The sequence below is a fragment of the Pseudoalteromonas sp. SR45-6 genome (assembly GCF_014163545.1).
Classification (GTDB): Bacteria; Pseudomonadota; Gammaproteobacteria; order Enterobacterales; family Alteromonadaceae; genus Pseudoalteromonas; species Pseudoalteromonas rhizosphaerae.
The window spans coordinates 57672-115342 of record NZ_JACJDM010000005.1 but is presented as its reverse complement, the minus strand read 5'-3'; the positions used below and the strand labels follow the sequence as shown (position 1 = coordinate 115342).

Here is a 57671-nt window from a genome sequence, read left to right as displayed (position 1 = left end):
ATACTAATAATGCAGAAATAATTGCTGAGTACCTAGCCAGTTCACCAGAACAATGGGTAACAGAGTCACACAATTTAGCTGACAAACTATACAAGCTAAATAATGACGAGATTGGCTTTAGCTACATTTACGAAAACACACCGATTATTAAAACTCGCTTACAACAAGCCGGTATTCGATTAGCAGGATTATTAAATACGTTATTTGATAGTTCAGCAAAACCGTTAGCAAAGGCACTTAAGATGTCAGCTAACACAAACAAGTAATAAACCTTAACTTTCCACGGGAATCAACAAAATGAATAAGCTTCGCCTTTCGAAATTAACTGGGGCTGTGATCCTAGCCTTAGGTGTTTCTACAAGCGTAATGGCAGCAGATACCTCATCCGCTATGCGTGGTAAAATTACTACACCTTCTGGCACTGCAGCTGCAAATGTGAAAATTAAAGTTATTCACCAACCAACTGGCACTGTAAGCGAATTAACAACCAATGAAAGCGGTACCTTTATTGCCAATGGTTTACGTGTTGGCGGCCCTTACACTGTGTTTATTGATTCAGACCAATTTACCGATACCATGCTTGAAAATATATATTTAGAACTGGGCGATACATATCGTCTTAATTCTCAGCTTCAAGCAGCTAACATCGAAAAAATTGAAGTATCAGGCTATAAAATTATTCAGCAATCTGGTGGTTCAAGCAGTACCTTTGGCGAAGATACAATCAATAACATGCCAAGCTTTAACCGTGACATTAAAGATATTGCCCGTCTAAATCCTTTAGCAAGTATCAATGGTAATGGCGAGTTAACTTTTGCGGGGAGCAACCCTCGTACTAACGGTCTAACTGTTGATGGTATTGGTCAAAACGATGACTTTGGTTTAAATTTTGGTGGCTACCCGACGTCTCAACCTCCCGTTTCACTTGACGCAATAGAGCAAGTTTCAGTTGACGTATCGCCTTTTTCAGCTTCTAAAGGTAACTTTGGCGGCGGTACAATAAACGCCGTAACGAAGTCTGGTACTAATGAATTCAAATTTTCAGGTTTCTATGAAACATCTACACCGGATATGGCCGGCGATGTTCAAACAATTAAAGAAGAAGATACTGATAAAGCCGGTTATAAAACTTATTCAACGAATAAAGTAAAACCGATTCAAACTGAACAACGTTTTGGTTTTAATGTCGGTGGCGCAGTTATTAAAGATGAACTATTTTACTTTGTAAACTACGCACAGTGGTCAAGTGAGCAGGATTTAGATTATGGCTTTAAGGATTCTGGTGCTGCAAATGAATTTAAAATAACAGAAGACAGCTACAATCGTTTTATTGCTATTTTAAATGACGAATATGGTTTAACCGATTCATTAGCAGGCGCGCCTGAAGACACCAACAAAAATTTATTAGTTAAACTTAGCTGGAATGCCAGTGATGAGCATCGCCTAGATTTCACATATCAATGGCAAGACGATCAAGCTGAGAAAAATGAGAGTAAAGGTGGAAATAGAGTAGTCTTAAAATCAAATACATATGCATATGTTACTAAGTTTAATAATTTTGCCACTAAACTTTATTCTGATTGGACTGAAGACTTTTCAACAGAGATTGGTATTGCCTATAAAGATGTGACCTCTGACAGTATTACTCGCTCAAACTTAGGTAGCATTACCGTAGAAGAAAATGGCAGAAAGGGCCCTAACTTTAATTTTGGTACTGATAGATATCGCCATGCGAACAAATCTGAAACTGAAAACTTAACACTGACACTTGATGCAACTTATCTAATGGACGAGCACGAGATAAACTTTGGTGCTCAATATGAATCACTTCGTTTATATAACTTGTTTGCTGAAAACTCATTAGGTACATGGAAATTTACTAGTCTAGAAAATTTTGCAAACCGCGAAGTAGGTGCTTATGATTTCTCTTATCAAAATGCGTACACTAATAATTCAGCAGATACCGCCTATGATGTAACTCGTAGTCAATTAGCTTTATATATTGAAGATACCTTTTACTTAAATGATGACTTAGAAGTGACAGCTGGCCTTCGCTATGAGCGCTTATCATCTGATGATAAACCGACTCTTAATGAAAGCTTTCTAAGCACCTATGGTTTTAGTAATCAAGAGAACCTTGATGGTTTAGATATTATTCTACCTCGCGTTGGCTTTAAATATTATGCAACTGAAGCATTAACTATTAACGGTGGAATTGGTCGTTTCCAAGGCGGTATTCCAAATGTCTGGTATAACAACTCATTTCAAAAAGATGGTATTACCCTCGTTTCTGCACCAAATAGTGTAATAAACGACTACTACCAAAATAACCCAGCAGATATCACTCAGGTCCCTGATGTTATTAAAAATTCGTTAGAGCAAGGCGCAGGAAGTACTGCTTACATTGATCCTGATTTCAAGTTACCTTCAAGTATTCGCGCTCAAGTTGGCTTTGAATATGAATTTGATTCTGAACTATTAGGTAATGGCTTTAAATGGCAGGCCGAAATTGCTTACCACAAAAAAGAAAATGAAGCTGTATGGCATAATACCTCTATCCGTCCTATCGGTTTAGCGGCTGACGGCGAGCGTGTAATTAATGAAACCATCTACAGTGGTGCATTGAAAGATAATGTTGATATTGCAATGACTAATTCAACCGACGATGGTCGCTCTATCATTATCTCTACTGGTATTGCTAAAGAATGGGATAACGGTTTATTTGTTTCTGCAAGTTATGCTCATCAAGATGTTACTGAGTCTTCTGTTGGATCAGCGTCGCAAGCCGAAGGTAACTATAAGCACAATATTACTGCTAATCGTAATCAAGATGTGGCAGCACGTGGCTTTTATGAAGTTGAGCATAGTTTCAAAATTAACTTAGGCTACAATGCTGAATTTATTGCCGGTTATGCGACTAAATTTAATATGTATTTTGAACGCCATTCTGGTCGTCCATTTAGTTATACAATGAATATGCATAAAGATGCTCACTTAGGTGACACAAGTTCTTTATTTAGTAGCAGTGCTTATTTGGCCTATATTCCAACGGGTGCTGATGATGCGAATGTCAATTGGGCTGATTCTGAAATGAATTGGGCACAATTAGCAGAGCGTTTAGATCGCGCAGGTATCTCTCAACGTGGCGGCATTATCGGTAAAAATACTGGAACGCAGCCTTGGGTTACCACCATGGACATCAGCATTAAACAAGAAATCCCTGGCTTTGCTAACGGCCATAGTGGCGAGCTATACCTTATGATTGATAATTTCGCTAACCTACTTAATAGCGATTGGGGTATAGAAAAAAGCTTGGGCTATTCAGACCAATCTATTTATGATTTTGGTGGTCTTGATGACCAAGGACGCTATATTATTGATAATAGCTTTGGTGGAGCTGATGTAAGAAACTATAGCCAAATAACGAGCTCATCAACATGGCAAGCTAAGATTGGTATCAGCTACAAGTTCTAATTTTTAACTCTATGTAAAACCCGCTTTTAGCGGGTTTTTTTATGCATAAAGCACTGGGTTTCATACTTTTGTCATATTTAATGAGTAAATTGACCCATGGGTACTAAATTGCTCGAAAAACCGCAATTTTGTTCTAAACTACTTTTATTACAAATTTATGTGCAATGTAACTTATTTGTAATGAAATAATAGGGTACAATTTAGCTGCTTGGAAAATCCGAGCAAATTAATACCAAAACTAAAAAATATTACACCTTACACGGGAAATAAATAATGAAAATTCAACTCCGCAAAACAGCACTTTCACTTGCTATCGCAGCTTGTGTTGGCGTAAGTGGCGCAGCGTTTGCAAATGAAACTGCATCATCTGTAAAAGGCCAAATCACAGGTCCAAATGGCAACCCAGCCACTGGTACTCAAATTACTATTATCCACTTACCTTCTGGTTCAACAAAAACAACAACAGTAAATGAACAAGGTAACTTTTCTACAAAAGGTTTACGCGTAGGCGGCCCATATAAAATCATTGTTGATTCTGATAAATATGAAGATACTCAACTTGATGATGTTTATTTAACTCTTGGTCAAACTTACCCAGTAACTGTTGCACTTCGCTCGCAACAAATGGAACAAATCGTTGTTAGTGGCGCACCAATTAGCGCTCAATCAGGCAGCACAGGTCCAGCTGCTTATTTCACTTTAGATGATTTAGAAAACAAACCAGCTATTAACCGTGACTTAAAAGATATTATTCGCGCTGATCCACGTATCTATATCGATGAAACAAACGCTGGTGCTATCAATTGTGGCGGTGGTAACCCACGTTTTAACAGCTTAACTGTTGACGGCGTTCGTATGAACGATAACTTTGGCTTAAACTCAAGTGGTTACCCTACTGAAAGAATGCCTTTCTCGTTTGATTCAATTGCACAAGTTGCAGTAGAACTTGCACCATTTGATGTTCAATACGGTGGTTTTACTTCATGTAACATTAACGCCGTAACAAAGTCAGGTACCAACGAAATCACTGGTGGTTTCTTCTATGATTATACCAATGACTCAATGTCAGGTGACTCAATTGAAAGCGAGAAACAAGAGCTTGGTGATTACTCAGAAAAACGTTACGGCTTTAACGTAGGCCTTCCTCTTATTGAAGATAAGCTATTCTTATTCACTTCTTATGAGAAGCTTGAAGGCGCTGAGATTTTCGAATATACGCCATTTGTAAACAAAAGAATTGACCAAGCAACTATAGATCATATTACCCAAATCGCTAAAGACACGTATAACTATGATCCAGGTACTATGATACCTAGCATGCCCGTTGAAGATGAAAAAATCTTAGTTAAACTAGATTGGAACATAAACGACGAACATCGTGCAAGCTTTGTATATAACTACAATGATGGCTTCTCAATCGCTCAATCGGATGGTGGTTCAAGCAGATTATCTCTGTCTAATCATTTTTATGAACGTGGCGCAAAACTTGAGTCATATGTAACGTCATTATACTCAGATTGGACTAATGATTTCTCAACTGAAGTACGTGTAGGCTATTCAAAACTTGATAACCGTCAAAATTCACTTGATGCAGCATCTGGTTTTGGTGAATTTAATGTGTTTACTGGAAGTGTTAATGTTTACTTAGGTCCAGATGATTCTCGCCAATCAAACGTATTAAGTTATGATAATTTATCACTCAAATTAGGTGGTACATATTACCTTGAAGACCATGAGCTATCATTTGGCTATGAGCGTGAAGAACTCGATGTATATAATTTATTTGTAGCGCATTCGGAAGGAGAATATCAATTCTTTTCAATTAAGGATTTTGAAGAAGGTCTAGCTCGCGTTTATTACGGCAATGCCGAAAGTCAAAACCCTGACGATGCAGCAGGTGAATTTAAGTACGCATTAAATACGTTATACTTCCAAGACAAATTTGATCTAATTGATTATGATGTAACATTTACTGCAGGCCTTCGTTATGATTGGTATACAAGTAACGATAAACCTACCCATAATCAAAACTTTGAAGACCGTTATGGCTATTCGAATAGCCAAAACCTTGATGGGGTTGACTTACTTCAACCACGCTTAGGTGTTAACTGGATATATAATGATCAGTTAGAATTGCGCGGCGGTATTGGCTTATATTCAGGTGGTAACCCTAACGTATGGATTTCTAACAGCTATTCAAACGATGGTGTTCGTAATGTCCAAGTTAATCAAAAAAATATGCAAATCCTTGGTCCGGATGCTGTCGCATTCAATGGCACAGGTCAACCTGGTTACGATATTCCACAAGGCTTATATGATAAAGTAGGTCAAGGTGGCGCAGATGCTCCAGTAAATGTGACAGATCCTAACTTTGAGATTCCATCAGAATGGAAATTCTCACTAGGTGGTACTTATATCACTGAAAGCGATTATGTGTTTAATGTTGATTATCTTTATACCGATAAGCAAGACTCAGCCATTGTTAAAAACATATCGTATAACAAAACTGGCACAGCACCAGATGGTCGCCCTATTTATAATGGTGGTTCTGACTTCTTGCTAACCAATGTTAAAGGTGATGATGCTTACTCGCATATTCTGTCTCTTGCAATGAATAAGTCATTTGATAATGGCATTGACTTTGCTCTTTCTTATGCATATACAGTGTCTAAAGATGTTAACCCGATGACTAGCTCTGTAGCATTTTCTAACTATCATTACGTTGCGGTGTCTGATTCTGAAAACCCAGGTGTGGCAACATCTAACTATGAAATTCCGCACCGCTTTACAATGAGTTTAGCGTATAGCCATGAGTTATTTGATGGTTACGAGACTAAGTTCAACTTATTTGGTCAAGCTCAACAAACCACGCCGTATTCTTATGGTTTTGATGACAACAATAACTATGCTCTTGGATATAATGGTGCTGCGCGGCAATTATTATATGTACCAACACTTGACGACAGCCAAGTTGTGTATGGTGCTGACTTTGATCAAGCAGCCTTTAATGAGTGGGTTGAAAGCGAAGGCCTAACTCGCGGTAAAATCAATAACCGTAATAGTATTGATGGTGATTGGTGGGTTACGTTCGATTTCAAAGTTGAGCAAGAATTTATGGGCTTTACTGATGATCAAAAAGGCTCAGCATACTTTGTTATCAAAAACATCGGTAACATGCTAAATGACGATTGGGGCGTGCTGAAAAGCGGCAGTGCATTACAAAGTGCTGTAACGACTGAAATTGTTAATGGTCAATACGTTTACACCAGCTTTAATGATCCAGCAGGTGCAAGTGTGGAAACTAAGCCGTCACTTTGGGAAATGCGTGTAGGTGTTAAATACACATTCTAATTTGCTAAGGTAACTTACAAATTAAATTAATTTTAAAGCCCATCTTTTGATGGGCTTTTTGTTTTATTCATCTAATTTACTAGTTAACTTATCTAAACAACTAAGCAAGGTTTGATACTCGGCTTGAGTTAAAACATCCAACAGATTCTTCTCCCACGCTATAGCAGCTGAGGCTAATTGCTGATACAAGCCCAACCCTTGCTCACTCAACGCTAACAAGCTGGCGCGTTTATCTGCTGGATCGATTAAGCTCACTACATAGTGTTTATCTATCAATCCCTTAATAGCCCGCGATACCGTGGATTTATCCATTGCTGCTTGCTCGCACAATGCTTTTGCGTTGCTTTGTCCAAACTGGGCTAAATTAAACAAAATACGCCACTGAGGAATGCTTAAATCACTTTGTTGTTGATACACGGGTGCAAACTGTTCACTCATTTTACTGGCTAAGTTAGCCAGACGATAAGGTAAAAATGTCTCTAAATCGAGAGCCATAACGGCTATGTCCTGTTAATTTACAATCATGTTTAAGTGTCCATAAATATGTACAGTGGCAAAAAGCATGATGTTTGAATTTAGTCTCACTTGAGAGTATCTTACAGTAAAACATAAAGGAGTCGAGTGATGACCAGCGAATTAAAATATATGACAGGATTTGGCAATGAGTTTGAAACCGAAGCTCTGCCTGGCGCATTGCCTATTGGGCAGTTTAGCCCGCAAAAAGTAAAATACGATTTATACGCTGAACAATTTAGTACCACCGCATTTACCGCGCCGCGTGCTGATAACCGCCGCACTTGGATGTACCGTATTCGCCCATCGGTTGTCCAAAGTGATTACAGCGCAATTGATAACGGTTTAATTCGCACCGCTCCAATTACCGAAGTCCCAACTCCACCTACTATGCTTCGTTGGGATCCAATTGATATTCCAACCACGCCAACCGATTTCATTGATGGTTTGATCACTATGGCTGCAAACGGCAGCGCCAATGGCCAAACAGGAATTGGCATCCATGTTTATGTAGCGAATAAATCAATGACTGATCGTTATTTTTATAATGCCGACGGCGAAATGTTATTTGTGCCGCAGCAAGGTCAGTTACTGCTGAAAACAGAATGTGGTAATTTAACGGTTAAAGCGGGTGAAATCGCAGTGATCCCGCGTGGCATTAAATTCCAAGTCGTTTTGCTCTGTGATACTGCTCGTGGTTATATCTGTGAAAATTATGGTCATGCTTATGTGTTAGCTGAGCGCGGCCCAGTGGGAGCCAACGGCTACGCTAACGACCGTGATTTTCAATACCCTGTTGCTGCCTTTGAAGATAAAGAAGGTGAGTTTGAGTTGGTTGCTAAGTTCAACGGTAATATGTTCCGCTGTGATATAGGCCACTCCCCTTTAGATGTTGTAGCCTGGACGGGCAACAGTGCACCCTATAAATATGATTTAGCACGTTTTAATGTAATGAATACAGTGAGCTTTGATCATCCGGATCCGTCTATTTTCACAGTACTGACATCACCATCAGGCACAGAAGGCGTTGCTAATATTGATTTTGCAATTTTTCCTCCACGCTGGATGGTGGCAGAAAACACTTTTCGCCCACCCTATTATCACCGCAATATTATGAGTGAATTTATGGGCTTAATTGAAGGCGTGTACGACGCCAAAGAGCACGGCTTTGTACCAGGAGGCATGAGTTTACATAATTGTATGTCACCGCATGGCCCAGAAGCTGATGTATTTGAAAAGGCCTCTAACGCAGAGCTTGAACCGCAACGCTACGAAAATACCCTCGCGTTTATGTTTGAATCACGTTACGTTATTTCACCAACAAAATACGCATTAGAAGGCAAAGAGCGCCAACCTAACTACACTGATTGCTGGCGAACTATTAAAAAACACTACAGTGGCCCACAAGGATAATTGAACCATGAAACTTTATACATATTTTCGTTCATCTGCCGCATATCGCGTTCGTATTGCGCTTAATTTAAAAAATATTAAGCATGAGTTAGTAACTGTTAACTTACTAAAATCTGAGCAACAAGCACCTGAATACCTAGATAAAAACCCGCAAGGGTTATTACCTGCGCTGGAAACCAATGACGGTGTACTCGCACAATCGATGGCAATTTTAGAATACCTTGAAGAAACACACCCCGACACACCACTATTATTTGGTGATGCCTGGCAAAAAGCCCAGATCCGTAATTTATGTTATGCCATTGCCTGCGATATTCATCCTATTGATAACCTACGGGTACTGAAATATTTAAGTGGTGAACTTGGTGCTGACGATGCAATCAAAAATACCTGGTATCGTCATTGGGTAGAGGTTGGTTTTGAAAAAATTGAACAGCTACTTGATCATACAAATGAATATTGTGTGGGTGATAAACCTAGCCTTGCTGATGTGTGTTTAGTGCCGCAAGTATTTAATGCTTATCGTTTTAACGTCGATATGACTGCGTATCCGAAAATAGCAGCCATTTATGAACGTTGTAACAAGCTTGATGCATTTATTGATGCTGCACCACAAAACCAACCGGATGCAGCCTGATATTTTTTAATTACCCAACGCACTGTGTAGCACGGTTACGTGCTCTATCAGATCTAAGCCCAGATCGGTTAAGTAACCGCCATCTGGGCTATCTATAATACCTTTATCAAACAATCGTTGTGCCGCGCTTAATAAGCTTTCATCAGCATCACTATGTAACTTAATACCTTGCATTTTACTGGTTAATGGAAATTTTGCTAACAGTGTAAATTCGTCAATCATCGTTTGTTTAAATTGCATGTGTTCACCTTGTCTTTAGAAAATTATTTTTGTGGATTTTACCCTAACACATTTTATGGCCAAGTCACCCTAAAACCCTAAGTGGGCTGGTTTAAACGCATTTAATTGCAACTGAAACTAGTATTTTGGGGTAACTTAGGTATAAGCTTAGTGTAGTTATTTTTTAATGCAAAGGCTAAATATGCGAATTATAACGATTATAGGCATCTGTTTTATCAGTGTAATTTACTCGGCTAATAGTTTCAGTAATAATCAAAAACCAGCCTTGTTTCTTGACGCAAAAAATAAAGTTAGCGAGCAGCAACTATGTTGGTTTGAAGATCAACGCTACAGTGAAGGTGCGATTATTTTAATGGCTAATGTGCGGGTGATCTGTGCAGCAAAAAACCCTCATCACAATAATAGCGCGTTAAATTGGTTAATGCTCAACGAGCAAAATGAAATTATTTACCCAACCGCCCCTAAAACAATTCGCGTTAATTAATAGAATTGGTATCAACGCACAGTTACGTTACAATAGCAGCGACTTTTATCAAGCAATAGTGACTTATGAATCAGCAAGCAAACAACCCGTTACATGGCATTACACTCGAACAAATAGTAGTAAAACTCGAGCAAACACTTGGCTGGAAAGCAATGGGTGAGCATGTTGATATTCGCTGTTTTAAATCTGACCCAAGTGTAAAATCGAGCCTTAAATTTTTACGTAAAACACCTTGGGCGCGTACCAAGGTCGAGCAGTTATACCTCGATAACTGTGTCGATGCACAACCGCAAAACAGCGGTTTTGTGTGGCCTAGTATTAAAAAGAAGTAACAGCCATTGCGCGTTATAGCTTATAACGCGCAACAAGTTCAGTTACTCGACCTGCTCTGCACAGATCACCGCCAGTGATTGCGGAGTAATTTCAATGATCAATTTATCAGCACTTTTAACTTCACCATCAAGTACATATTTTATTTCCTGAGTCGCCGATATTGCAACGCGGCGCGCATTGGTATGATGTGAATTAATCGCAAAATGTGCTTGGGTAATACTGCTAAATACCAGCTCAGCAATACTTAATACATTGGCTGATGCGTCTTGGTTTGGAGTGAGCCAATTAACATCGAGCAAGCCATCGTAATGATCTGGCTGTCCCCCACCTTGCGCTAGTAAAGTAGTAAAAGGTGCAGCATTAGCGACAATTAAACTATTGGTATGTATTTGCTGCGGCTCGTTATCATCTAGCTGTACGGTGAAATCTTGGGCTTTTTGTTCGCCTAAAGCTTGCCAGAAGCCCTGTAAATATGCGAACTGACCAAGCTCATTTTTAGTATCCCGATCGGCTTTTTCAATCATGTGTTGTTCAAAGCCAATCCCTGCTAACAGCAGCATTAACTCACCATTGCAATATGCTGTATCCATTTGCTTGGTTTGCCCTTCAATAATCAAATCACATGCTACTTCCACAGGGATCAACTTTGACTTAATTCCCATTAACACATGTGCTAGAGCATTGGCCGTGCCAAATGGGATAATACCTAATTTACAGTCTGTGTTTACCAAAACACTTGCCACTTCTGCCACGGTGCCATCGCCGCCGCAGGCGATGATCATATCTGGCTTATCAGCTATCGCTTGTTTGGCCAACACAATCCCATTTTTCTCGACTGATGTGATCATCACTTTTAAGTTATAATAAGCAGATAAACGCGCAACAATTAAATGCTCTTTTTGCTGCCATAACTTAGTGCCGGAAACTGGATTGGCAATTAATACCGCTTTATTTTTGATTAATAACTCACCCTTTCTATGGCGTTTAACTAGTTGACGTAGTTGGTGTTTATTTAAATTAGCGGTTTCGCGTGTTTCTTTTATTTGCGCAAGCACTTGATGTACATCAGCCTCCTTATTTTGACTGAGTAAATAAGCCGCCATCACAAACACTGAACGACCACGACCCAACGCACAATGCACCACCACACGACGATTATCTTTAATATGATGGGCAATCCAGTTAATCGCTTGATTAAGCTGCGAACGTGTTGGGACTCGATGATCAAGCACTGGGATATTTAAATAGTTTATGTTTTCTTGTGTTGATGACCATTCAAGTCCATCAAATTCACAGGTTACATCTAAAATCGCGGTAATACCGTTATCTTTTAAAGTATCTATATCTGAAGGGAATAAGCGACAGGCTAAAAATAAGTGTTCGTTAATTTGTTGTAATGGCGGTACTTTATCGTGCTTTCGGCTCCACGCGTTATAAACTTGTGCCCCCAATAAAAAAGGTATGAAAGCCCAACGAATGTAAAACGGGATAACACCGTTTTCTCGTTTACGAAAAATTTTTGCAATATTAAAAAAATAGGCACCGCTTACCAGTAATAAAGATAAAGCCGTCCAATAGAATAGCAGCGAAAAATAGCTAGGACTAACCTGCCACCCCATAATGATAAATACAATTGCCAATAATAAGTAACTTATTGCGGCCCACATAAACGCTCCTTTTGTCGTTAGTTATACCCAAATAGAAATGCAATCTATGCGCCACTAAAAAAATCAAATGGAAATAAATATTCATATATATTTCATAGCATTAAGATATCAGCTGATTAGTTTCGTGATACTTGCTGTGTATACATACGTTATTTTTACACACCTGTGCAGCTAACTTACACAGTTGAAAGTATAGATTATTAAATAACTTAGACCATAAAAAAGCCTAGGTTATAAATAACCTAGGCTTTTTTGTAAAAACATATCGTTTAACTTTACACGTCGATTTTGGTTAACCAGCCATGGGTGTCTGGTGCTTTACCCCATTGAATATCGTTCAAGGCTTGGCGCAAACGCATTGTCGTTGGCCCTGCTTCACCACTGCCCACTTTGTATTCTTTATCATTATGAATAAAAGTACCCACTGGGGTTAATACCGCAGCAGTGCCAGATAAAGCAGCTTCAGTACCCGGTTTTGCAGCACGCTCAAGTAATTCAGTGACTGTAAAATTGCGCTCGGATACTGTCATACCTAAATCTTTAGCGATGGTTAAAATACTGCTGCGCGTCACGCCATGTAAAAAGGTGCTGTCTAGCGCTTTAGTAATAATTTCATTACCATCAATTAAAATAAAGTTTGCGGCACCAGTTTCTTGTACATCACCGCCTGGGCAGAATAGAATTTGGTCGGCTTGATGTTGCAAGCGTGCTGCCGTAATGGGTGCTAATGCACTAGCGTAGTTACCACCACTTTTGATCATACCCATGTGCGGGGCACAGCGCATACCATCTTCTTCTAGTAATACTCGCAACGCAGTCGCGCCACCAGCAAAGTAATCACCCACAGGTGATAATAGCACATACAATAATGAACTTAATGACGGCACAGCCGCTTTACCAATGGCAGCTTCAGTACCGATATGAGTTGGACGAATATACATAGAGCCCGGTGGTAACGGCGTTTCATCAGCATACTGGCGGACAATATCAATGATCATTTTTTCAAGCTTGGCTCCATCAACTTCAGGTAAGCTTAATAAATGCGAGCTTTGTTTCATGCGGGCAATGTTAGCGTCCATGCGGAAAATATAGACTGAGCCGTCTTCATGGCGAAATGCTTTTAACCCCTCAAAACATGTACTTGAATAGTGAAGAACATGTGCACCAGCATGAAGTTCAATTTTATCTGACGGAACAACAGAGCTTTCGCTCCAAGCGTTATCAGTAAAACGTGCTTGAATCATCTGCGGCATAAATACGGTACCGAATGCGGCCATTTTAATCTCTCTTATGTGGTCTACTTTTACCCCATTGTATGACATTCATGCACTGTTTAACCATAACTAAAACAAGGCATTTATTGGAAGTAACAGGATTTTTTGCAATTTCGTCAGTATTTAACTTTGGTAGGTCCTATTATTCTGCTTTGCGGCGTCATTTCCAGCTCTCTAAACGATGAATGTAGGACTGCAGTCTCAGATATAAAACTGATCGCCGCAACTTGATAAGCCGTATTTTACTGCTAGGCTAACTGGTGGAAAAGCATGAAAATAATGATAAGCACCCATCATTTAGTTGGTTTTTTGCATCCATTTTACATCATCATACGTTTACTAACTGACAATAATAATAGGAACTCTATGGAAACCGACGAATTATTACCTCTACTAAGTGCAACCGCGCAGGGCAATAAACAGGCATTTGCTAAATTGTATAATGCCACAAGCGCAAAGCTGTTTGCGATCAGCTTAAAAATGTTAGGCAATCGTGCTCATGCCGAGGAAGCGCTGCAAGATGCATTTGTGAAAATTTGGCACAATGCATCTGATTATCAAGTAACCAAAGGCACAGTGATCAGCTGGATGATCAGCATTGTTCGTTATCGTAGCTTAGACTCTTTGCGCTATCACAAAGTGCGTAAAGAGCAATCCTTAGATGACGACTCTGCAATCTCAGATGATTTAACTGACTCACCTTTAGCTATTGATTACGAAGATAAAAGTAAACTCGTTGATTGTATAGAGCAACTAGATGAACAGCAAAAACAAGCGATCCACTTAGCCTACTACAAAGGCTTGACTCACAGTGAGTTAGTTGATCATATTGATACTCCGCTTGGCACAGTAAAAAGCTGGATCAGACGCGGCCTGCAACAGTTGCAAAGGTGCTTAACGTTATGAATTATGACAATCAAAAACTTATCGATATGTTGGCGGCTGAATACGTGTTAGGGACCTTAAAAGGCTCTGCTCGTAAACGCTTTCAACGTTTAATGCTCTCATCAAATCGTGTTCGAGAAGCAACCTGGATGTGGGAGCAACATTTAAATAATTTAGCCAGCTCAATCAAATCTGTGCCGCCAGATAGCCACGTTTGGGAAGCAATTTCACAGCGTATTGACCCACAGCAAGCAGTGGTACCAAACAATGTTATTCAACCTAAAACAAGTATTTGGCAAGCGTGGTCGTTAATTGCTACCGCAGCAAGTATCGTATTAGCTTTGATTATTTGGCAGCCACAAACGCCTGTCGGGCAAAACACTCAGCAAATTGCGCTGTTTAAAGATGCCAGCGAAAAACCATTATGGTTTATCGATATCAACGAACAAGGTTTATCAATAAAAGCCAGCGACAAATTGACCGCCAGAACTGATAAGGATTATGAACTGTGGATGATATTAAAAGGTCAAGATGCTCCTATTTCGTTGGGTCTTTTACCAAAAGATGGCGTTAAATCGCTATTAAAAGACTCACGTTTCAACGCGCAAGATATCGCATTACTTGCCATAAGTTTAGAACCTATTGGAGGCTCACCAACAGGCTCCCCCACCGAAGTACTGTACACAACAGAGTTAATTTTACTGTAAGTAAACCAACAACACGCAATAAAAAGCCAGCAAAAGCTGGTTTTTTATTCCATTAAATTCAACGAGGTAATTTTAAATATACATTCCATTAATATTTTTTACTTTTTATTGCATCCAATGGTAATTGCTTTGCGTATTAGTAGTGACCACTATCTAAAACTAAAGGACAAAGTCATGAAAGCTTTAACTCCCTCAATATTAGCAGTTGTAGTATGTAGTACCTTAGTAAGCGTCCCATCAGAGGCGTCAAGTCACCGTGAAGCTCCAAATATCAGTCGCTTCCCGACTTTAGATTCAACAGATTTTTATGCATTTAACAGTTATGAACAAGGCCGTGGTGATTATGTCACCCTGATTGCAAACTATATTCCATTGCAAGATGGCTATGGCGGACCTAACTATTTTGCCATGGATCCTGATGCAACCTACAGCATCCATATTGATAACGATGGCGATGCGATTGAAGATATTAGCTTCGCCTTTAACTTCAAAAGTATGCTGCCTAATGACAATCAAGGTGTTGCATTAACCGTTGGCCCTGAAGGCAACCAACGTACTGTTGCTGTACCACTCAAAAATGTTGGTGGTGTTGCAGCTGGCAATAATGCCGCAGTTAACTTTAGCGAATCATACACTATGACGATGATCGCTGGTGATCAGCGTACAGGTAGCAAAACCATGCTAACTAATACCATGACCAGCAGTAATGAATTCCACAAGCCACTTGATTATATTGGCGATAAAACGTTTTCATCAATGGATGGTTATAAAAGCTACGCAGCGCAATTTGTATATCAAGTAGCGATCCCAGGCTGTGACGGTATGGCAAAAGTATTTGTTGGCCAACGTAAAGACCCATTCGTAGTGAACCTAGGCAAAACCTTTGACTTAGTGAACTATGTGCCGGTAGAAGGCGACAGTGCGCCGGGCGCAGGTGATGGCGCGGGCTTCCCTGGAGGCATTACACAATCGGCAGATAATGATGACTTAGCAGATAAAAATGTGACCGCAATTGCTATCGAAGTACCTAAAAGCTGTGTAGTTGGTAATGGCAACGGCACTATTGGTACATGGACTACAGCAAGCTTACCGCAGGCGCGTATTCTAAACCCGAATGCTAAATTTGCTAACAATGCAGTAAACGGTGGTGCGCTTACTCAAGTATCTCGTTTAGGTAATCCACTTGTTAATGAGTTGGTAATTGGTTTAAAAGACAAAGATACCTTCTCAAGTTCACAGCCTAAAGACGATGCTCAATTTATTGATTATGTTACCCACCCTTCTTTACCAGAGCTTTTAAATATTCTGTTTAAAGATGCGGTTAATACCACCTTAGGGGCAAATCTAGCGACCCTTGCACCAACGAATTTTCCACGTAATGACTTAGTAACTGCATTTCTAACTGGTTTCCCGGGCGTTAATCAATTAGCCACTGTTACAGGTGCTGAAATGTTACGTTTAAACACAGCAATTGCAGCTAAAGCACAGGCAGATCAATCAGCATTTGGTGTTGCTGGTGATGATTTAGCCGGTTTCCCAAATGGCCGTCGTCCTGGTGATGATGTAGTTGATATTGCGCTACGTGTGGTAATGGGTCGCTTATGCTACCCAATTCCAGTAAATGGCACAAATACTGATTTAGGCCTGTGTACATCTGATGATGCCAGTGTAGGTAACGTACCATTTACCGATGGTGCACCAGTGAACGCTACGATGATGGATGCAAGCTTTCCATATCTAGCAACTCCACTTGCAGGGTCTAAATAAGGAGAACACTCATGCAACATTTTAAATTATCACATCTTGGGTTATTGCTTGCTGCGCTTACACTCAGCGGCTGTAGCAATGATGACGACCATAACACCGTCGAGATACCACCGATGGTAAATAAAGCACCTACAGCAACAGCTGATATGGTAACCACACAAACCGAAGTTGTAATTGAAGACATGCTACAAGGTTCTGATCCTGAAGGAGATACTCTTACCTTCAGTCTGGTTACTGAGCCAATGCTAGGCATGGTAGTGGTTAATAGTGATGGTAGTTACACCTATACGCCGAACCTTGAAACTACTGGCTCTGATAGCTTTACCTTTGCAGTCAGTGATGGGGTAAACAGCCAAGTTACTGCGATGGTTGATATCACTATTGAAGCACTTGAAGTCGATTTTGCACTACTAGGCCGTGCAGCATTTAACCAAGCGGCTACCGATAAGCCACTGAGTGTGAACGGCCGTACATTCACAAATGCGGATGAAAATGCCACATTTGACGATTTGTTAGGTAACAACTAAATCACACAATAATACTTGCAGGCCATGGATGGCCTTTTTAAGGAGAATGCTATGATCACCCGTGCTTTTACTTACCTTTGTTTATTGATCTCAGTTAATGCAGGGGCTGAACCTTATACGCCAGCAGATGACGAGATCATCGCAAAAGCCCGCGCAATAAATACCGCACACCTTAATCAAGACGAATTAATGACGTTACTGATAAATAGCCAACAAGTAGGTCAAACTGAGCTTCGCCAAGGCTTATTAAAAAACCAGTTACAGCAGCGCTATGCGCAATCTCCCACACCACAAATTGGCTACATGTATGCACGCGTTTTACAACGTGAACATCAATTTTCAGCAGCCTTAGCAATCACCGATGCAGTACTAAAACGCGATCCTAACCATGTTAACACCCATCTATTACGCGCCAATATGCTAATGGTTCAAGGTGACTTTAAAGCCGCTAAACAACAATGCTTAAAACTCTTGGGTCTAACAGCAATGGATGTAATTAATACCTGTACATTTGATGTACTAAGCCAAGACGGTCAATTAGCACAAAGTTATCAAAGTTTAGCGAACAGTATTACAAGTAATAAACAAAGCGATGATACCCGCCATGTATTGGCTGAAATGGCACTGAGACTCAATAAACCCGATGAAGCGCTCGCTCATATCCAGTCATTGCCATTAAAAACAGCCCCCGTCAGCCTTGTAGTGTTATGGGCAGATATTTATTTAGCGCAAGGGAATTATCAAAAAGTCCTAAACACTTTGCCTGCACTGGTAAATGATCAACAAAATTTAGAAGATGCCTTGTTGCTGCGCTTGGCAATTGCAGAGCAACACTACAACGATACCTCGCTGAAACAATGGCAAAATTTAATGGCGCAAAGAGTGGCGCTGCGTGAATTACGTCAAGACCGTTTTCATGCCAGTGATTTAGCTCACTATTATTTAGACATCAATAAACAGCCAGAAAAAGCCCTATACTGGGCAAAAATAAATTGGCAACAAGCTAAGCTTGATGCCGATCAGCAATTACTTACACGTGCGCAAGGAGCCTCTTTATGAACGCATTTGTAACTGCGTTTTTTTGTAACCTGTGTTTATTTTTCATGTTACAAGGAACAGCTCAAGCACACCAATTAAGTACCAGCTATATTAATTTAAACGCAACCGATGACAGCCATTTTACGGGTAGTTGGCAAATCAACGTTGCCGATTTAGAGCAACAGGTGGCGTTTGATTTAAATCAAGATGGGGCTATCGCATGGCATGAGATCAATGCAAAACATAGCGCCATAAGTGATTTTGTCCTGACCTCACTGACAGTAACATCAGCGGACAAGCAAGCATGTACGCTTACCAGCGACGCTCCGTTGCAGCTTGATACTCATTTTAATCAACCCTATGTAGTTGTTCAATTGCAATTATCCTGCCCAGCTCTGGACACCAACCACAGCGCCATAGCATTTCATTATCAGGCATTTTTCGATACTGATGCCAATCATAAAGCAATTGTCACTATCAATGATCAAACTCGTGTGATGAGTAAAAATAATACCCTTCAAACTTTTGATTTTACTAAAAGCAGTTACCTCACCACTTTTAATCAATATGTTTACCAAGGAGTGCTGCATATTTGGCTCGGACTTGACCATATCTTATTTTTAATTGCATTGTTGCTTACCTGTGTATTAGTAAAAAAATCAGCAAAATGGCAAGGTGTAGAATCAAAAGTCACGATCTTCAAACACACCGCATGGATAGTTACCGCATTTACTTTGGCGCATTCAATCACTCTGACCGCCACTGCAATACAATTAGTTACACCTAACAGTCGCTGGGTAGAACTGGGGATCGCTATATCTGTGTTGTTTGCAGCTCTTAACAATATTTGGCCATTAGTTGTGCGTTTAGGCTGGGTCACATTCGCCTTTGGTTTATTACATGGCATGGGCTTTGCGAGTGTATTAGGTGAATTAGGGCTATCCAGTGACTATCAATTACTCAGCGTGCTAGCATTTAATTTAGGTGTAGAGATAGGCCAACTGGCTATATTAGCAGTTACATTACCAGTCCTTATTTGGGCAAGAAACTATCACTGGTATCAAAAATGGGTGATGCCTGCAGGCTCACTCGCCATCGCGATCATCGCGGTGCAGTGGTCAATAGAACGGATTTGAGGGTATTGATTTATAGCTGAAATCAACAAATTAATTGTAAAATTCACTGTGTAAGTTGCTATCATTGAATCCTTAAAGGATCATCTCTATGTACAAAACGTTGAGATATTAAACAATGGTTTTAGGAGTAAGGGAAATATATGCAGTGGTTAAAACCAATGCCATTGGTTGGGCACTTTATAACGCTTGAGGTGTTAAGCTTACATCATATAGATGAATTAAAACATGCGGTGCTTGATGGAGAGTCTTGGAAATTATGGTATGCCAATGTTCCTTCGCCAGAACAAATGCACAGTTATGTTGAGCGGGCAATTATTGAAGCCAAAAACGGCAATAGCGCCTTCGCCGTAAGGTGTAATAGTAGCCATAAAATAGTTGGCACAACTCGATTCTATAACGTAGACGCACAGCATCAGCGCGCATTACTAGGCTACACATGGTATGCCAAGGCTGTACGAAGAAGTCCTGTAAATACTGAATGTAAACTTTTGATGTTGCAGTATTTATTTGATACTCACAATGCCATTGCAGTTGAGTTTAGAACACACTTTTTTAATCAAAAGTCGCGAAAGGCAATTGCAAGGCTAGGCGCTAAACAAGATGGTATTTTACGCAGCCATCAAATAACAAGTGATGGATCGATTCGCGATACTGTTGTTTATTCAATTATTGCATCAGAGTGGCCAGCCGTGAAGAATCATTTACTGAACAAACTAAAATATACTTAACTTATAATTTAAGGTATTACGCTTTAAGCCAAAAATTAACTCAGCAAAGAAGATTAAACGACACCTCTTTGCGGTTAAGGGCTCGGCTCTAATTAGAACGGTACAAGCAACACCCGCATTGCCGGGCGAAGCGCTAATAATAGCGTGGCTTTATCAACATGTGGATTAAGCGTTTTACGTATGGTGATCCCATTTATCATTGCAAACATCACTTCGATACGGCTTTCAAGTTCAGTTGCACTAAGGTCTTTTATCAAACTGCGTTCACTCAATAAAAGATTTCGCATTTTCTCTCTGGCGTAACAATCAGACTTTCGCAACTGCTCTGCCACTTTATCGTTGCGCGCAGCTTCAGCGAACATCTCTAAATCGAGTGCTCCTTGGTTTACATCAGTATGATGATCCACTGCGTGGTCTAAACCATCGAGTAGAATCGTTACTAAGTCACCAGGTTGATCTTCATACTCCTGAAAAATAGAGAACAGTTTTTCCATATCCTGTTCTATAATCGATTCAATGATCGCTTCTTTACTGGCAAAGTAATTGTAAATATGTCCTGCGCTCATCCCTGCGGTCTTTGAGATCTCGGCCATTCCTGCGCCATGATAGCCTTTTCGTCTAAAACAATCGGCCGCAGCACTAAGCACTTGCTCACGGCGTGCTTGCACAAGTGCAGGGTCGGTTTGTCTTTTAGATTTTTCTTTCATAGTAACTCCGAAAAGCGCTGCTTTTCTTTAACCTAATAATTATCACTAGCTTATATGCCCTTTTACATCAACTTTGTCAGTTGCCACAAAGAACTTAATAAACTAGTGATAAACTATATAGTGGTGCAGCCTAGCGGCTATTCACTCTGTTGAGCCGATCGTTGCCAACCGCCTCCAACCGCTTTATACAAACTAATTTGGCTCGTAATATAGGCTTTTTTACCGCTAATGAGTTGTTGCCCTGCACTGTACCAATTACGTTGTGCATCCAGCACTTGTAAATAGCTATCGGCGCCTTTTTCAAAGCGAGCTTCAGAGAGTGTAAACGACACTTGATTACTGTTATACAGATCTTCAAGCGCACTTAGCTGCTGCATATAGCCTTCCCTATCGGCAAGCGCATCAGAGACTTCTTTAAATGCCTGTTGAATCGTTTGTTCATAGGTAGTTAGCGCAATCTGTTGTTGAGTTTGCGCAACATCTAAGTTTGCTTGATTACGACCCATATTAAATATCGGTATCGTGATCGATGGCATAAAGCTCCAAGTGCCAGTGCCACTTGAAAACAAATTATCTAGATCACTCGACGCACTCCCTGCATTAGCCGTTAAGCTAATGCTCGGAAAAAATGCCGCCTTCGCAACACCGATATTAGCGTTAGCAGCTAATAACTGAAACTCTGCTGCTTTAATATCAGGACGTTGCTCAAGTAACTCGGATGGTAAGCCTACAGGCACGGTCGGGAAATTTAGTACTTCATCTAAACTCTCAACAGGTAACAACTGCGCTGAAACCGGCTGACCGACTAATAAATCAAGGGCATTTTTATCACGCTTTAACAAGCGCTGATAGTTAGCAATATCAACTTTTGCGGTGGCTACAGTGCTCTCAATTTGTGCCAACGTTAACTTTGATGCCGCGCCAAGTGCATAGGTTTTTTCGGTTAACGCCAGTGATGCCTGCTGACTTTTTAGGGTTTGCGTAGCAAGCGCTAACTGCTCTTTATCAGCAGCGTAATTTAGCCACGCACTTACCAACTCAGAAATTAAGCTAATTTTTACACTCGTTTGAGTTTGCTCTGACGCGTACAAAGTTTGCAGTGCTTGATCAGATTGATTACGAATTTTGCCCCATATATCGAGCTCATACGCGGTCATCCCCACGGTAGCTTGATAGCTATCGCTAATTTGTGCATTACCGGTTGACGTTAAGTCTCCCGGTAAGCGCTGACGCGTGCCCGACGCAGCAAAATCGATTGACGGATATAAGGCAGAGTCTTCGATTTGATAAAGCGCACGAACTTGCTGCACATTAAGTGCGGCAAGTTTAAGGTCTTTATTATGAGCTAATGTTTGTTCAATCAAGTGTTGCAACTTTTCATTCGCAAAAAACTGCTGCCATCTTAAATCAGCCGTATTACCTTGTTCGCTCTGTATTGCGTAGCTATCAGGCACCGGCAACACGATATCCTCAAGCGGTGGAGCCATTTGACAAGCACTGAGCACGAATACGCTTAGACTCGCTAGGCTTAACGTTTTGAATGTCATTATGGTTGCTCCTGTGTCACAGCTTTGTGTTTACCTGGAAAAACTCTGCGCACTAATACAAAGAATAACGGTACAAATATCACAGCCAATATTGACGATGCGAGCGTGCCACCTATGACTGAGATACCTAGAGCATTTTGTGCACCAGAACCAGCACTTGATGCTATAGCTAAAGGTAGAACGCCACAAATAAATGCCATAGAAGTCATTAAAATTGGTCGTAGTCGTAGCTTAACAGAGTTAATTGCAGCATCCACGAGTCCCATGCCCTCATCCATTTTATGGATCGCGAATTCAACAATCAAAATAGCATTTTTAGATGCCAGCCCTATGGTAGTCAACAAGCCTACTTGTAAGTAAATATCATTCGATAAATTACCTATAAAGGCAGCCATTGCAGCGCCAAATACGCCTAAAGGGACAATCATCATTACCGCTGCCGGCACAGACCAACTTTCATATAATGCAGCTAGACATAAAAACACCACCAATAACGACAACGCATATAATAATGGCGCTTGTCCGCCACTTAAACGCTCTTCATACGAAATACCAGTCCATTCAAAGGCAAACCCAGTTGGTAGCTGGCTAACCAACTTCTCCATTTCATCCATAGCTTGACCAGTACTGTAACCTGGCGCTGCTGCACCTTGAATTTCCATCGCTGAAAAACCGTTATAGCGTTCAAGACGCGGCGAACCATACGCCCAGTAAGACTGAGCAAACGCGCTAAATGGCACCATATCGCCATTGCTATTACGTACATACCATTTATCTAAATCTTCCGGCACCATACGAGACTCTGGCGTACCTTGTAAAAACACTTTTTTTACTCGACCACGGTCGATAAAGTCATTCACATAGCTACTACCCCACGCGGTAGACAAAGTACTATTGATATCTGCTTGGGTCAGCCCAAGTGCTTGCGCTTTTGCTAAATCAATATCCAGTTCAAGCTCTGGTTTATCTTCTTGACCATTAGGACGAACGCCCGCTAATACAGGACTTTGTGAAGCCATGCCTAGTAGCATATTTCGCGCTTCGAGTAATTTGTCGTGACCAAGCCCAACCCTATCTTGTAAAAACAAGGTAAAGCCATTGGCAGTACCAAGCTCAACAACCGCAGGTGGTGGGAAAGCAAAAACAAAGGCTTCTTTTATCGTAGAAAAATAACCCATAGCTTTACCTGCAACTGCACCAACCGATAAATCATCGCGTTGACGCTCATCCCAGTGTTTTAAACCAACAAAGCCAAGCGCTGCATTTTGCCCAGAGCCTGCGAAGCTAAAGCCAGTTACACTAAACACAGAACGAACAGCTTCAGACTGATCTTCTAGGAAATGTTTTTCCATTTTCTCAACGACTTTTAATGTCTGCTCAGTGGTTGCTCCTGCTGGTAAACTTACTTGATTGAACAAAATACCTTGGTCTTCATCAGGTAAAAATGCTGAAGGAAGTTGTGAGAAAATATAGATCATACCGCCAACAATTAAGCCGTAACACAATAAATAGCGCTTACTTTGCTTGATCATACGGCTTACAAAGTTTTGTGCGCCGGTATTGGTCTTTTCAAAGCCACGGTTAAAGCCCATAAAAAAGCGACCAATAAATGATGAGTTATTATGTACGTGGCTCGGTTTTAACATGGTTGCACACAGTGCTGGTGTTAAAATAAGTGCCACTAAAACAGATAAACTCATAGCAGTTACTAAGGTTACGGAGAACTGACGATAAATAACCCCTGTAGAGCCTGCAAAGAACGCCATTGGGATAAATACGGCCGATAACACCATTGCAATACCAACCAGTGCACCTTTGATTTCATCCATTGATTTTCGCGTAGCTTCAAGCGGTGAAAGTTTTTCTTCGGTCATCACCCGCTCAACGTTTTCAACCACCACGATGGCATCATCAACTAACAAGCCAATGGCCAGTACCATAGCAAACATGGTCAAGGTATTAATTGAATAACCGAGTACTTGCAGCACAGCAAATGTACCCAATAAAACCACAGGCACTGCAATGGTAGGAATTAGAGTTGCTCTAAAGTTTTGTAAAAACAAGTACATAACTAAAAACACTAACACCACGGCTTCGATTAATGTACTCACTACTTTTTCAATTGATAATGATACAAACGGAGTGGTGTCATAAGGAATAACAGAGGCTAACCCTTCAGGGAAAAAAGGCTCTAGTTCAGCCAATGCAGTTTTAACACCCGCAGCAGTATCAAGAGCGTTTGCACCACTGGCAAGTTTAATACCTAAACCTGACGCTGGTTTACCATTAAAGCGCGCCACAACACCGTAGCTTTCACCGCCAAGTTCGACTTTTGCGACATCGCCTAAGCGAACTACAGAACCATCCTCATTGTTTTTGACAAAAATATTGCGAAATTGTTCTGGTGTTTGTAAGCGACTTTGCGCAGTCACAGTGGCATTAAGCTGCTGCCCTGAAATCGCAGGTAAAGCACCAAGTTGACCTGCCGATACTTGCGCATTTTGAGCACTAATAGACGCACTAATATCTGCAGGAGTCAGTTTATATTTTTGCAGCATACTAGGGTCTAACCAGATACGCATCGCATACTGTGAGCCAAATAACTGCACTTCACCTACGCCATCAACGCGCGACACGATATCTTGCACATTGGATGCAACATAATCACCAATGTCGATATTATTCATGCTGCCATCTTCAGAAACAAAACCAACAACCATTAAAAAGTTACGTGCAGATTTAGCTACTGATACACCTTGGCGTTGCACTTCTTGTGGCAATAACGGGGTTGCCAAGGCAAGTTTATTTTGCACTTGAACTTGTGCAATATCTGGGTCGGTATCAGCATCAAACGTTAGTGTTAAAGTTGCCGAGCCATTTGATTCCGAGGTTGATGACATATACAACAAGCCATCTAATCCTTTCATCTTTTGTTCAATAACCTGCGTAACAGTATCTTCTAACGTACGTGCAGAAGCACCTGGATAATTAGCTTGAACACTAATTGCCGGAGGCGCAATAGACGGATACTGAGCAATAGGTAGCGCTTTAATTGCAAGTATACCCGCCAACATAACAATAATGGCCAGTACCCATGCAAAGATAGGCCGGTCGATAAAAAATCGTGACATTAAAATGCTCCGTTATTGAGTTTTAGCAGCTGAGTCGGCAGGCACTGCATTAACAGGTGCGCCCGGTGCTATTTTTTGTAAACCTTCAACAATCAGTTGATCGCCGTCGTTCAAGCCACTTGTCACTAACCAGTTAGCACCTACTGTGCGGTCAGTTTTTAATACTCGCGCTTCAACAGTATTGTCTTTACTCACCACCATCGCTGTAGGCTCACCTTTGCTATTACGACTCACACCACGTTGTGGTACTAAAATAGCATCAGACTTAACACCTTCAACAACCACAGCTCTGACGTACATACCTGGTAATAATAGCTTTTCTGGATTTGGAAATTCTGCTCGTAAAGTCACTGAGCCAGTGCTTGGATCAACAGCCACTTCAGAAAACTGCAAAGTGCCAGTGTGCGGATACACTGAGCCATCTTCCATAGTGAGTTCAACCTTTGATTGCGCAGTAAGATCTTTGTCAAGCTCACCATTGGCAATCGCTTTTTTCAAGCGAGTCAACTCACTACTTGACTGTGTAAGGTCAATATAAATTGGGTCAAGCTGAGTGACGGTTGCTAACACGGTTGCTTGATTAGCACTTACCAAAGCACCTACGGTCACGTTCGATTTGCCAATTTGACCACTAATAGGTGATGAAACCTTACTATAGTTAAAATTGATCTGTGCGGTTTTAAGCTGCGCTTGAGCCGTTAATAAATCAGCCTGGGCGCCTTTATAGCTTGCGTCGGCTTCATCAAAATCTTGTTGGCTGACCGCTTTTATTGCTAGTAACTCAGAATAACGATCTGATTTAGCCTTTGCATTAGCAATGCTTGCTTGTGCCTTACTAATAGCGGCTTTACTGGTTGCCACTTGCGCTTCAAATGTAGCTGGGTCGATTTGATATAAAGCCTGACCTTTTTTAACTTCAGCACCTTGAGTGAATAAACGTGATTGAATAATACCGCTTACCTGAGGACGAATCTCCGCCACTTGAGACGCAGTTACTCGTCCAGGAAGCTCCTTAGTAAGTGTTAATGGTTGGCTTTTTAATGTAATTACGCCAACAGGAGCTGGCTGCGAAGCAGGCGCATTCGCCTGCTGAGTTTGATCGCAACCGGATAAAGCAACTGCACTTGCCAAAGCGGTGACAGTAAAAAGAACGACGCGAGAACGCTGCATGTTAACTACCCTTAATTTAGAATGAACGATCATTCTAAATTAAATTATTACATTTTCCAATGTTAATTGAGAATTATTTTTAAAAGATCTAAGAGCATGTAAAGTGATGTAAAAAGACTTGACGGTGAGCTAAAAAACAGAACAACTCGATTGCTAATTGCAGGTACAAAAAGAGTTAATTTTATCTTTAATGAGCATAACAATGCAGATGCAGTAAACATTAAAAGTAGTCATTTTGAACGTCTGGAACTAAAAGCGACACAGCAAGCAGATGTTCAATCATCGGTTGTAAGATTTGAGGGTAAATGGGTAGCAATATATCCAAATTGGTGTTGTTGACAATTTAACACATTACTTAGTCATTTAAAGAAAAGCTACTGTGAGTAACAGTAGCTCTTCATCAAAGCATCATTGAATCGTCGTAATATTAACGCTAAGTCGTTCAATTGCACAGCCATAACTGCTTGGACTTATTCTCTGATACTGGGTATTTTTGCTGGCATTTAAAGTCACTATAAACTCATCTTGCTGACCTACCGCTGACTGCTCATTAGCTAAACACATTGCTTGAGTAAGCGAGCGCAATTTAGCATCAGTGAGTATGTTATTAAAACGCTGCATTGGCAAAGGCGGTATTTTAATTGCAGGCAAAGCACTGTCTATAGTACGTTGGTTTAATTGGTAGCCTTGAGGTGTTACATCAATAATCGCACCAGCTGGCCAAAATGAATAATCAAAACTGTATTTATCTTTGCCCTTATTTAAATGCACAACCCCATGCTTACCTAGCACTGTCACAATCGTACTCTGTTGTGATTTTATGAACACTAAAGCTGTCGTTTCATCAACACCAAAGCCATACTGTTGCCCTGTTTTTGCAAGCAATGTCGCTAAACGCACAGTGCGATTTCGCTCACTAAAATGGGTGTCAACTATACCTGCACTAAAGCTGCCCAGCCCACCATTAGTTTGATAGGTTAATGTATCTGCGCTTAGCCCTTGATTACAATCATCTTCACAACGTTCACTCGGTGCAGAAACTGCGTGCGCACCATCACGTAATGCAGCTAAACTAGTGCCATTAGTGATCATAGCAACACTACCAAACTGGTTACTGCCGCCACTTTGAATGGCTGTGCCTGCACTTGTACCTACCAATAGCGGACGTGAACGTATAGCATCGGTCCATGGATACGGCTTGCCCGTATCATCAAATAACACTTTTCGAGTTAAACTTTGATCGCCACCATTGAGCATAATACCTGTTGCTGATTCGATTTTTGCAACTAAATTATCAACACCCGCGTCGCATAGTTGTTGCTCAGCTTGAATACGGTCAGGATAGATTTTGTGGCGATTAAACACCTGCATGTTTTGCTGGCGAAATTGCGCTAGCTTTTCACATTGCCCAGTTGTGATTGCTTGCGCTAATGCCGGAGTTAATGCCAGCCATGAACTTTTAATACGATCAAAATCCAGTAAGCCTTCGTAAAAGTCAGCCGATTCATAAGGGTCGCGACTCGATGCTGTGATAGCTAATAAGCTCGGCTGTTTACTATTTACTTTAGCTGTTGCAGAAATAAAATTAACTATATCATTAGCAGCCGGCTCATTATTTTGTTTACTTTGCACCGTTTCTTTTATGCGCTGGCCTTTAGCATCAACAACCGCCACTTCCAGCATATCAGTGACAAAGTTATATTCTCGATCAGTTAAATTATTGAGCGAGCGGCTATCTAAATCCCGCCAAGCCCATAGCAACGACCCTTTATCGATAAGATTAGGCTGTTGCTTGGCAATTTTTGATAAAACCCGCAAGGTTTCATTGCGATTATTAGTACTATCATCAGGCCATTGGCTTTTTATTTCTTGTAGTGCTTTGCCCGTCAATTGAAATTGATTCGCTTTTTTTCCTATTAATGATGTTTTTTCAATGCAATTTTTAGGACTAAAACTTGAACAAGTCGTTAATGCACCACCAATTAACAGCAAGGTTTGCTCAGTTTGACTTGCAGATATATTCGCCGAAAAAGCGGCCATTACCAGTGTAAAAGCAGCAAAAAAACCACATTTAGAGCTCTTTGTAAGATGTTCCCGAAAGTTTTCCATAATGTTATACTCATGTAAAAAATGATAAAAAATAGCTTGCAGTAAAACTTTATGCTTGCTATAAAAATAAGGAACTTTTAAATCGCGAGTAAGCTAGCACCCAAATACTAGCTTTGTCAAAAACCTTTTGGATTGGAATTATGTTTAAAAACGCAACATCGCTGTGTACATATTTCTACTCTCCTCACTACCTTTCGGAGTGGTTTGACGAGTAGCCACTGCCTCACATTCTCTGTGAGGGGCTAACTGTGTCTATCGATCACGGCCCTGTCTAAATAATCAAAAAATAAGCACTGTACAGTACGCCTGTGCTTAAAATAAAGACAAAGGTAAACCAATATGTTTCGTCAATTAACAATTGCAACGGCAATAAGCGCAGTGCTTTGCCCAACTTTTTTGTATGCGCAAGAAAACACTAAAGCTGAAAACATTGAGCGAGTAGAAGTCACCGGATCACGTTTAAAAGGCGTCGATCTTGAAGGAACGATTCCACTAACGGTATTAGACCAAGATGCCATCAAACGCTCTGGCGCCAACACGATTCACGAATTACTAAAGGATTTATCCGTGTTCAAAGGTGGTAGCGGCACTTTTTCCACTTCAGAAAGCGGTGGCACGTCCACCTCAACACCTGCGGGACAATCTGCGGCAAGCCTACGAGGCATGGGCCCATCAGCCACATTAACACTGATTAATGGTCGCCGTGTTGCGCCCAGTTCATTTGCCGCTGGCACGGAAAACTTTGTCGATGTGAACTCAATTCCACTTGCAGCTATCGAGCGTATTGATATTCTTGCAACCGGTGCATCAGCGGTTTACGGTGCAGATGCCGTAGCAGGTGTAATTAACTATATTTTAAAAGATGACTTTGAAGGCGCTGAAGTAAACGCATCCTACGCAAATAGCTTTAACAGCCATGACGAAGGTAAAAAACAGCTTAACCTAGTATACGGTACAAAAATTGGTGAGAGTAACTTAACGGTTTTTGCCGATATTTTTGACCGTAACGCATTTAAAGCAACCGATCGAGATTTCACTGCATCATCACCACTGGTGAATAGTTATTCGTACTTACCAAAACTTGAAAACGCGCCAAATATTTATTATTACAGCTCGCGTGATGGGAATGAATTGCCAGCGCCAAATTGCCAGACTGAATTAGTTACAACTGAACTTGGTGAAGATATTTGTGCCTATTACCCAAATCAAGACGATTATCTGGATACGCCATTCGAAAGTCTATCGACTGGCTTTATGTTCAATAGCAGCTTAGGCGGTCTTGATTGGCATACTGACTTTTTCTATAGCCAAACAAAGGCAAAAGCGTACTCGTCACCCTCACCGATTAATCAAATAAATGATGAAGATGGCCCTTTCATTTTAGAAGATGCGCTGTTCATTTATGATAATGCAGATGGCAGTAATGATTTGATGGATCAGTTGTATATTGACCCATTTGATACGCAAGCTGGCCGCGAAGTTTATGGCTTTGGCTTTGATGCGCGTTTTAATGCCCCACGTACTGTCGAAGTAGAAACTAAAAACTTCCGCTTAGTGAGTAGCCTTGCAGGTGATGTTGGTGACTGGAGCTGGGAGTCAGGCGTAACCTTTTCTCGCTCAAGCTCTGAGCAAGAAGCCATTGATGGTATTTACAATCGCTATCAATTTCATGCCGGCATTACTGGTGAACTATGCTCAGACGGTACATTAGCAAACTACGACGGCGCGAACCTTAACTGTGTATCAGGCGATTTACTGCCATTTTATAATCCATTTGTGCAAGGCGATGCCGCCAACGATGCGGTTTTAGCAACGGCACAGGCACGTCCAACACGCAGTGGCGAAAGCACCGTATACGGCTGGGATGCAAACTTTAACGGTGAACTATTCACCTTTAATGATTTACCCGCTTATGCATCATTTGGAGTTGAAGCTCGCCGTGAAGAATTAACTGACATTCCATCACTTGACTCGCAAGCACGCCCTGAAAACCGCTACTTAGTGGATGTATTTGGTTTTGGCTCGAGCTTATCAGAGGCTGATCGCACTCAATACGCGGCGTTCGCAGAAATAAGTGTATCATTGACCGATCAAGTTGAGCTACAGGCGGCAGGACGTTACGATCATTATGACGATTTTGGCGGCACCTTTAATCCAAAAATAGGCTTAAGCTATCGTCCTAACGACTCGTTAGTGTTACGTGGCTCATGGTCTACGTCATTCCGTGCCCCTTCTCTTACGCAAGCTGGTGTTAAATTAAGAACCACTCAATCAACCTTCGATTGCGGTGCTAACCAAGCAGTATCTGATCTTTATTGTATGGGCCAAGGAACAGAGGTAAGTGTTAACTCACTCGAGCTTGGAAATAAAAATCTTAAAGCAGAAGAATCAGAAGCTATTAGTGTTGGTTTTGCTTGGAGCCCAAGCGCTGATACTAACCTAACCGTTGATTACTGGCAGTTTGATCACGAAGAAGTGATTGATACTAATATGACTGCGGTGCTAGATCGTGCCATTACTGATGCATCACTGCGCCATTGCGGTATTGTCCCAGAAGGCGAGCAAGGTATTTCTTACGAAAATGAGCTATGTGGTGTCTTTGACAATAGCGGTTTAAATATCGAGCAAGATGGCGCTAATCTTACTGAGATTTTAGCTAACTATGTTGATGAAGATAACAAAGCTGGCGATAAAAACCCAGATAACTTTAATCCCCGTCCTGGTGAAGACTACTTACCCTTATTCCGCGACCATGTCATTCCGCTTGAAAATACCGGCACACAAACGTTAGCGGGTATTGATATTAAATTTGACCATCGCTTTGCGTTATCTGGCGGCGACTTAACCTTCGCTTTTGACGGTACTCACTACCTTGAATTTGAACGCAACAAACCGGGCTCAGACTCAATTGAAAAGCTAGTGGGTACATATCGCTACCCTGAAAACATCGGTCGTATGTCAATCGATTGGGAAGCTCAAAGCTACTACCTAAACCTTGGCGCAAATTACACCAGCAGCTATGATGATGACATTGAAGGACTTCGAGGCCGTGAAATTGATGAACTGGAAAGTTTAGGTAAACTTGACTCACAAGGTAATCATCAAGTTGACGATTGGCTCGTATGGGATTTATCTGCAGGTTACTACGTAAATAAAGCCCTTACCTTAAGAGCGCGCATTGATAATATTTTTGACAAAGAGCCGCCACAGCTATACGGCTCAAGTCGTGGTTTTGATTCTATAAACCATAATGCTTATGGCGCGCGTTATACATTTAGTGTCAGCTATCGTTTCTAAAAATTATACGCGCAGCACTAGTCGCTGTGCGTAACACCATCCAAATTGTACTAAGTGGCTTTGCTTTGTAGAGTAAGGTCACTTATTCAAATAAACTTCGTGTTAAAATAAGCAGGTGTGCGGCTTAGTCTAAGCAACCTATTTCTTTGCGAAAAGTGAAATTATGAAAAACAAACAATTTACTATGCCTGATGCAAGTATCATCTTGTTATCAGTTGCATTAATTGCCTACTTGGCAACCTTGTTTATTACTCCTGGGATGTTTAACGCCCAAAAAGATAGCCACAGTGTTGAACTTTCTCAATACCAAACAGTGGCTGTAAGCGAGCAAACGCCGCTGTTTGCTGAAGGCGGTGAAATTGGCCTGGCAAATGTGTTGTTTGAAGGTTTAGTATCGGGTGACAAGTACGGCGCAACCATCGGTGTCATGGCATTTATATTAATTACCGGCGGCGCGTTCGGTATCATTATGAAAACAGGCGCAATTAATAACGGTATTATGGCGCTTATCAATAAAACTCAGCGAGTTGAATGGCTGTTTCTACCATTATTATTTGTGTTATTTTCGTTAGGTGGCGCAGTATTTGGTATGGGCGAAGAAGCCATTGCTTTTTGTATTGTCTTACTACCGATCATGAAACAGCTCGGCTATGATGCCAAAGTAACGGTTTTAACTACGTATGTTGCCACACAAATTGGCTTTGCAACGTCTTGGATGAATCCTTTTAGTATTGCAATTGCACAATCTATTGCTGAAATACCAGTTTTTTCTGGTGCTGGCTTTAGAATGATCGCATGGGTTGTGTTTACACTATTTGGTTTATTTTTTACTATACGTTATGCCAACTCGATCAGAACCATTAACACCGCGCAAAGCGACTCCCATACTGATATAAAATTAGATACCGCCGATAAACTTATCTTGATTACTTTTATAACGGGTATTACTTGGGTTGTGTGGGGTGTGATGGCGCGCCAATACTATATTCCAGAGCTCGCAGCACAGTTTTTTTGTATTGGTGTGCTCAGTGCTTTTATCGCCAGTATTTTTAATAAACAAACAGCTAACCAAAGTGCTGATGCATTTAAACATGGCGCACAAGAATTGTTGCCCGCAGCCATGTTAGTCGCTCTTGCCAAAGGGGTGGTATTATTACTTGGCGGCAGTGATTTAAATGCACCGTCAACCTTAAATACATTACTTTATCATAGTGCTAGTAGTATCGCTGCGGTACCAGACTTTGTTGCGGCATGGGGAATGTTATTATTTCAAAGTGTGTTTAACTTTTTTGTTTCTTCAGGGTCAGGTCAAGCCGCTATCACTATGCCACTGATGTCTCCATTAGGCGATTTACTCAATGTCTCACGACAAATTGTGGTATTAGCTTTTCAGTTTGGCGATGGCTTAACTAATATATTCATTCCAACCTCAGCCAGCTTGATCGGTTGCTTAGGTATTGTAAAGCTTGATTGGAGCGAATGGGCAGCCTTTATTTGGCGTTTCACTTTAGCATTATTTACTTTAGCAAGCGGCTTCATATTTCTTGCTTATTTTATCAATTATCAATAAAAAGACTTCACTATGTTGACATTAATTCGAGGTGCAAACCTTTATACTCCAAGCCCTCAAGGGCAGATGGATGTACTCATCGCTGGTTCTAAAGTGATTGATTTTCGAACCGAGATCAAACTAGAAAGTAATACCGAAGTAAAGATTATCGATGGCCGAGGAAACATTCTAGTACCAGGCTTTGTTGACTCTTTGGTCCATATTACAGGCGGTGGCGGCGAAGCAGGTTTTACTAGTCGAACGCCAGAAATGAACTTAACTGATGCCACCTTAGCAGGTATTACAACCGTTATTGCAGCGCTGGGCACTGATTCAAGCAGTCGCACACTAACCAACTTAGTTGCTAAAGCGAAAGGCTTAAAAGAGCTTGGTCTTAATGTATTTTGCCATACTGGCTCTTATCACTTACCCGCTAAAACACTGACGGGTAGTATTACAAATGACCTAATGTATATTGACGAGTTTATTGGCGTAGGCGAAGTGGCAATTTCAGATCACCGTAGCAGCCAACCCACCGTTCAACAACTCGCAGAGTTGGCAGCAGAAGCAAAAGTCGCCGGCATGCTAAGCGCAAAAAAAGGCACCGTGAGCATTCATGTCGGCCCCGTTAATAGTCACTTAGCGATTCTGCATGAGGTTGATAAAAATACTGATATTTCATTGAGTCAGTTTTATCCAACACACATGAATAGAAATAAAGCGCTGCTTGACGCTGGGATTTTATTTTGTGAAGCCGGCGGTACAATTGATTTTACCACCAGCACAACTGAGTATGATCTTGCTCATGGCGAATATGCTGCCGCGCAAGCGTTAGCTTACTGTTTAACACACAATGTTAAGCCAACACAATTGACTATGAGTTCAGATGGCCATGCCAGCCTGCCAATATTTGACGAGCAATTTAATTTGCTCGGGCTTGAAATTGGTAAAGAAGCCTCTCTGTTAGGTGCTTTTCAACAAGCTGTACATCAATATGAGGTGAGTATAGAGCACGCATTAATGGCCATAACCACTAATCCCGCTAATGTACTGGGGATTAAAAAAGGCACTATTAGCAAAGGCTCAGACGCCGACTTAGTTTTACTTGATAGCAACACTTTAGCGCCACAACATGTATGGAGTAATGGCATTCATATGGTTGAGCACGGCTTTGCAATAATAAAAGGCGCTTTTGAATAAATAATGAGGCGCATAGCGCCTCACGTTTATTGTAAGGCTGGTTCTACCGGTAGTATTTTAGACACCAATAACTGTTCAACTCGGATCCCTTCAACATCCACAACTTCAAATTTAAAACCTGCGTATTGAATATATTCTGCTCGTTTAGGAATTCGCTTCATGGTATAAATTAAAAATCCGGCAACAGTTTCATAATGCATTTGATCTGGAAATTCATCCACACCGAGCACTTTTGCCAGCTCAACGGCTGGGGTTAAACCATCAACTAACCATGAATTTGCATCACGTGCGATAATTAATTCATCACCATTATGGGTGATCAAATCTCCCATAAAGCCTTTCATAAGATCTTTAACTGTCACAATTCCCACGACAAGTGCGTATTCATTTACCACCACTGCGAAGGGTTTTGCTGCGCCTTTAAAGGCATTTAATGCCTCTGACAAACTCAGTGTTTCTGGTAGATAAAAAATCTCTTTTTCGAGCATTTCGTCGTTAATATTCGCTGCATCGCCTTTGAGCACTTGGCGAAGAATATCTTTTGATTCAACTGAGCCAATTAATTTATCTAAATTGCCATTGCATACCAAAAAATGATTATGTGGATGATCAATGATTTTGCCCGAAATACTATCGCTGGCTTCGTTAATATCAAAGTAGACTATTTGATCTCTAGGTGACATTACACTCGATAAAAAGCGCGCTTCTAAATCAAATACATTACCAATTAAATCATATTCTTGTTGTTGTAAGCTGCCATATTCTGCGCCTGCATCCATCATTGCGACTATGTCTTCGGTGGTTACAATGTCTTCACGCTCTGCCGGCACATTGAATAAGCGTAAAACAATGTTAGTTACACCATTAAAAAACAATACTAACGGTGTTAATGCATACGTTACCCAACGCATAATCGTGACTACGCGAACCGCAACAGCCTCTGGTAGGATCATAGCTAAGCGTTTTGGTAATAAATCAGCAAATAAAATAAACAATGAAGTAATTGTCAAAAACGACAGTAAAAAGCTAATTTGCGCCAGTAACGGTCCTTGATAAAATAACACAAGCACACTTTCAACATAAGGTGAAAGCGCTTGTTCGCCCACTATACCGCCTAAAATAGCAATTGCATTAAGGGCAATTTGGATCATGGCAAAAAAAGCACCGGGTTGCTCTTGCAGCTTTAACACTGCAGCCGCTTTAGCATTGCCTTCGTCAGCCATGACTCTTAATTTAATTTTACGTGATGCTGCGATGGCGATTTCCGACATAGCAAATAACGCACTGATCAAGATTAATAAACCAATCCCGATTAAGTCACCCATTTATAACTCCAAAAATAAGCGCTTTTATAAGCAAAAGCAGCTGGATTATAACCCCTTTTAAAGGTTGGGCAATTTAAATTTAATTAATATTAAAAGTAATTAAATATCAGTGCATTACCAACAATAAAAGCTTACTGATACGCGTTGAATGCGTTGCTGAGTTTGGTTTGAGTTGGCTTATCTAGCGCTTTGTTACAAGCAAAATACAGTGCTGGTTGCGTGATCTTGAGTCTTAAAATTGGTGTTAACTTGTCAGTAACCTGCCTTTTAGACTGTTCAAATTTAACGCGTTGTTCAGGTAATACGACGATATCGATAGTGCTTTGACGGCTTTGAACTATTTTAAAAATATTATCAAAACTATTCATCAGCATTAGATTTACACCTTCTTCAAAGCCCTGTGATAATAAAAAGTGATGGCTGTAATTATCTTTTAATACCGCAATTCGGTATTGCTTTGCTTGCTCTAGGGAATCGATAACGATGCTTTTCGAATTCAAAGCATAAAGATAAGTGTTCAACTGTGCTAATTCTGCAATCCAAATAAATTGCTTTTCACGAGAAGTTGAGCGCGCCATAGAAAAAATGCACGTTTGCGGATCGCGCAGTACCATATTAAATGCGGTACTCCAACTATACACTGAGATTGTATAATCGAGTGTTGAAGAAGCTAACACCATTTGAACTTTATCAGCGATATAGCCAACAAGTTGTTCGTTTTCATCAAGATATTGAGCAGGCGGAAAATATTCCGTCACCACATTTAATTTAGCGAGACTTTGATTACTTAAGATTATAAATAAAAAATAACACCACTTAGCCACTCTTGCCCCACCGATTATTACTTTAAGCATCTGTTGATGTAAATTAAATATAACGGCAAATAGCTGATTTGTGAATTTAAAAAGCAGCATGCCGTAGCAGGCTGCTTAAATGAACTGTTATTGACTATGCGCGGTTCATGGCATTAATTAAAAATGCTGAAATTTTTGCACCTTCTCTAAGCGTTGTATCTGAACTCGATTGACCAATCAGTGAACTGTCAGTAAATGGGGCAATTTCCATCATATCAGCGCCAGTGATCGGAAATTCATCAGCCAAAGCAACCAAGATATCCAAAGCATGCTGCGGCGTTAAACCGTTCCCTTCGGGTGTGCCTGTTGCTGATGCAAACTCTTCATCGAGGGCGTCAATATCAAAGCTGACGTAGAGTTCATCAACATTGTCAGCTTTAAGCTGAGCAATGACTTCTGCGGCAATTGCCGGTGCGCCTCGTTCGATGATCTCATGGGCCCAATGTTGTTTAACGCCAAAGGTAGATTCCCAGTGCTCTTTTGGCTTACCGCTTGAACGAATACCAAATTGGATCAGATGATGCGGTGCAGGTAAAAACTCTAAAATATGAGTGCACCACGAGCCAAAACATAAATCGATACCTAAACGCTCAACGAGTAAATCGGTATGCGCATCAAAGTGAATAATCGCAGTGCGTTTACCTTGCGCACGCTTTGCCTTCAAATACGCTTTAGTTAACGGGTAACTAATTGAATGATCACCACCAATACCAAAAATGCCTTTATCAGTAAACGTTGCATAAAAGCTATCGCATACATCTTCAGTGATAGACAACGGGCTGACATAATACTCACTGCTTGGATTATCATATAATGCCTGTTGGCAATTACTGATAGTCGCGTCGTTTAAATATTTATCATGCAGTAAATGTGGGATAACCCTTACATCACCTAAATCAAACGACTTTGCCTGAGGCTGCTGATCAATCAATGTTGAGCGTAAAAACAATGGCCCCCAGTTGGCGCCGCGTAAAATGCCACCACCACAGTCAGAGCTAATACCTAAAGTCACCGCTTTATGCTCACTTTGACTAAGTGTATCGAGTGATGCACGCCATAGCGTATCGATATTATCTTCTTGCCCATACAGTTTCATACGCAGCGCCGCTTTACGTTCTTTTGCAGTATTAACCGTAAAAACGCCATCGCCCGGCGGACATAAACAGTGCTCAACTTTACTTTTAAATGTGTGCCATTGTGTGCTCATTGCAATTCCTTACTGTGTGCTTTTGCGTAGTTATGCAAAAGAGCGTTGTTGAAAATAAAATTAATAAAAGATTAACGCGCCGATTTTCACTCGCAATTTTATTACTCTCGCCGCTTTAGCTACATTTTAAATAACTATATAAACCTCTAAAATAACAATTGGTTATACTTATTTATCCAACAACGTATAAACTAAAATAGAGTGCCTAGTAGGATTGATATAGTGTCTATGAATACAAGTCAACTACCGGCGATGACACAAATTAAAGTCAGTTGCTTGAATATTCAAAGAGAATGAATAAATTTGATAACGGACATCCGTCCTGTACAAGGCAATGCATTGTGGTAATTATGCTAAATTGATAACAACTCTTTATAAATTAGCGTTATTAACTGACGTTAGAACAAAAGTTATAAATAAGGCCCCGCTATGGAAAAGGTATTTCACTTAGGACTCACCCGCGACGATCTACACGGTGCAAAACTTGCAATTGTACCGGGCGATCCAGATCGTGCAGCACGTATTTCAACTTTTCTCGAAAACCCAACTTGCCTCGTCCAAACCCGAGAGTTTCATGCTTACTTAGGTCAACTTAACGGTAACTCTGTGGTTATTTGCTCAACCGGTATTGGTGGTCCTTCAACCTCCATTGCAGTAGAAGAGCTGGCGCAATTGGGAGTTGAAACATTCTTACGAATTGGCACAACTGGCGCTATTCAACCTCATATTAATGAAGGTGATATTTTAATCAGCCAAGCATCTGTGCGTTTAGATGGTGCGAGCCAACATTTTGCGCCATTGAACTACCCTGCGGTGTCTGACTTTTTCGCCACTCAAGCGATGGTAAATGCGTGCGGTAATTTAGGCATTGATTTTCATATTGGTATTACTGCATCAAGCGATACTTTTTACCCAGGTCAAGAACGTTACGACACTTACTCGGGTTATGTACCAAAAGCATTTCAAGGTAGCTGTGAAGAATGGCAAAAGCTGGGCGTGATGAACTATGAAATGGAATCAGCAACCTTATTTACAATGTGTGCAGCACTGGGGCTAAAAGCCGCCTGTGTAGCTGGTGTGTTGGTTAATCGTACTCGCCAAGAAATCCCCAATGTAGATCACGGCGAGATTGAGAAAAAATCAGTCGCCGTGGTACTCGAAGCCGCTAAACTGCTGTTGGCTTAATATTTAAACTAATACTTTGTAGTACTGGCAAATCAGTGTAACTTGCCAGTACTGCTTGACTGACACTTAACTGATTTCCCTTACCCTGCGTTTGTAGTAACTCAATCCCTTTGACAACATCTTTAGTCATTGCCAAACCGGCTAAATGCAATTGACTCACCGCACTTTGCAGTGGTGATAAGCTCGGGCTATACGCGGCATTTTCCGCATAACAACCATAAAAATTACCATTTTCGAAAGTACTAATTTTCACTGCGCTGTAATTTTCAGAGTAAGGTACATATGCAGCCAACGCATAACTTAACAACGTTTTATCCAGTTCATCAGTTACAACAAATTCATGCTGTTGTGGAGCGGGGTTAAACAAGCTATAAGAATTACCTAAATCTTGCGGACCAAATGAGTGAGGGAGTAAATCAGCCAGCTTGAATTGCTGCTGCGGTAATAAAATATCAAAGCTCTGCGCATCAGCCAACTCATTCATAAATTGACGACAATAACCACATGGCGCATCACTGATAGCAATTTTAGCTATTTTTTTCGCGCCATTGAGCCAAGCGTTATTAATTGCCGATTGCTCAGCATGAACCACTAAGCTTAATGCTTGTTGTGCAAATTCAACATTCGCCCCAAAATAAAAATGTTGCTCACCGTGTTTATCGTAGCCAACTACAATTGCCCCAACAAAAAAATGTGAAATAGGCACAACTGCAAATTTTGCAGCAATAGGTAAACAGGCACGCAGTATAACCTCGACAGGTTGCTTATATTGCGCGCACAAAGCTGTGATATCAGCGGTATTTAAAATACCCTTGTGCTGTTTTACGTGAAGATATAACTGCTGCTGTTGTTTTTCACTGAAGCTAAAAACGCAGCTAGTTTGAGTACTTACTGTAGGCGTTAATGAAGACATAGACTAGTTTTATGATTTAATGGCTAACTAGTTTAGAAGGTTCAACGCTTAAATGCTAGGTTGATTTACTAACCAATTTTTCGCGCTGTTAAAACAATCAAAATTTTCTGCTTTTATATCAAAGCGCTGTGCTTTTTGCAAAAACAAATCGTGCATAAAACCATCAAAACTAACGACGCGAGCAATAAAGCAACTAGCTAACCACTGAGATACTGCTGGCATAATAGTCAGCAGTTCACTTGCCGGAAATTTATGCGTTAATTCAGACACATCAACGAGTAATTTATTACTGCCGTAAATAGATACATACTGCTGCGCAATTTGATAAAAGTTCATCACATCCTGTGCACTTGCCGTCCCTCTAAGCGTCATCATTATTAATGACGTAGATGCATCATACGTGATGCAAGTAGACACATTTGACATAATTACTACTCGATTATTAGTACAATTGCCATAAAATGACAAAACAACCGACATTCTAGATAAAAAAAACAGACAGTCAATATCTAGTAGCAAATCAGGTCTGACCAGAGCGTTAATACAGAATAAAGGATGGTTTTTTTTGCTAAAATGATACCAAAAAATACCTTGTTGTAACTAAGTTATAACCTGAAACAGCTTAACGATAGGAAGTAACTGTATTCAATACATCTAAGCTGAACTAAGATTAAATAAGATGTTTAATGCGGATAAATATAACTTACTTGGTAATATATGCGCCGAACCTTACCAGCACAGCGCACTGTTAGTGCTCAATTAACTAATTAATGGACCTCTCGCTGCTAAACACAGCAAAGAAGTCCACACTTAATTATTGGATAATCAACCGGTATTACGCATACCTGCAGCAATCCCAGTCATAGTAATCATTAACGCGTTATCAATGTCACCAGAGCTGCCTTCTGCCGCTTCGCGCGAACGTTTTAACAACTCAACTTGAAGCACATTCAATGGATCCGTATACGGGTTGCGCAAACCAATAGACTCTTTTATCCAAGGTTGATCGGCAAGCAAACTTTGCTGTGGACTTAACGATTGTACCAGTGAAATAGCCTGCTTGAGCTCTTTACGCAGTTTTTCACCTAGTGGTTTGTATTGCTCTTCAACTAAAGCGTCGTCGTAATGCGCACTTAACCAACAGTCCGCTTTACTGAATACCATTTCAAGCATTTCTAGACGGGCTCTGAAAAACGGCCAGCGTTGACTCATCTCATTAAGGGTGTCTATGCCGTGTTTTTCAAGTGCAGCTTGTAAACCAGTTAGTGCCCCAAGCCATGCTGGTAGCATTAAGCGATTTTGACTCCAAGCAAAAATCCACGGAATAGCTCGCAGGCTTTCAACACCACCATTGGGATTACGCTTTGCTGGACGCGAACCAAGCGGTAATTTTGATAGTTCCTGCTCTGGTGTTGCCATTCTAAAGTACGGCACAAAGTCTTCATCAAAACGCACTACATTACGGTAATGCTCACATGACTTTTCACTGATCAACGCCATTACATCACGCCATTCATCTTTTGGCTCTGGTGGTGGTAACAAATTACTTTCAAGCACAGCACCGGCATAGATGTTTAGACTTTCCAGCGCCACATTAGGTAGGCCAAATTTAAAGCGGATCATCTCCCCTTGTTCGGTAACACGCAGGCCACCTTTGAGTGAACCTGGTGGCTGTGAACGCAAGGCTTGCGCAGCAGGTGCGCCACCACGGCCAACAGTACCACCACGGCCATGGAATAATATCAGCTCAATACCACGTTGCTCTGCCAATTGTACAAGCTTATCCATTGCCTCGTATTGCGCCCACCCGGCAGCCATCATCCCAGCATCTTTGGCTGAATCTGAGTAACCTATCATAACATTCTGTATGCCCTCAGCTTGGCCTCGATACCAGTTATTATCTAGCAATTGAGTAATAACATCGCTGCCTGCATTTAAGTCATCTAAGGTTTCAAATAATGGCGCAACAGGCAGTTTAAAACTACAACCACTTTCTTTTAATAGCAGTTGTACTGCTAATACATCAGAGGCTGTGCGTGCCATTGAAATAATATATAAACCAAACGTCGACGCATCTTGCTTGGCGATTACATCAAAGGTGTCGAGGACTTCTTTTACATCAGCGCTTGGTTGCCAATGTTTAGGAATAAGCGGGCGACGAGAGTTAAGCTCGGCTAATAAAAATGCCTGCTTATCTTCTTCTTGCCATTGGTCGTAATCACCTAAACCCAAATAACGAGTGAGCTCTGAAAATACCTGACTGTGGCGTGATGAGTCTTGGCGCACATCTAGTTTAGCTAAACGAATACCAAAGCTATTAATACGACGTAACACATCTAATAATAAGCCATTGGCTACCACCGCAATGTTACTCTTAAGCAAAGAACGGTAGCATGCCTCAAGCGGCTGCTTTAACTGCTCAATGTCAGTGACGATGTCTTGTGCATCGGTGCGCTTATTCATAATTTTAGCGCCAAGATGAGCAACGGTTTCACTCACTTGCGCTTTGAGTACTTTTAATACCGCACGATACGGTTCAAAATCTTGTCCAGCGAGCTCGACTAGCTCATCACTGGCTTGTGACATAGAAAGCTCAGTGCTTAAAGTGTCGATATCGCGACTGTATAAATCCAGTGCCATCCAGCGCCCATGATCCAGCACTTGCTGCGTCACTAATGCTGTTACAAATGGATTGCCATCGCGATCGCCCCCCATCCATGAGGTAAATTCAACGGGGCTGTAATCGTTTGGTAACTCTAAATCAAGGTGCTCTTTTACTTCTTTATTAAAGTCTCGTAAAAAACGCGGAACGGCGTGCCAAAGGCTATTTTCGATAACTGCAAAACCCCATTTTGCTTCATCAATTGGGGTTGGACGTGAACGACGGATGTCGTCTGTATGCCATGCTTGGCTGATCAACTGTGCGATACGGTTTAATATATTTTCACGCTCATAAGGCAGGTTATCGGTACGCTCAAGAGCTGCTAAACAATCACTTAATTCAACGTGTTTGTTAATAATTGTACGGCGAGTTACTTCAGTTGGGTGTGCAGTTAAAACTAAATTGATATGCAGTTTAGCTAAACTTTCTGCGATTTCATTGGGATTTATTTTACCCTGCTGTGCGTGGCTAGCTAATGCTTTTAAAGTTTGTGTTAACGGGCTTAGCTGACAAAAACCCACGTCATTAAAACGAGAAATAGTATGAAACTGCTCTGCAACATTGGCTAGATTCAAAAAGTGATTAAAAGCACGTGCCACTGGCAGTAACTCTTCATCGGTTAAAGCATGCAGAACATTAATTAAGGTATGGCGGTCTTGCTCGTTTCCTGTGCGGGATGACTTAGCTAAAGCTCGAATTTCTTCTACTTTATCTAAAATCGCTTGTCCTTGGGCGTCTTTGATTGTTTGGCCTAATAATTGCCCCAATAAATTAACGTTCCCACGCAAGGCGGCATATTGTTCACTCATTCCTGATACTCCATTGTTGATGTTTATACCATAAAGGTACTAATAATAAGCCGTGTTCAATTTTTAAGTGTGGAGTGTAAAATGCGGTAAAAAATCGACACTTTGCTTACCTTTATATTTGTAAGACTCTATTAATATCATCCAAATGGATAATTTAACAGATCCAAGGCTTATTCTATTTCGTAACAAGACATAATGAATCGATGAATTTTGAGTAACTATGATTATTTTTTACGATGGTAATTGCCCGCTTTGTGTTAAAGAAATGGATTCACTTAAGCGTGCTGACACACACAACAAAATAATACTCGAAGATATAAATAAAGATGATTTTGAGCAGCGCTTTAAAAACATAAAATGCCACGATGCCATGGCGTTTTTGCATGGCCAGCGTGATAACGGTGAAATGATTTACGGATTAGATGTCACATTTGAAGCATGGCAAACGGTTGGCCGTCATTCATGGCTAAAGCTGCTACAATTACCCATAATACGCTTTATTGCCGATTTAGGTTATCGCCTGTTTGCTAAGTACCGCAGACAGATCACACGCATTTTCTGTCAATCAAGTTGTGGGATAAAATAATGACTAACGCTTATATTATTTTCGGTGCAAGTAGTGAAATTGCAAATGCGTATCTAAAAGAAATTGCCAAACACGATCCACAGGCTATAGTTTTTTGTGTAAGTCGCAGCTCTATTGACACATCCGCTGTCGGTATTGTTGTTGAGCAGTTTGTTTGTGACTATTCCAAAGCACGCTTAAGTGAATTAACAAACTTACTTAAAGAGCGCGCAATATACCCAACTCAGGTAGTTATTTTTAACGGCCAGCTACATTATGCGCAATCTATGCCTGAAAAAAAACTCGACGATATCGATGAGCATTATTTCAATACCTTACTCAACACCAATACATTGACTCCTATTTTGTGCCTGCAAGCAATAGCGCCGCTACTTAGCCACAAAATACCTTGTACCATAACGGCCTTAAGTGCGCGAGTAGGTAGTATTACAGACAATAACTTAGGCGGCTGGTACAGCTACCGCGCCTCAAAAGCAGCACTTAATATGTTATTCAAAACAGCAGCTATTGAACTGCAACGACGCGCAAAACAAACCCGTTTAATTCTTTTTCATCCGGGCACAACAGATACTAATTTATCTAAGCCGTTTCAAAAAAATGTACCCGCAGGTAAGCTCTTTACACCTGAGTTTGTAGCATCACAACTTTATACTCTTTTACAACAACCTGAACAGCTCACTGAGGTAGGTCAACCCGCCTACATTGATTGGCAAGGTGAGCACATACACTGGTAAGGATAAACCATGCACTTTACAACAGACGCCATTAGTCAGTTAGATAAACACTACCGTACGCATTTAATAAACTCACTATCTGGTTTTAAAAGTGCCAACTTAATTGGTACTCAAGATAGTGCTGGCAACACCAACTTAGCAATTGTAAGTTCGGTAATTCACCTTGGCGCGCATCCACCGCTTGTAGGTATGATTATGCGCCCACATAGTGTACCTCGTCATACTTTCGAGAATATTTTAGCAACCGGTGTTTACACTATTAACCAAGTGAATAGCGAGATTGTGGAACAAGCTCACCAGACTTCTGCCCGTTACGATAAAAATGAATCTGAATTTGATGCTACAGGCCTTACAACCGAGTATCTGGCTAATTTTTCGGCTCCGTTTGTTGCTCAAAGCCGTTTAAAGTATGCAGTTAAATTTGTTGAGCATCAACACCTTGCCGTAAATGGCACTGAGTTAGTAATCGGTGAGATTATAGACTTACATGTTGAAGACTCAGCAATTTTAGAGGATGGTTTTATCGATTTAGAGTCAATCAACACCGTCACCATTAGCGGCTTAGATAGTTATCACAAAACACACGCTATAACGCGTCTACCCTATGCTAAAAAACCTCGTTAAATAGAGCAGCTGAGCTTTGAAAATGATTGTTAAGAGTGTCATATATACTTTGAATAATTAAATATCATACTTTGATACGGTTGTTAACACTGCGCTATGGAGTAAACCTCAGCAGCAAGTGCAACGTATTATATTGAAAGTCGCAACTACCTTACAATAGACTGTTTTGGTAATTGCGACCCACACTTAAAATATTATTTTAAACATTTCTAATGAGCAAGGATACATTGCATTACAACCTATAACTGTAGGCAGAACATTGGTTCCAAAACCACCATTATTGACCGCTTGTACGTAATAACCATTAATCGATTTAAGCGCGATGTTGTCACCATTTTGAATTAATGCACCAGGGTTATTTGGTAATTCTATAGTGAACGTTTCCCATATTGATGCCGCAGTTCGGTTTGCATTAAGTGCAGCCCCACCACCTTGCTCTGCCACAAAATAGTATCCTGATGTTGTTTGGATATGTATTTCATCACCACTTAGCAAATCACCGCCATTAATATCTATTAAATTAAATTGCTCCCATGGACCAATTGCAAGACGATTTGCATTCACTGTATCCCCCCCATTATTCTCAGCCACAAGGTAATATTGGCCACCTGTTTCTAGGGAGATATTGTTTAATATAGTGGGGTTACATGGTAGCGTGGTAAAAGTGAGATCTTCACCTTGCAGTGTTGATCTGGGCGGTTTTGGATCACCATGAAACCGAAAATGATACTGCGTTCCACACTCTAAATTAGCTACTTGCGCACTCACAGGGCCATTAACTCCTGCGGGTGTGACTAAAACACTAAAGCCATAGTTTGTGGTTTCACCATAATCAATTATTTCACCACTTAAGCCAATAGTAGATGCCGAATAACCATTTAACTGCGCCGTTGTTGTCGTAATATTGCTTGCAGGTTGTGTTGTGTACTGCGTACCAGCATGCGCAATCGATGCCGTACCAAGTAGAACCACAAATAAAAGTTTTGAAGTAATCATTGTCGAGTTCCTGTGACGTTTATGCTGCTAGGATTAACAGCCCTATAAGCGTAAACGTCGACATGAAATAAAACATTACACCTCATTACAAGTCGCATAATGATAAAAAATTTACATGACACCCACTTAAATCTAAATTCAACAACTGATTCCAATTCAAACCCATCATAAAGTTGCAGTCCTATATAAAGTGACTAGTATTTTTATAGAAACACAACATTGGAGGTTTTATGGCAATCGCTCGAAAAAGACAAATTAGCCTAAGTGATACTCGCTACTATCACTGTATATCTCGTTGCGTAAGAAAAGCTTATTTATGTGGCATAGACAAGCATACGGGCCAATCGTATGAGCACCGCAGAGAATGGGTTGAAGATAAAATTATAATGCTCGCTTCAATATTTTGTATTGATGTATGCGCCTATGCTGTGATGAGTAATCATACACATATCATCCTTCATGTAGATAATAATAAAGCTAACCGCCTAAATGATAAAGCCATTGCTTTACGCTGGCACAAAGCATTTAAAGGTACTTTATTAACTCAACGCTTTGTGAAAAATGAGGTACTCTCTTCTGTCGAACTGCAATTAGTAAAGTCTAGCATTGGAGAATATCGTTCAAGGCTAATGGACATTAGCTGGTTTATGCGATCACTTAATGAGTACATTGCTCGCAAAGCTAATAAAGAAGATAATTGTAAAGGTAGATTTTGGGAGGGACGCTTTAAATCTCAAGCTTTACTTGATGAGTCAGCACTAGTGGCTTGTATGGCCTATGTCGATCTAAACCCAATCCGTGCTGGAACCGCTTCATCACCTGAAAACTCAAATTATACAAGTATTAAAAAACGTATTGCAGCAGCACAAAATGCCAAACAACCTAGGTCCTTATTTCGCTTTGCAGGTTTAACAACAAAACACACTGTAAATGGTTTGCCTTTTGAACTGAACTCTTACCTAAACCTTGTTGATAAAACAGGGCGCTGCATAAAAACAGATAAAACAGGTTATATAGATCATTCTTTGCCACCGCTACTAGAGCAACTAAACATATGCCCTGAAAACTGGCTAAAAATCACCAGTAGGTTTACTAAAGTCTTTCATGGTGCAGTTGGTAAACCAGATGCAATTGACCGGTATTGTGAACACCAACACTTTAAACGACGAAGTAACCGCAAAAATTGCGAAAAACTATTAGCGTAATACCATATAAAACAACTTTTTACTTTTTATCAGCTCAAGGCTGAAGCTTGTGCTGCCAGTTATTTGCTATACTCGCCCAAAAATGAACATTTACTATTCTGAGAAGAGTTTTTTAATATCATTAGACACATAAAAACTCTTGTAACTGTATTGAAGTTAGGTGTCATTTTAATTTTTAAAAGTAGTGGATGTCTTTTAACTTACTCGCATTGGCAGACTGTGCAAAATACTTTGCGATGCCAACAATCTTAACCACCAGCTTTGAAGAAGGCCCCAACGGCCCGCTAGTACCTGAGTTAAAAGAAATGTTTCCAGATTCGCCCTACATTGCTCGGCCTGGACAAATTAACGCATGGGATAATGAAGAGTTTGTTGCCGCTATTAAAGCTACAGGAAAAAAACAAATCATTATTGCTGGAGTAGTAACTGAAGTATGCGTTGCATTCCCAGCTTTATCCGCTTTAGCAGAGGGTTTTGATGTATTCGTGATCACTGATGCTTCAGGCACCTTTAATGTAATGACTCGTGATGCAGCTTGGGATCGCATGTCAGCTGCTGGCGCACAACTTATGACCTGGTTTGGCGCAGCTTGCGAATTACATAGAGACTGGCGCAATGATGTGGAAGGACTGGGGACTCTATTCTCAAACCACATTCCAGATTATCGCAACCTAATAAATAGTTACTCAACCTTCCACCTAAATAACATACTATTTAACAAGGGGCTGGCCCCCTTTTTTTATAACTAAAAACTAAACAATATAAGTGAGTTGCATACCAAGCATGCTCGTTTACCTCACGTTAAAAAATAGCTCCCCACGCACAAACTTAGACCGCTAACCAACCAAACTAATGCATAGCTTTGCCATAGTTGTGAGTTGTTATAAACCTTTTGCGGGTTATTTTTATCAACCAATACACTGCAAGGCTCGCCTTGTTTGAATCGTGTGAGCAGGGTGTTGTCGTGACTGACCAATACGCTATACAAATGATTGTTAAATCTAAAGCTAACTAACATTGACTGTGACGGCAATAGTTCATGAGCACCAATACGAGTATTAACCGCATTAGTGATGTTATCAATCACACACACGCGCCAGTGATGTTTGCTTATTTTACACTTTAACCACCTAAAAAGAGGCAGTAACCCTGCAAAAATAAAACACACACCCAATATCAATAGCACAGTATTCATCTTTCACTTACCTTATAAAACTAAAACAGACACACAGCACACACATTAAAAACTCACCACAAATTATCTATTAGTTCTGTAGAGATTGATAAACTTGATTTGCAGCAATCAAGTCACTCAGTGCTGTACCAACTGATTTAAATACCGTTATATCCGTTTCGTTAAAACGGGCTACGGTATTTACCTTCGCTAAATCAGCTAATTCAGCACATACGCTTTGCTCGCAAAATACACCTTCACTTATTGGTATTAATAATTCACCTGCTTCTCCTAATACATTGGTTTTACTATCAACATAAACGCGGCTACGAGTAATTGTGGCGGTGTCGCATTCGCGATGGTCACTCTGATGATTACCGATTAGGTCAACATGCGTGCCTGATTTTAACCAGTTGCCATCAAATAATGGCACTTGAGAGCCGGTCGCGCAGCTGATCACGTCAGCACTGTAAATTACTTCTTGCGTACTTTGCCCAATGACAAACTCAACATCAGGATATAACTGCTCTAAACAACTTTGCAGGGCGACTACTTTTAAATGATTACGCGCCACCAGCGTTACTCGTTTAAAATTACGAACAGCCAAATGCGCACGCACCATATACTCGGCTAAGTTACCACTGCCAAAAAATACTAAATGATTACTATTCTCTCGGGATAAATAACGACTCGCAAGCGCCGATACGCTTGCCGTACGCCATAAAGTAATACTCGTGCCATCTACCAGTGCCAACGGTTCGCCGTGCTCGCGCGAAAACAACATTATTTTAGAATACAAAGAATCAAAGCCCGCCTCGCCATTATTAGGAAAATAAGTAAATGCTTTTACGCCAATCACTTGTTCATTCCATGCAGGTAACACAGCAAACGCATCCCGGCTACCGCTGTTGCTATCTAACTCATAGACGTTACGCTTTGGCATAGTAAAATCGAGGGCAAAACCTTGCTGCATAGCAGTGATTAACGAGTCAAAATCAAGGGCGTTATCAATGTGTTTTTTATCAATAACTTGCATTTTATAACTCCAGTTCGAATGGTTTAGGTGCGTGAGTTAAAATTTCATAACCCGTGTTGGTGATCAAGATGTCCTCCTCTAAACGCACCCCGCCATATTCAGAGATATAAATACCTGGCTCTATGGTGATCACATTGCCCACTTCTAATACGTGCTTAACGTTGCTATTGATAAACGGCTGCTCGTGTAAAAATAGCCCTAAACCGTGGCCAAGCCCTTGTCCTGCCCATTTTCCAAAACCAGAGCCATCCAATACTTGTTGTGATGCATTTTGTAAATCAATGCAATCAACTCCTGGCTTAATTAAATTAATAGCAGCTTGTTGTGCAGTCGCAACTGCATTGTAAATTTGAACTTGTTTGCTTGACGCTTTACCTAATACATAACTACGTGTCATGTCTGAGCGATAGCCATTAACAACAGCGCCAAAGTCTAGGGTAATAAAGTCGCCTTCTTTAAGTGTTCTATCACTGGGGCTACCATGGGGCAGCGAGGTACGCTCTGCGAACATTAAAATCGTTGCAAACGACATTCCTTCAGAGCCTAATTTTTGCATTCTAAACTCTAGCTCTAAGGCTAAATCACGTTCGCTTACACCTACTTTAAAATATGGAATAGTGTGTGCAAGTGCTTCATCCGCAATCGCAGCCGCAGCTTTTATTTGTGCTACTTCCCAGTCATTTTTGATCATGCGCTGACGTTCAATTACTCCTTGAATTGGCATTAATGTGTGACCACTCAAATCACTAGCAATTTGCTGCCACAATGCCACATTAATAAATGCCGCATCAAAACCTAAATGGCTGTTAGCAGGTAAAAAACGGTTAATACAACAGCCTAAACTTTCGCTATCACGGTCGCGGCTGATCACTTCAAACCCTTGGCACTCAGATTGTGCGCGCTCAAAGTAACGATAATCAGTAATAAGTATGCAGCTAGCTTGCGTCACAATTGCATACGCGGCATTACCACTAAACCCGCTCAAGTAGCGAATATTCTCATGCCCTAACACTAATAACGCCGTTAAGTTTTGCTCTGCCATACGTTGTTTTAGTAATTGTTGGCGTACTAAAAAATGATTATTCATCGAAAAATAAATCCTTGTTTTAGGGGATCTGTTGGATCAATTAAAAAGGTATGTTTACCCGTCACAAAGGCTGTACCCGTAACACGAGGAATAATCGCAGACCGTGCTTTAACCTCACATGTTTGCTTAACCATTACATTAAATGCTGAGCCTAAAATGCTCTCAATATTTACACTTTGTCCTACCGCTAATTCGCCTTTGGCAAAAGCTAATGCAGCACGAGCGCTTACGCCCGTGCCTGTAGGGCTTCGATCAAGTTCACCTTCGGCAAATACACACACATGACGGCTAAAGTGGTTAATTTGTGATAACTGGCTATTGGAGTAAAAAATAACCCCATATAAAAAACCCAGTGCCTGATCGGTTGGGTGCGTTGGCTGATATTGATTAGTCACTTGCTGTTTAATGGCTTTCCCAAGGCTAATTATATGTCCATGATTATCAGGTGCTAAGCTTAAATTAAGAGTATCTGCATCAACAAATGCGTAATATGCACCGCCAAACGCTATATCACAGCTAACCGAACCACACATCGGCAAGCTTATTTTAACGTCTAATTTATCAACAAAACTGGCGACATTATCAAAATATACTTGCTGTAACTGATTATTGTTAAGTTCAACATACGCTTTTATAAGCCCAGCTGGAGTGTCTATTCTTAGTTCATTATAGCCATCTTTAAAGTCAACAAGTGCGCAATCTTTTGCAGCGGTAGCCAGTGCAATAATCGCATGCCCGCACATGGTGCTATAACCTTCATTATGTAAAAAAAGTACGCCAAAATGGCTATCTGAGCGCACAGCACAAGTGATCACTGCGCCATACATATCGGCATGACCACGAGGCTCAAACATCAATGCTTTTCGTAAATAATCAAAACGCGCTAAACAATCGGCACGCTTTTCAAGCATCGTATCACCTGTAAGTTGCTCAAAGCCATCAACTATAATACGCAATGGTTCACCACCAGTGTGCATATCTAAAGTATGTATTTGTAACCAATCATTATTAGGCTGCTGCCAATGGGAAAATAAAGTCTGGGTCATAATTAACTCCTTCACTTTTGTATACAATATATCTCAATATTTTTTAGTGCAATAACTTTAATAAAAAATGCTGAGCAGTTACCTACTCAGCATCAAGGCTGTGTTACTCTTAATGAGAATGTGCTTAAACATTTTGTCAGTTTTAGTTTTCGCTTGTTAGATACTATTTACTAAAACGACATTTTACAGCCACTTACCAGGGAACTTAAAATTCTATACGTGCGGTTAACGATACATATCGAGCACCTTGGCGGCCAGTTACTAAACCATAATCTGGGTTGAGCTCTAAGCCATTATCGCCATATTGAGCTCGCTCCTCGTTTATCGATACCGCGCTATCTCCATCGAATAAGTTATATACCGTGCCTTTTAAGGTCATGTCAGAGCCAAAAAAGTCAGTATAATAAGTCAGTGACATATCCACATTAGTTAACCACGGTAAGTTACCTTTGCTTCCGCGTGGTGCCGGGTTACCATTTTCATCATAGTGCGATGCTTGGTCATAGTATTTACTCACACATGCATCCCACGGGCTTCCTTGCTCGCAGCTATCAACACCTTCAGGGTGAACTGAGAAGTAGCTCTTTGGACGACCCGATGTAGTTCGCGCAACTAAACCTACAGTCAGTGAATCGGTAATATTATACGCGCCACTAAATTTGATTGCGTGGCGGTGGTCATTTGGTAAATTACCATAGCCATGATCCATCAAATCGCCATAGTCGTAAGAGGTCGTCCAACCAGGATCTGCTTGGTCGTTATCCGTTTTAACTAAACCTTCCGTATTACCGTAGCTATGTGACCATGTATATGAAGTATTGATACGCAAGTCATCGGTTACATTGCCATCTAAGGTAAACTCAAGGGCCAAATATTTGCGTTGTGCTTCGGCAAGTGCAAGCTCATCAGCACTTAAATTAACGTTATCTATTTCTCCATCACCATCAAAGTCATACGACATTTGAATCGCTTCACCAGGATTATTAAGCACATAATATGAACCCTGCCCTACGTTATCGGTGATCCCCATTTCGGCAAGTTTCTTGGCAAGTATAGGGCCTACATCCGTGTCTTCAACACTGCGCCCAAGGTCGCGGTAAATAGCACGTACGCCGGCAGACATAGAATCAAAAACTTCTTGTTGATACCCTATTGTGAACTCATCGCTGTACATTGGTTTTAAAGAAGACGAGGCAATTAACCCAGGTTCAGTAATACCACGCTGGCGCCAGCGTCTATCTCGTAACATATCACCTCTGCTAGGTGAGCCGTCAGCTAATAAAGTAGGCGAGCCATTGCCTTCTAATTGATCTAATTCAAAATACTCAAACCATTCAATTGATGCAGAGCCTTGAGTGATATTCATGTTCGCAGATACTGGCTGAAAATAGCGCCCGTAAGTGGCAAATATTTTAGCGCTACCGTCACCCGATACATCATAAATAGCCTGTAAGCGTGGCGCTATTTGATTATCAATATCAACAAATGCTCGGCCATCTGTCACCGTATTTTCAAACTGGCTATAACGCAAACCCATATTAAGGACTAAATTATCAGTTGCTTGCCATGAGTCATTAATATAAAACGCCAGTGAAGTTGTATCTGAATCGACCTCACGGCTACGAACCCGCCTTTCGATAAAGTCACTCCCCAGCGCAGCACTTGATATATCATTTTCACCAGCAGTTTTTATAGTCCACCAGCCTTGTGCATCCCCAATACCATTTTGGCCTTCAAAATAATCAACCTTCACATTGGTGTAATCAATACCAAATTGAATTGAATGCATATCCAAGTCCCAGTTAAAATCAATTCTGGCTTGGTCACGAATATACTCTTCTTCCGTTATACCGGAATTTGTATGCTGGCTTAGAGTTACAAAACCGTCACGTTCATCCCACACGCCGGGATTAGGTGATGCTACAACGTTCTCAACATTTTCAGTAACACGACCAACAACGGCTGACACTGAAAAAGTATCTGTGAGGTAGCCATTGTAGTTAATACTGTATACATTGCCGCCATCTTCGCCTGGTGCATCGACACCTTGTTGATCACCTACCACATTATCTTGCCAACTATACGCAAACGTTTTATCAGTCCAAGTACGTTTATTGTTCATTGCAGAGAAACCAATAGAGTGATCTTCATTAATAAACCAATCCACTTTGGTGAACCAACGGTCTTCATCACGCTCAAAATCAGAAAAAGTGGTTTGCCCTGCGCTATTAGACTCTTCTCTGCGTGGTGCAAATAAACCATAAAAGAACAGGGTATCTTCAATAATTGCACCACTTGCCCATAGCTGTACTTCTTTAAAGTCGTAACTGCTTTGCTGTGTATTAGTGTTTATTGTCCCACTATCTTGAAATATTGAATCATGTTGACTACGAAGGCCATCAGGATCCCAGCGCACCTCTGCACCGAATTTAAAGTCGTTATCGCCCGATTTAGACACAGCGTTTACAATGCCGCCTAATGCACCACCAAATTCAGGGCTTACACCACCGGTTTTAACTTGAGTTTGGGATATAGCTTCCCAAGGAAGGCGAATGGAACCTAAACCAGTACGAATACTCGTTACATTTAAGCCATTAAAATAGTAGCCATTTTCAGCAGCCGATGAACCACCAAAACTTGATGCGCCTTTAAAATTAGAGCCACCAGGTGCAGCGGTACCTGGCGCAAGTAAAGCAATGCTCTCAAAGCCTGTATTAACCGGCATTGCTTTAAGCTCAGCATCACTAAACGTTAAACCGGAGGTAGAGGAAGCCATATCTACACGACGAATTGCCGAACCTGTTACCGCGATACGCTCTATATCAGTACCAGCTTTATAAAGTTGTACATCGAGAATGATTGATTGACCAATGGTCACTGCTACATCTTCTTCAATTAGTGTTTGATAGCCATCTTTTACAATCGTTACATCGTACATACCCACCGGTACATTACGTAATAAGTAATCGCCTTCAGCATTACTCGTAATAGTGTAAACAAGCCCTTTACTCTTGTGTTTAAGTGTAATTGTTGCGCCAATCAAATCATTACCAGAGTGTGCAACAATATGACCTTTTACAATACTACTACCATCTACGGCCTGCGCAGCTGGTGTCATTATTAATGCAGCTGTAACAGCTGTTGCCAGTAGGGTTTTAACACCCACTCCCCGAGTTTGCTTTTTATTATTCGTAAACATGAAATGTTCCTTTGATCCTGTTGATTTTTTGTTGCCAGGCTAACCTTGACGTAAAAAATATACACTCATTACATATTGTATACAATATGTAATATACATTTAATTTACGTAAAATTAAAAAACAAGATGGTTCATGTCAAACTTATTCAAAAACAATATTTATAATCAATTGCTTGCAAACTCACACTGAACACCTAAAAAGTAACAGAAGTGAGCAAAGTAATTAATACAGGGTTTAGTTTATTTTTATTCCGGCCTTGCCGAAAGCAATTTAGCTGATACAATCTAAATGTATAATGTATACAATATGTATTTATAAGAGGAAATATGATGCAAACGAACAGTAAAGATTGGCGATATACAGTTATGCCGGCCGTATTTACATGGCTAAAAGAGTCAGAGTCCGGAGCCCTGGAAATAGACCTTGATACAACAAAAAAATACGCTGCAGATATTTTAAAAGTGCAAGGAAAGGGGGGTACTCGTATGGGTGGACTTGTTGGCTCTGGTACGCTGGGTGAAAACAGCTACCTAAGTGCTGAGCAACGCCTTTCTTTACTAAAAGCCCTTTCAAGTGTTGCTAAAGAACACAACGTTCCTTTAATCAGTGGCGCAGCGGCAGAAACCAAAGAAGAACTAGCCAAAATAGTAAAAGAACTCGCAACGGTCGGCGTAGATACCGTTATGGTAATGCCACCAAAAACCAAAGAAACACCTTGTGATGAACAGATGTATGCTTACTACGCGCTTAGCGCCTCAGCGGCAAAAGAGGCCGGCATAACAATAATGCCCTATAACAACCCTGACGCAGCGGGCTACCATGCGCTTTCAACTGATCTGCTTACAAGGCTTGCAGCTCTACCAGAGGTAACTGCGCTTAAAATATCAACTATCGATGTGTCAGTTATTGAAACAATGATGTTAGAGAACAAAAATTTAAAAGTATTGGCCGGTGTTGACACCGTTACTGTACATGCAGGACTCGCAGGCGCATGTGGCGGCATTACAGGTGTGGGCTGCATATTCCCAAAAGCGAGTATTACAATGCAAGAGTATGTAAATAACGGAGAATGGGCCGAGGCAAACAAAATCTCTCAAGCGATGAACTCTATATCCTATCTTGATGCACAGCCGTTACTTTTAGAATACCTTAAGTTTGCTTTTGGCATTCATCATAATGATCTAACAGGTGGGCTTCGCACCTTTGGCAAGAAGTTAACCCAACAGCAAATTGATGACGTGCACACACGGTATGCCCTAGCAAAAGAACGACTTGAGGTCCTCGATTTACTAGACTGATGTTTTAAAATATTCAAATAGCAAAAACTCCGTTGTTACGGAGTTTTTATCTTTACAGATTGGCTATTTTTGAGATTGTTACATCTTATTTTATTCAAAACAGGCCTAGGCTACTTGCCATGATTAGGTTAACCGATGAATGTCTCGGCTCTGGCATCCTGCTTCGTTCTACCTTCTAAATCTATTTAGTCGTAGTGCCCCAGAAAGTCCAAAAGGATATGGGAAAAACCTGGCTGCGATAAGATCGCAATAAGAGATTACTGCGTAACGCACCCTAGATGTGTTTGCCGTAAGCTACTTGCTTAACAGCCACATCGACATACGAAGTAAACGAATTTGCTTATTGAATTAGAGTTGATTTTTGATTGACCTTCAATTTATAAAACGGTCAAAAAGAACACTATTGCCTATTGACAGAGTTAAGGCTCATATGTATTAGGCAATTGATTCTGCAACATAAATACATCAAACGCAATTACTAACTTCACCCGCAGCAAATGTAAGAGTTTTACCTTTAGTTTTAATAAAGTAAGGTGTGATTTTATGACGTTGATCTGGATATTGAGGATGAGGCACTTCAAATGATGGTTCGTCCATGTCGTTCCAAGGATACTTCCAAATATTAATACCATTGATTTTTTTAGTTTGGGATTCAAAACCAATATCGTGATACTGCCAACCATCCATGTAAATCACCTAACGAGGCTGTAGTATAACTCCAACAGCCAAATTCAATTAAAAGACGAGCTCCTGTAATTAACTCTAAGCGTTTTTAAAGCATTAGGTAATGCATTTGGAACCCATAAAACTGGCTGTCTTTCTTAAAAAAAGAGTAATTCTACAGCC

The 57671-nt window shown here is 40.7% G+C and carries 45 protein-coding genes and 1 pseudogene (1 of these 46 only partly in view); 24 read left to right on the top strand and 22 right to left on the bottom strand.

Translation table 11 applies throughout. From position 1 onward, the window contains the following. The 3 genes from H5158_RS04185 to H5158_RS04175 form a co-directional block, all read left to right on the top strand. Window positions 1-266, top strand: partial view of a S1/P1 nuclease gene (locus tag H5158_RS04185; RefSeq protein WP_182717581.1) — the 3' end only. Its footprint begins 598 nt before the window's first position; the window shows 266 of its 864 coding nt (coding positions 599-864); the start codon falls outside the window, past its left edge; its stop codon occupies window positions 264-266. A 31-nt stretch (window positions 267-297) separates the two neighbouring features. Continuing rightward, the gene (locus tag H5158_RS04180) at window positions 298-3474 is read left to right on the top strand and encodes a TonB-dependent receptor (protein WP_182717582.1); all 3177 of its coding nucleotides are present in this window, start codon (window positions 298-300) and stop codon (window positions 3472-3474) included. Window positions 3475-3747: 273 nt separating this feature from the next. Next, on the top strand, window positions 3748-6825 hold the full coding sequence (locus tag H5158_RS04175) for a carboxypeptidase regulatory-like domain-containing protein (protein WP_182739509.1): 3078 nt from the start codon (window positions 3748-3750) through the stop codon (window positions 6823-6825). Window positions 6826-6888: 63 nt separating this feature from the next. On the opposite strand, the gene H5158_RS04170 is transcribed toward H5158_RS04175, so the two are convergent. Then, the gene (locus H5158_RS04170) at window positions 6889-7320 is read right to left on the bottom strand and encodes a MarR family winged helix-turn-helix transcriptional regulator (protein ID WP_182717584.1); all 432 of its coding nucleotides are present in this window, start codon (window positions 7318-7320) and stop codon (window positions 6889-6891) included. 129 nt (window positions 7321-7449) lie between these two features. Between H5158_RS04170 and hmgA the strand changes: the two genes are divergently transcribed. Then, a complete protein-coding gene (gene hmgA, locus H5158_RS04165; RefSeq protein WP_182739508.1) occupies window positions 7450-8751 on the top strand; it encodes a homogentisate 1,2-dioxygenase in 1302 nt (433 codons plus the stop codon). 7 nt (window positions 8752-8758) lie between these two features. Further along, entirely contained in the window at window positions 8759-9388 is a 630-nt protein-coding gene (gene maiA / locus H5158_RS04160; RefSeq protein ID WP_182739507.1) for a maleylacetoacetate isomerase, read from the top strand. A gap of 6 nt (window positions 9389-9394) precedes the next feature. On the opposite strand, the gene H5158_RS04155 is transcribed toward maiA, so the two are convergent. Next, window positions 9395-9628 carry a TIGR02647 family protein gene (locus H5158_RS04155; RefSeq protein WP_145234371.1) on the bottom strand — a complete coding sequence of 78 codons (234 nt, stop codon included), beginning with the start codon at window positions 9626-9628 and terminating at the stop codon, window positions 9395-9397. A 181-nt stretch (window positions 9629-9809) separates the two neighbouring features. Between H5158_RS04155 and H5158_RS04150 the strand changes: the two genes are divergently transcribed. Continuing rightward, complete coding sequence (locus tag H5158_RS04150) at window positions 9810-10112, top strand: DUF1496 domain-containing protein (RefSeq protein ID WP_182717587.1); 303 nt, start codon at window positions 9810-9812, stop codon at window positions 10110-10112. A gap of 65 nt (window positions 10113-10177) precedes the next feature. Next, window positions 10178-10444 carry a VF530 family DNA-binding protein gene (locus H5158_RS04145; RefSeq protein WP_145234376.1) on the top strand — a complete coding sequence of 89 codons (267 nt, stop codon included), beginning with the start codon at window positions 10178-10180 and terminating at the stop codon, window positions 10442-10444. 42 nt (window positions 10445-10486) lie between these two features. On the opposite strand, the gene H5158_RS04140 is transcribed toward H5158_RS04145, so the two are convergent. Both H5158_RS04140 and H5158_RS04135 read right to left on the bottom strand, forming a co-directional pair. Continuing rightward, window positions 10487-12112, bottom strand: coding sequence for a diacylglycerol kinase family protein (locus H5158_RS04140; protein WP_145234378.1), 1626 nt, complete (start codon window positions 12110-12112; stop codon window positions 10487-10489). Window positions 12113-12387: 275 nt separating this feature from the next. After that, window positions 12388-13389, bottom strand: coding sequence for a branched-chain amino acid aminotransferase (locus tag H5158_RS04135; protein WP_182717589.1), 1002 nt, complete (start codon window positions 13387-13389; stop codon window positions 12388-12390). A gap of 363 nt (window positions 13390-13752) precedes the next feature. Here H5158_RS04135 and H5158_RS04130 point away from each other — a divergent pair, with 363 nt between their 5' ends. The 7 genes from H5158_RS04130 (at window position 13753) to H5158_RS04100 (ending at window position 20174) form a co-directional block, all read left to right on the top strand. Then, window positions 13753-14292: a sigma-70 family RNA polymerase sigma factor gene (locus H5158_RS04130; RefSeq protein WP_182717590.1), complete on the top strand. Its 540-nt coding sequence runs from the start codon at window positions 13753-13755 to the stop codon at window positions 14290-14292. Further along, window positions 14289-14978 carry an anti-sigma factor domain-containing protein gene (locus tag H5158_RS04125; RefSeq protein WP_149979977.1) on the top strand — a complete coding sequence of 230 codons (690 nt, stop codon included), beginning with the start codon at window positions 14289-14291 and terminating at the stop codon, window positions 14976-14978. Before H5158_RS04130 ends, H5158_RS04125 begins: the two co-directional genes overlap by 4 nt. 174 nt (window positions 14979-15152) lie before the next feature. Continuing rightward, complete coding sequence (locus H5158_RS04120) at window positions 15153-16745, top strand: DUF4331 domain-containing protein (protein WP_149979976.1); 1593 nt, start codon at window positions 15153-15155, stop codon at window positions 16743-16745. Between the two features lie 11 nt (window positions 16746-16756). Next, window positions 16757-17272 carry an Ig-like domain-containing protein gene (locus tag H5158_RS04115; protein ID WP_149979975.1) on the top strand — a complete coding sequence of 172 codons (516 nt, stop codon included), beginning with the start codon at window positions 16757-16759 and terminating at the stop codon, window positions 17270-17272. A gap of 51 nt (window positions 17273-17323) precedes the next feature. After that, window positions 17324-18331 carry a hypothetical protein gene (locus H5158_RS04110; protein ID WP_182739506.1) on the top strand — a complete coding sequence of 336 codons (1008 nt, stop codon included), beginning with the start codon at window positions 17324-17326 and terminating at the stop codon, window positions 18329-18331. Continuing rightward, window positions 18328-19446, top strand: a complete 1119-nt coding sequence (locus tag H5158_RS04105; RefSeq protein WP_182739505.1) for a HupE/UreJ family protein — start codon at window positions 18328-18330, stop codon at window positions 19444-19446. Before H5158_RS04110 ends, H5158_RS04105 begins: the two co-directional genes overlap by 4 nt. A 140-nt stretch (window positions 19447-19586) precedes the next feature. Beyond that, a complete protein-coding gene (locus H5158_RS04100) occupies window positions 19587-20174 on the top strand; it encodes a GNAT family N-acetyltransferase (RefSeq protein ID WP_182739504.1) in 588 nt (195 codons plus the stop codon). 92 nt (window positions 20175-20266) lie between these two features. Here the strand turns inward: H5158_RS04100 and H5158_RS04095 are convergent, their stop codons facing one another. The 5 genes from H5158_RS04095 to H5158_RS04075 form a co-directional block, all read right to left on the bottom strand. After that, on the bottom strand, window positions 20267-20881 hold the full coding sequence (locus tag H5158_RS04095; protein WP_182739503.1) for a TetR/AcrR family transcriptional regulator: 615 nt from the start codon (window positions 20879-20881) through the stop codon (window positions 20267-20269). Between the two features lie 137 nt (window positions 20882-21018). Beyond that, on the bottom strand, window positions 21019-22428 hold the full coding sequence (locus H5158_RS04090; protein WP_182739502.1) for an efflux transporter outer membrane subunit: 1410 nt from the start codon (window positions 22426-22428) through the stop codon (window positions 21019-21021). Continuing rightward, complete coding sequence (locus H5158_RS04085; RefSeq protein ID WP_182739501.1) at window positions 22428-25559, bottom strand: efflux RND transporter permease subunit; 3132 nt, start codon at window positions 25557-25559, stop codon at window positions 22428-22430. The genes H5158_RS04090 and H5158_RS04085 overlap by 1 nt, the downstream gene beginning before the upstream one ends. Before the next feature lie 12 nt (window positions 25560-25571). Further along, window positions 25572-26729 carry an efflux RND transporter periplasmic adaptor subunit gene (locus tag H5158_RS04080; RefSeq protein WP_182739500.1) on the bottom strand — a complete coding sequence of 386 codons (1158 nt, stop codon included), beginning with the start codon at window positions 26727-26729 and terminating at the stop codon, window positions 25572-25574. Between the two features lie 408 nt (window positions 26730-27137). After that, window positions 27138-28838, bottom strand: coding sequence for a cyanophycinase (locus tag H5158_RS04075; RefSeq protein ID WP_182739499.1), 1701 nt, complete (start codon window positions 28836-28838; stop codon window positions 27138-27140). 339 nt (window positions 28839-29177) lie between these two features. Here H5158_RS04075 and H5158_RS04070 point away from each other — a divergent pair, with 339 nt between their 5' ends. The 3 genes from H5158_RS04070 to iadA all read left to right on the top strand — a co-directional run bounded on the left by H5158_RS04070 (window position 29178) and on the right by iadA (window position 34884). After that, window positions 29178-32135: a TonB-dependent receptor domain-containing protein gene (locus H5158_RS04070; protein WP_182739498.1), complete on the top strand. Its 2958-nt coding sequence runs from the start codon at window positions 29178-29180 to the stop codon at window positions 32133-32135. A gap of 163 nt (window positions 32136-32298) precedes the next feature. Beyond that, window positions 32299-33705 carry a putative basic amino acid antiporter YfcC gene (gene yfcC / locus H5158_RS04065; RefSeq protein WP_182739497.1) on the top strand — a complete coding sequence of 469 codons (1407 nt, stop codon included), beginning with the start codon at window positions 32299-32301 and terminating at the stop codon, window positions 33703-33705. 12 nt (window positions 33706-33717) lie between these two features. Further along, window positions 33718-34884 carry a beta-aspartyl-peptidase gene (gene iadA, locus H5158_RS04060; RefSeq protein WP_149979968.1) on the top strand — a complete coding sequence of 389 codons (1167 nt, stop codon included), beginning with the start codon at window positions 33718-33720 and terminating at the stop codon, window positions 34882-34884. 26 nt (window positions 34885-34910) lie between these two features. Here the strand turns inward: iadA and H5158_RS04055 are convergent, their stop codons facing one another. From H5158_RS04055 to H5158_RS04045, 3 genes are all read right to left on the bottom strand, one after another. Next, window positions 34911-36209 (bottom strand): hemolysin family protein, encoded by a 1299-nt coding sequence (locus H5158_RS04055; protein ID WP_149979967.1) that lies wholly within the window; start codon window positions 36207-36209, stop codon window positions 34911-34913. A gap of 131 nt (window positions 36210-36340) precedes the next feature. Beyond that, window positions 36341-37123, bottom strand: a complete 783-nt coding sequence (locus tag H5158_RS04050) for an ABC transporter substrate-binding protein (protein WP_259398738.1) — start codon at window positions 37121-37123, stop codon at window positions 36341-36343. A gap of 34 nt (window positions 37124-37157) precedes the next feature. Then, complete coding sequence (locus H5158_RS04045; RefSeq protein WP_182717603.1) at window positions 37158-38270, bottom strand: arginase family protein; 1113 nt, start codon at window positions 38268-38270, stop codon at window positions 37158-37160. Window positions 38271-38699: 429 nt separating this feature from the next. On the opposite strand from H5158_RS04045, the gene udp reads away from it, so the two are divergent. Beyond that, complete coding sequence (gene udp, locus H5158_RS04040) at window positions 38700-39455, top strand: uridine phosphorylase (RefSeq protein WP_149979966.1); 756 nt, start codon at window positions 38700-38702, stop codon at window positions 39453-39455. Here udp and cdd read toward each other — a convergent pair. The 3 genes from cdd to ppc all read right to left on the bottom strand — a co-directional run bounded on the left by cdd (window position 39436) and on the right by ppc (window position 43839). Continuing rightward, complete coding sequence (cdd, locus tag H5158_RS04035; RefSeq protein ID WP_145234421.1) at window positions 39436-40368, bottom strand: cytidine deaminase; 933 nt, start codon at window positions 40366-40368, stop codon at window positions 39436-39438. The two genes, udp and cdd, sit on opposite strands and share 20 nt — an antisense overlap. Before the next feature lie 48 nt (window positions 40369-40416). Further along, window positions 40417-40794 (bottom strand): hypothetical protein, encoded by a 378-nt coding sequence (locus H5158_RS04030; RefSeq protein WP_145234423.1) that lies wholly within the window; start codon window positions 40792-40794, stop codon window positions 40417-40419. A 399-nt stretch (window positions 40795-41193) separates the two neighbouring features. Continuing rightward, a complete protein-coding gene (gene ppc, locus H5158_RS04025; RefSeq protein ID WP_182717606.1) occupies window positions 41194-43839 on the bottom strand; it encodes a phosphoenolpyruvate carboxylase in 2646 nt (881 codons plus the stop codon). Between the two features lie 220 nt (window positions 43840-44059). Here ppc and H5158_RS04020 point away from each other — a divergent pair, with 220 nt between their 5' ends. The 3 genes from H5158_RS04020 to H5158_RS04010 are packed head-to-tail and all read left to right on the top strand — an operon-like array spanning window position 44060 to window position 45783. Continuing rightward, window positions 44060-44425 (top strand): thiol-disulfide oxidoreductase DCC family protein, encoded by a 366-nt coding sequence (locus H5158_RS04020; RefSeq protein WP_182739496.1) that lies wholly within the window; start codon window positions 44060-44062, stop codon window positions 44423-44425. Then, window positions 44425-45159 carry an SDR family NAD(P)-dependent oxidoreductase gene (locus H5158_RS04015; protein ID WP_182739495.1) on the top strand — a complete coding sequence of 245 codons (735 nt, stop codon included), beginning with the start codon at window positions 44425-44427 and terminating at the stop codon, window positions 45157-45159. The genes H5158_RS04020 and H5158_RS04015 overlap by 1 nt, the downstream gene beginning before the upstream one ends. A gap of 9 nt (window positions 45160-45168) precedes the next feature. Next, the gene (locus tag H5158_RS04010; protein ID WP_145234432.1) at window positions 45169-45783 is read left to right on the top strand and encodes a flavin reductase family protein; all 615 of its coding nucleotides are present in this window, start codon (window positions 45169-45171) and stop codon (window positions 45781-45783) included. Between the two features lie 186 nt (window positions 45784-45969). Here H5158_RS04010 and H5158_RS04005 read toward each other — a convergent pair whose 3' ends face one another. Then, window positions 45970-46779: a peptidase S8 gene (locus H5158_RS04005; RefSeq protein ID WP_182739494.1), complete on the bottom strand. Its 810-nt coding sequence runs from the start codon at window positions 46777-46779 to the stop codon at window positions 45970-45972. A gap of 230 nt (window positions 46780-47009) precedes the next feature. Here H5158_RS04005 and H5158_RS04000 point away from each other — a divergent pair, with 230 nt between their 5' ends. Together H5158_RS04000 and ycaC are read left to right on the top strand one after the other, a co-directional pair. Continuing rightward, window positions 47010-47984, top strand: a complete 975-nt coding sequence (locus tag H5158_RS04000; protein ID WP_182739493.1) for a transposase — start codon at window positions 47010-47012, stop codon at window positions 47982-47984. Between the two features lie 197 nt (window positions 47985-48181). Then, window positions 48182-48733 (top strand): annotated as a pseudogene (gene ycaC, locus H5158_RS03995) (isochorismate family cysteine hydrolase YcaC); the annotation flags it as partial. Between the two features lie 47 nt (window positions 48734-48780). Here ycaC and H5158_RS03990 read toward each other — a convergent pair. The 5 genes from H5158_RS03990 to H5158_RS03970 all read right to left on the bottom strand — a co-directional run bounded on the left by H5158_RS03990 (window position 48781) and on the right by H5158_RS03970 (window position 55526). Beyond that, window positions 48781-49071, bottom strand: coding sequence for a hypothetical protein (locus H5158_RS03990; RefSeq protein WP_259399412.1), 291 nt, complete (start codon window positions 49069-49071; stop codon window positions 48781-48783). Between the two features lie 178 nt (window positions 49072-49249). Further along, window positions 49250-50194 carry an ornithine cyclodeaminase family protein gene (locus H5158_RS03985; RefSeq protein WP_182717610.1) on the bottom strand — a complete coding sequence of 315 codons (945 nt, stop codon included), beginning with the start codon at window positions 50192-50194 and terminating at the stop codon, window positions 49250-49252. A 1-nt stretch (window position 50195) separates the two neighbouring features. Then, window positions 50196-51281, bottom strand: coding sequence for a Xaa-Pro peptidase family protein (locus tag H5158_RS03980; protein WP_145234446.1), 1086 nt, complete (start codon window positions 51279-51281; stop codon window positions 50196-50198). Then, on the bottom strand, window positions 51278-52327 hold the full coding sequence (locus H5158_RS03975; protein ID WP_182739492.1) for a proline racemase family protein: 1050 nt from the start codon (window positions 52325-52327) through the stop codon (window positions 51278-51280). The genes H5158_RS03980 and H5158_RS03975 overlap by 4 nt, the downstream gene beginning before the upstream one ends. A gap of 205 nt (window positions 52328-52532) precedes the next feature. After that, window positions 52533-55526 carry a TonB-dependent receptor domain-containing protein gene (locus H5158_RS03970; RefSeq protein WP_145234451.1) on the bottom strand — a complete coding sequence of 998 codons (2994 nt, stop codon included), beginning with the start codon at window positions 55524-55526 and terminating at the stop codon, window positions 52533-52535. A 330-nt stretch (window positions 55527-55856) separates the two neighbouring features. On the opposite strand from H5158_RS03970, the gene H5158_RS03965 reads away from it, so the two are divergent. Next, window positions 55857-56825 carry a dihydrodipicolinate synthase family protein gene (locus H5158_RS03965; protein WP_145234584.1) on the top strand — a complete coding sequence of 323 codons (969 nt, stop codon included), beginning with the start codon at window positions 55857-55859 and terminating at the stop codon, window positions 56823-56825. Between the two features lie 465 nt (window positions 56826-57290). On the opposite strand, the gene H5158_RS03960 is transcribed toward H5158_RS03965, so the two are convergent. Then, entirely contained in the window at window positions 57291-57512 is a 222-nt protein-coding gene (locus H5158_RS03960; protein ID WP_182717613.1) for a hypothetical protein, read from the bottom strand. Between the last annotated feature and the right edge of the window lie 159 nt (window positions 57513-57671).

Coding starts and splice junctions, on each gene's coding strand:
- H5158_RS04140 (WP_145234378.1), bottom strand. CDS start 12,112: ATGTGGGCCGCAATAAGTTACTTATTATTGGCAATTGTATTTATCATT.
- H5158_RS04110 (WP_182739506.1), top strand. CDS start 17,324: ATGATCACCCGTGCTTTTACTTACCTTTGTTTATTGATCTCAGTTAAT.
- H5158_RS04050 (WP_259398738.1), bottom strand. CDS start 37,123: ATGCTGCTTTTTAAATTCACAAATCAGCTATTTGCCGTTATATTTAAT.
- H5158_RS04175 (WP_182739509.1), top strand. CDS start 3,748: ATGAAAATTCAACTCCGCAAAACAGCACTTTCACTTGCTATCGCAGCT.
- H5158_RS03970 (WP_145234451.1), bottom strand. CDS start 55,526: ATGTTTACGAATAATAAAAAGCAAACTCGGGGAGTGGGTGTTAAAACC.
- H5158_RS04030 (WP_145234423.1), bottom strand. CDS start 40,794: ATGTCAAATGTGTCTACTTGCATCACGTATGATGCATCTACGTCATTA.
- H5158_RS04080 (WP_182739500.1), bottom strand. CDS start 26,729: ATGCAGCGTTCTCGCGTCGTTCTTTTTACTGTCACCGCTTTGGCAAGT.
- H5158_RS04180 (WP_182717582.1), top strand. CDS start 298: ATGAATAAGCTTCGCCTTTCGAAATTAACTGGGGCTGTGATCCTAGCC.
- H5158_RS04000 (WP_182739493.1), top strand. CDS start 47,010: ATGGCAATCGCTCGAAAAAGACAAATTAGCCTAAGTGATACTCGCTAC.
- H5158_RS03965 (WP_145234584.1), top strand. CDS start 55,857: ATGCAAACGAACAGTAAAGATTGGCGATATACAGTTATGCCGGCCGTA.
- ppc (WP_182717606.1), bottom strand. CDS start 43,839: ATGAGTGAACAATATGCCGCCTTGCGTGGGAACGTTAATTTATTGGGG.
- cdd (WP_145234421.1), bottom strand. CDS start 40,368: ATGTCTTCATTAACGCCTACAGTAAGTACTCAAACTAGCTGCGTTTTT.
- H5158_RS04045 (WP_182717603.1), bottom strand. CDS start 38,270: ATGAGCACACAATGGCACACATTTAAAAGTAAAGTTGAGCACTGTTTA.
- H5158_RS04075 (WP_182739499.1), bottom strand. CDS start 28,838: ATGGAAAACTTTCGGGAACATCTTACAAAGAGCTCTAAATGTGGTTTT.
- H5158_RS04020 (WP_182739496.1), top strand. CDS start 44,060: ATGATTATTTTTTACGATGGTAATTGCCCGCTTTGTGTTAAAGAAATG.
- iadA (WP_149979968.1), top strand. CDS start 33,718: ATGTTGACATTAATTCGAGGTGCAAACCTTTATACTCCAAGCCCTCAA.
- H5158_RS04145 (WP_145234376.1), top strand. CDS start 10,178: ATGAATCAGCAAGCAAACAACCCGTTACATGGCATTACACTCGAACAA.
- H5158_RS03980 (WP_145234446.1), bottom strand. CDS start 51,281: ATGAATAATCATTTTTTAGTACGCCAACAATTACTAAAACAACGTATG.
- H5158_RS04115 (WP_149979975.1), top strand. CDS start 16,757: ATGCAACATTTTAAATTATCACATCTTGGGTTATTGCTTGCTGCGCTT.
- maiA (WP_182739507.1), top strand. CDS start 8,759: ATGAAACTTTATACATATTTTCGTTCATCTGCCGCATATCGCGTTCGT.
- H5158_RS04055 (WP_149979967.1), bottom strand. CDS start 36,209: ATGGGTGACTTAATCGGGATTGGTTTATTAATCTTGATCAGTGCGTTA.
- H5158_RS04070 (WP_182739498.1), top strand. CDS start 29,178: ATGTTTCGTCAATTAACAATTGCAACGGCAATAAGCGCAGTGCTTTGC.
- hmgA (WP_182739508.1), top strand. CDS start 7,450: ATGACCAGCGAATTAAAATATATGACAGGATTTGGCAATGAGTTTGAA.
- H5158_RS04090 (WP_182739502.1), bottom strand. CDS start 22,428: ATGACATTCAAAACGTTAAGCCTAGCGAGTCTAAGCGTATTCGTGCTC.
- H5158_RS04170 (WP_182717584.1), bottom strand. CDS start 7,320: ATGGCTCTCGATTTAGAGACATTTTTACCTTATCGTCTGGCTAACTTA.
- H5158_RS04100 (WP_182739504.1), top strand. CDS start 19,587: ATGCAGTGGTTAAAACCAATGCCATTGGTTGGGCACTTTATAACGCTT.
- udp (WP_149979966.1), top strand. CDS start 38,700: ATGGAAAAGGTATTTCACTTAGGACTCACCCGCGACGATCTACACGGT.
- H5158_RS03985 (WP_182717610.1), bottom strand. CDS start 50,194: ATGCAAGTTATTGATAAAAAACACATTGATAACGCCCTTGATTTTGAC.
- H5158_RS04005 (WP_182739494.1), bottom strand. CDS start 46,779: ATGATTACTTCAAAACTTTTATTTGTGGTTCTACTTGGTACGGCATCG.
- yfcC (WP_182739497.1), top strand. CDS start 32,299: ATGAAAAACAAACAATTTACTATGCCTGATGCAAGTATCATCTTGTTA.
- H5158_RS04130 (WP_182717590.1), top strand. CDS start 13,753: ATGGAAACCGACGAATTATTACCTCTACTAAGTGCAACCGCGCAGGGC.
- H5158_RS04120 (WP_149979976.1), top strand. CDS start 15,153: ATGAAAGCTTTAACTCCCTCAATATTAGCAGTTGTAGTATGTAGTACC.
- H5158_RS04095 (WP_182739503.1), bottom strand. CDS start 20,881: ATGAAAGAAAAATCTAAAAGACAAACCGACCCTGCACTTGTGCAAGCA.
- H5158_RS04105 (WP_182739505.1), top strand. CDS start 18,328: ATGAACGCATTTGTAACTGCGTTTTTTTGTAACCTGTGTTTATTTTTC.
- H5158_RS04015 (WP_182739495.1), top strand. CDS start 44,425: ATGACTAACGCTTATATTATTTTCGGTGCAAGTAGTGAAATTGCAAAT.
- H5158_RS04155 (WP_145234371.1), bottom strand. CDS start 9,628: ATGCAATTTAAACAAACGATGATTGACGAATTTACACTGTTAGCAAAA.
- H5158_RS04010 (WP_145234432.1), top strand. CDS start 45,169: ATGCACTTTACAACAGACGCCATTAGTCAGTTAGATAAACACTACCGT.
- H5158_RS04085 (WP_182739501.1), bottom strand. CDS start 25,559: ATGTCACGATTTTTTATCGACCGGCCTATCTTTGCATGGGTACTGGCC.
- H5158_RS03960 (WP_182717613.1), bottom strand. CDS start 57,512: ATGGATGGTTGGCAGTATCACGATATTGGTTTTGAATCCCAAACTAAA.
- H5158_RS04135 (WP_182717589.1), bottom strand. CDS start 13,389: ATGGCCGCATTCGGTACCGTATTTATGCCGCAGATGATTCAAGCACGT.
- H5158_RS04125 (WP_149979977.1), top strand. CDS start 14,289: ATGAATTATGACAATCAAAAACTTATCGATATGTTGGCGGCTGAATAC.
- H5158_RS03975 (WP_182739492.1), bottom strand. CDS start 52,327: ATGACCCAGACTTTATTTTCCCATTGGCAGCAGCCTAATAATGATTGG.
- H5158_RS04150 (WP_182717587.1), top strand. CDS start 9,810: ATGCGAATTATAACGATTATAGGCATCTGTTTTATCAGTGTAATTTAC.